Consider the following 57,671-nt stretch of genomic DNA (forward strand, 5'->3'; position numbering starts at 1 on the left):
GCCCTGTGGGGTCTCACCTGTCCAGCGTTTCCCGCAGGAGCGAAAGCTGTGAGGAGGCTCGCCTTCAGCCCGAGGAAAGCGAAGTCTTGCACGGAAATCGGCGGTGTAACGCGTGATCTTATTGTTCGTCTTTAGAGTGTATAAATTTAGTTATGTCCCAGCCTCTTTTCGAGATTATCATCCAATAATGACACGTTCCTTTGGATAATGGTATTTTGCCGTCTTTTCTTTTCCTCCTATCATAAAGAGGAAGGAGAGTATTCCTACACGTCCGATAAACATCAATGCGATGATGACACATTTTCCAATGGATGAGAGCTCAGAGGTAATTCCCATGGATAGTCCCGTAGTCCCGAACGCAGAAGCGACTTCAAAGACAATTTCCATGATTGAATGATCCTCTGTGAAGGTTAGGATGATGACAGAAAGGAAGCAGATAAAAATCGCCATCATCGTTACAACCAGTGATTTAATGACATCCTGCTGATGAATTTCCCTCTTAAATATCTTGATTGTTTGATTTCCCCTTGCAAAATGGAACAAAAATAAAAGGTTAAGGGCAAAAGTTGTGGTTCTGATTCCCCCACCAACAGAGCTGGGTGAAGCCCCGATGAACATAAGGGCACACATGACCAATAAGGTAGGGGTTGAAAACTCCGCTACATTCATTGTAGCCAGCCCGCCGTTCCGCGTCGTAGCAGATTGGAAGAACGCATAAAAGAAAGACTCATGCCATTCCATACCGTTGAAAAAGCGGTTATATTCAAAGATAAAAATGACTAAAGTGCCGAATGCCATCAATCCAAAGAATGTTACGGTTGTGATCTTTGAATATAAAGAAAAATGATGCCTGTTTCTTTTTTTGCTCATGAGATAATCCTTAGTTTCAATCAGGACCGGGAACCCGATCGCTCCAAGGGTCAGCAAAAGGATGGTGATGAACTGAACAAAATAGTCATTCGCAAACGGAATGAGGGACTGACCTGTAATATCAAACCCGGCATTCGTCGTTGCACTGACAGAAGCAAATAATCCTTGGAGAAAGGCCTCCTGCCACGTTGGGTAATAGCTTAAAAAATAGAGACCCAGAATGAAAGCCCCTACGATTTCAATAAAGATGATCAATAATAAAATTTGCTTTAACAGGCTGACCAGGCCAGCCAGGCTTGTCTGATTTTGATCCGTCATGATCAGTCGACGCTCTTTTAATCCTATTTTCTTTCCGACAATCAACCAGAAAAACGTCCCAAGCGTCATAATTCCTATACCGCCAAATTGAAGTACGAACATTAATATAAAGATTCCTGTTGTATTAAATGTGTCAACCGTGCTTACAACCGTCAGCCCTGTGACACTCACAGCACTGACCGCTGTGAAGATGGCATCCAAAAAACTCCACTCTGCTCCTTCTTTATGGGCGATGGGAAGACTGAGCAGGATAGTCGCGATCGTGACGGCAAGAAAATAATACGTGACGATGACTTGTGCGGGAGTTAATTTATTTAAATTCAATCTAAGCTTATACCACATATTTGTATTTCCCTTTCAACGTTATTTCCTTTTCTATCTTAAAGAATATAGCAGAAGAATGAAAGGAAAAACGGATAATTTCTTTAATGATTATTCTTCCTTTCATAAAAGCCTCTTAAACCAATAAGTGTCATCATTCGTTTCATCACTAAGCAAACAATACAATTTAGGCGAAATATTACCATTCATGTTCATGAGGATAATACAAATAATATAAGTACTGAAACATTCATTGTTTCAAGTATACTAGTAAGGAGGAAACCGACCATGGCTAGAAGTTCAAATAAATTGCTTGTTCCTGGTGTTGAACAATACCTTGACCAAGTGAAATATGAAATCGCTCAGGAATTCGGAGTGACGCTTGGATCAGATACAGTAGCTCGCTCTAATGGATCTGTTGGAGGAGAAATCACGAAGCGCCTTGTGAAACAAGCTCAGTCTCAACTAACTGGACAACAAACTAAATAATATGGCAATGGGTAGCTGCGATAACAGCTACCCTTTCTTTCACAATAAGAAAGACCCATTCGGTGAATGAGCCTCTGCCTATCTTTGTTAATCCTTTTTGTTCTCTTTTCTTTCCTCGTGAGTGTTTTTCTTTTCTTCATTTCTATTTTGATGATCATTATGTTTTTCGTTGTCCCTACTGTGATCCTGTTCAGTGTGAGAAGAATTGTTATGACCCTTATTGGTAATGTCATTACCTCTGTTTCCCTTGTTATTAAATGAAGAATTCCCATTTTGTGATTTTACAGGTTTTTCATTCTTTCCTTTGTTTCCTGGATGAGGATTTTGAGGGACAGGATGATTATTTTGGGAATCCTCACGCTTATCGCCATTTTGGTTATTGTCTTTCAATGGCTGTTCACCCTTTTGATTTCCCGTTTCTGACTTCTCTTCTTCTCTGTCCGTCTCTTCTTTTTCTTCTTTGATGACTGCCTTTTCACTTTCTTCAGGCTCGATTGCTTGATTGGTTTCCTTTTGTTCCGCTTCTCGCATGAGAGACCCTGCAGTCATCCCTTTATCTGATGCTTCTTCCCTAATCTCAGGGGAGATTTCTTTCACGATGATGTTCGTGGGATGTTCAGAACGATAATCATCAACAAATTCATGTAATTCATCCAGTAATTCGGTTTCCCTTTCACGATCGGAATCATTTATAAAGGAAGAAGTGATCCAGACATTTTGATTTTCCTTTAAGTACCCGAGTCTTTCACTTAACAGGAAGATTTTCTCTGTCACTTCACCCACATCTTTATCTTCCCAGTTACTTAGTTTCGTTAAAAGGAATTTGGCATCATCATTAAATGGCTTGATTTCCAACACCTGTTGTTTTTTATTCAGTGTCAGTTCCATACTGGGATTGATATCCACAGAAACATAGGCGTAAGCCCGATTGTTCTGGAGCACAGTACTTGAAAACAGGGCAATAAGAACAACAAGGACTGTTAACAAGGAAGTCGACACTTTCCAATTCCACTTATGTATTGGTTTGGATTTAGCGGATTCTGTGTGCAATGGAAAGAAAGGTATCTCTTCGCCTACAGCGTAGTGTTGATCGGGCTGCTTTCTTCCCGTAAGAAATTCCCCTTCTGGTGTCATCATAACCAGGATATCCCGTTTGATTTCCATAATGATCCCTTTTTTCATATCTCTAACCGCCCTTTTAAGTAATCCCGTAAATATACATAATCCCCTATAAGGATAAGGGAAATGGCTATAATATATTTTCTGTTTCTCTCAATTGTTTTTCTACTGACGTTTACCTGTTTCTCTAATTTTTTTATAGGTAATCGCTTTTTGTCCATCAAATAACCTAATATTTCCTTCGACTCCACTATCGTTTTGGCGATTTCAATGGCATTCAATCTGGCATCTTCATGCTTTGGCGATTGTTCTACTAGCTCCTGGAAAGATAACTTGAAGTGAGCGAGTTGTTCTTGGAAAGACAGGATTTCTTCCTGCCGCTTTTTCGCTTCCTCCTGTTTTCCATATTCCTCAACAGATACAATTTGATCGATAGTCAAATTTGAAGATTCATCTCCGTCATCACCCAGAGTCATTTCAATGCTTACATCCTGAAACTTCCCATTTTTTCTGATATAATCGATCACTTTCCGTTTGATGATGACTTCAGAAAAGCTGATGATAGAGGATCCCCGTTGATGATTATATTTTAAGATAGCGTCATGAAAAGCAATCAGACCGATGCTGAATTCATCATCAGTTTCATAAATGAACCGTTTGCAGACGGAAGATACCGTTTTTTTAATAAATGGCTTATAGTCTTCAAGGACTATGTTCAATAATTGCTCATCACCATTTTGTATTTGAATCGCCATCTCTTCAAGCGATTGCTTTTTCTTTTGTTTAGCGAGTAAAAATAGTAATACATTTAGCATCAGCCTCACCCCATCCTGCACACTATTATACTCATAAGATGTTGAATGTAAAAGGATATTAGGGAGAAAAGGGTTGATTTACAACCCTTTTCTGACTGATGAGTCGAACACCTTCAGCCTCTACCGTGAGATCATTGACTATTCTTTATGGTGACCCTTACCGTTTTCTTTGCCTTTTTCATTTTCACCGTGCTGACGATTTTCATTGGCAGGTGCTGAATGTTGTTTGTTGGTTTCTTTTTCTTCATGACGATCTTCTTTTGCTTCTTGTTTCTCTTGTTTGCGTTCTATTTTTGCATCTTGTTTTGATTCTTTGTGCTGTTGTTTCCATTCATTTTTAGCTTCTTTTCTCTCTGTATGTTGAGCAGCCTTTACTGGTACAGTCGTTTCTTCTTTTACTTCAGTTGTTTCTTCAACAGGTTGTTCAACCGGAGTTTCTTCAACAGCCTGCTCTTTTGATTCAACGTCAGTCGATTCCTGCTCTGTCATTTCAGAGTCCTTTGGTTCTTCCGAGTCTTTCTTTTGTTTTGCTTCAGCTTTTTTTGCTGCATTTTCTTCCAGTCTGGAAAGCTTTTCAGCTAATTTCAAGTAACTCTTCTCGATATTTTTTTGAAGGGCAGCTTTCGCCTTGGGATTTTGCACTTTTTCCAAATTTGCTTTAAGAGCTACAATATTTTGTGCCATCATTTCTTCCATTTCCTTCATATCACCGGATTTCTCTTCTGTCTCATCGGAATTTTCATCTTCTTTTACCGACTCTTCATCCGCGCCATCTTCAGAAGATGTCTCATCTGATTCATCTTCCACTTGAGAATCATCTTTCACATCAGTATCGGTCTCTAGCTCACTTTCAGCCGTTGAGTCCTTTTCACTTTCGTCCTGTGACCACTGATCTTCGGATTTTTGTATCATCTCAATGGCATGATTTAAGGCATCGATGGCTTCTTCTTGTTTCCCATCTTTAAAAAGGGCCTCCACTTCAGCCAATCGTTCTGCAGCATACTCCGCTAGTAATTTGGCCTCTTTCGCATCATCCATTGTAAATGCGAGCTGTATTTTTTCAATAGCCACCTTCGCAAAGTAGAAAAAGTCACCTGGTAATAGTGAAGGCGTTTCAGTCGACTCTTGTAGTTTTTCAATTTCATTTTTTGCTGAATCCAGCATTGCTTCGTCGTTAACTGTAACATTTGTAGTGGAAGCAGCAGTCCCTTGTTCCATGTTAATCGTATCAAAGTTTTCTTCGTTCGAATTTGCAAACGCGAGTGAACTCGGGAAACTGATGGAACTGGCTACAAGAACTGCTAATGATGATTTCATGATTTTTGAATGTTTATTCATATGTACACCTCGGAAGTCATTTAGTATTTGGCCGATCGATCGCCTTACTAAAGGAGTTACGTATAAGGGGGTTTTTTTGAGGGGGTGTATCAAATAAAAGTTGTGAAAGAATTCTCCGGAGAGTACTAGCTCAATTCCATGAACCCTTTGTTTGCTTGGTTGATGAGTTCTTTTGCGATTTAAAAAAAGCTGACGTTGAATGTCAACGTCAGCTTTTTTGAACACTATTCTGCTTTTGCTTTTGCTTCCACTTCTTCTGTCTGTTTTGCTTTTTTCCTCGATAATAAATAACCGCCAACAGACAATAGGATCAATACACTCCAGAATACAAGCTTCCATCCTTTTGATTCAGGGAAGTGATGATCGAGGATGGCAACATCGGGATGTGCGAGTGTGAACACCGCAAGCTTAACTCCGACCCAGCCAACAATTAAAAATGCGGCTGATTCCAAAGTAGGATATTTCTCCAGCAATTTCACAAACCATGTTGCTGCAAACCGCATGATCACCAACCCGATGATACCGCCGAGGAACATGACGATAAACTGACCTCCGTCGATTCCCCCCACATCGAACCATCCAGTAGGCTGCAGTGTGACGGCTAGTGCAACAGCCGCAAGCATCGAGTCTACCGCGAATGCGATGTCCGCAAGCTCCACTTTGAGTACCGTCGTCCAGAATCCGGAGCCTTTCGCAGGTTCTGCTTCTACAGCACCGGTGTCTTTCCTCTTCTTCACGAAATGGTGAATCGCTACATAAAATAAGTAGATGGCCCCAATGGCCTGGACCTGCCACACATTGACTAAGAACGAAATAAGAAATAATGCAGCAAACCTAAATACAAAAGCCCCTAACAGACCATAAAATAATGCCTTTTTCCTTTGTTCCACGGGCAAATGTTTGACCATTACGGCCATGACCACTGCATTATCAGCGGCTAAAATCCCTTCAAGACCTACCAATATCAGTAGGACCCAACCATATTCCAATAACATCGAAGCATCCATACCTTTAGTCCCTCCCTATTCACATAGTTAGTTTTCCAATAGGCAAGGAATTTTATAAAATAAAAAGACCCTTGCCTAAATAAGGCAAAGGTCTTGCTTAGCATACGAATATGCCAACAAAGCCGATGGAATACACCATGAATTGACGACTTTGTTTAGGTACGAAACCTATAGCTACTCCCCTTTGACAGGTAGAAAACGTTCATTTGTATACATATATGTTACCTTAAAAGAGGTATTTCGTAAAGAAAAAAGATTCAGTGTAATCGTAAAAGGGCAGATCGGATCAACAGACCAATCAATACTCCGGGAATGACAAACAGTATCGGTAAAAAAATAGGACCGATAAAATTCCCTAATAAATATACCTTAGGAGAATACATCAAACCCACCGTTACCGTATAGGCTGACAACACAAAGGGTAGAAAGCTGTATTTATCCTTCTTGTCATCAGCAAGCTTATACGCATCCCACATTGCGAACATGTATAAACACGGATAGAACATGAGCCATTGATAATCGATCACTTCCGCCGATTTATGTGTTTCCCCTAAAAAACTGTACATGATTCCCAGATTGAAGTTACTTTGAACATTAATGATGATCTCAAGAATCACAAACAGCGCTCCCTTAAACCACAGACCAACAAGCAATTGAGGAAAACCTGGCAGGGCGATACTCCAAAGAATTCCTTCCAATTTAGTGATGGATGATTTCATGTGGACCCCTTAAAAGGGGATAACTGATGACATAAGACAATATTAATGTGTTTATGGAAACGATTCTGTATGTATTGGTCAGGATATAGCTTCTGGGAAAATGACATCTTGAGATTCCTCCTATTGATGCTTCTCCCTTTATTTTTACCATATCTCTCCCAATTATTACGATGATTGCACGGCCGAATGTTTCCATTCGCATTTCTGATTAATCGATCTTCACATGTAATCGCTCATTCGATGAATTTTCAAGATAGAACTCCACCATTTTATCAATTTGGCTTGACAAGGACGGACAATGAATCGATGCCCCCTCTAAATCCCCCCGGGCCTGTTGACAATCGAATTTCCCTTGGAGTGTAAAATAGTCCAGCGCTTCCCGTTCAACTCTTAAATAACGTCGGACAAATCGAAAGCCAAGGGCCCAATTAGACAGGGATAACGGAATGCTCCCTTTTGGTTTCTTCCTTAACATCTGCCATAAAATCTTTCCATACACTTCCTTGACCGTCAGGGGTGCTGGATCGGTAAGGTGATACGTCTTACCATGCCCAACCTCATCATGACCCAGATAAATGGCTGCCCTTACGACATATTCAACAGGAACAATATTAATATAAGATGTCCCTTCACCCAGAAATGGGATCCATGGCAGAAAGGATAATCGCTTAAACATATTCATTAGAAAGTATGGTCCATCGAACTTAACCGTCTCACCAGTATCCGAGTTTCCTTTCACGATACCCGGGCGGATAATCGTAATCGGCAGTCTGTCCTTCAAGTCATCCACCAGGACCTCTGCATCAAACTTAGTCTCTTCATAGAAGTTGTGAAAGCGCTCTGGACGAATCAGTTCATCCTCCATCAGTTCACCTTCACGGGCGCCTGCTATGAAGGCGGTGGAAAAATAAACATATCTCTTGAGATGTCGGAGAGTTTGGCAAAAATCATTCACCTGACGTGTGCCTTCAACATTTACTCTCTGTGCAAGATCCCGGGGGACAGCAAGATCATATATGGCTGCCAAGTGCCAAACATAATCCACTTCCTCCTGTATCTCAATGATTTTTTCTTTCTCCATATCGAGACCAGGTCTGGTAATGTCTCCTTCGACAAGGATAAGTTCCCCTTCTGAGGCGGTTTTCAATTTCCGAACCCCTTCCTCCGCCTGTTTCTTCATCGAGCCCAGGTGAAGCAAATATACTTTCGATGCCTTATCCTGCTTAAGCAATTCCGCTACAATATTCAAACTTAAAAAACCTGGGAACCCCGTGATTAAATATACCCCTTTTTCCATTTCCTTCATCTCTCCCGGCAAGACATATTTTTGTTAAAAAAAGAGTTAACCTTCACGGCTTAGAGACCTCATCATATGAGAGGCGCTACTAAGCATTCCGGTTAACTCTGGTTGTATATGCTTTATTCTTTATATCTGTATGTTTCTCTTACCTTCTTCATTCTTCTCGTATCTTTATCAAAGAAGCTGTAGACGATGGGAATGACGTAAATGGTCAATAACGTCGAGCTGATCAGGCCACCTATGACGGCGATCCCCATCGGCTGATTGATTTCTGTACCCTCGCCCAAACCAAGAGCAAGGGGCAACAAGCCAAGAATCGTCGTTAAGGCCGTCATGAAGATCGGCCTTGCACGGTCCTGAACGGCCTCGACGATGCTGTCAAAGCTATTGGTGCCGGCCTCTTTACGTTGATTGATGTAATCAACAATGACAATGGCATTGTTGACAACGATCCCAGCGAGGACAATCACCCCAATGATAGCTGAAATGCTGATAGGAGTCTGGGTAATGGCCAGGGCGATTGCTACTCCTATCACCATTAGAGGGACCGTAAACATGATCACAAAAGGATATTTAAATGATTCGAATTGTGCAGCCATGACCATATACACAAGAACAATGGCAAGTCCGAGGGCAAGGGCCATGTCGTCGATGGAATCCTCCAGGAGCTCCCTGTCCCCACTGAATGAAACCAACGTCTCGTTTGGAAGATCCAGCGATTCGATCTTCTCATCAACTGCCTTTGAAATTGCACCAAGATTGGTTTCCGAAGAATACTTGAGTGTAAACTGAACGGCATGCTGCTGGTCGATCCTTTGAATGCTGACCGGGCCATCTTCTATTGAAAAGTCGACAACGGAGTTTAACTGAATATACTTTCCTTGTCCATTTGGAATGAGAAGCTTCTTCAAAGAATCAAGATTTTCAGTAATATTCCGGTCGTATTGAACAAGGACATTTATAACGTCAGAGGACTCAGTCACCATTTGGGTTGTCAGGACCCCCCGGGTTACATCTTGAACAAGAGTACCGATTTGAGCAGGTGCTAATCCTTGTTGAAGAGCTTTCTCCCGGTTCACCTTCATTTGGACCTCTTTTACCGTCTCCATCTGATCCGTCGAAACTTCATTGACATCCTTCATGTTTTTTAATGAGGCAAATAATGTATCCACCGATTCTTCCAATCGATTCTGATCGGTATCCCTCAAATTAAATGTAAGGGTTTGAGGGCTGGAACCTGATGTTGATTGTAAATTGAACGAAACCTCTGCTGATTCATTTATCTTTCGAGCAGCATTTTCGATTTCAGGTTTTACTTCATCAGCAAAGCTGAAAATCGACCTCTCACGCTTTTCCAGAGGCTTCATCTTCACATAAACCTCTGCAATATTCCCCTTTGTACTTCCCCTGAAGGATTCTTCCTGGGTCGTTCCTACAAGGCTTACAAATACATCGACATCTTTTTCCTGCTCCAACCTGTCTTCAATGGCTTTTACGACTTTATTGGTCTCCTCAACCGAAGCTCCATTTTCCAATTCGACCCTCATGTTGAAAAACCCTTCATCTGTAGGTGGTAAAAATTGCGTCCCTACCGTTGTAAGGCCCAGGCCACCTGCCACTAAAGTAATGAGAGTGATGAATAATACGATGAAACGGTGTTGAAGTGCCCATTTAACAGACCTGGCAAAGGTCTTTCTACTTTTAGAACGTCTCCGTTTCGCCTCTATATTCCCTTTAGGTTTTTTCAACAGTCTACTCGCTAACATGGGAATGACCGTCAAGGCCACAACGAGTGAAGCCAATAAACTAAATGAAATCGTCAAGGCGAACTCAGTAAATAATTCACCAAGTAAACCGGATATAAAGACCACCGGCAGGAATACCGCAACGGTAGTAAGGGTGGAAGCCGTAATGGCACCACCTACCTCTTTTGCGCCGATACTTGCTGCTTCCTTTGGGCTTTTCCCGAGGGATAAATGTCTGTATATGTTCTCAATCACCACAATGGCATTATCGACAAGCATCCCTATGCCGAGAGCCAGGGCTCCCAATGTCATGATATTCAATGCGAAATCCGCAAAAAACATGAGAACAAATGTAACAATGACAGAGTATGGAATCGCTACCCCGATGATTAGAGGACTCTTCACATTTTTCAAGAACAAGAAGAGAACCAGCATGGCGAATGCCCCGCCTATTAAGAGGGAATTGGCGATATTTCCTATGGCTTGAGTGATATAATCCCCTTGATCGAACAAGACATCCGCTTTGATTGATTGATATTGATCTTGCTCGAGGAGACGGTCCAGCTCTTTTTGGAACGCTTTTGAAACAGATGCGGTATTTGCATCCGATTGCTGCAAGACGCTGAACAAAATAGCAGGCTCTTGATTCGCCCGCGTGATGGTGTTCGTATCCTGCTGCCTCTTCTCAACAGTCGCCACGTCAGAAAGAGTGATCTTCTTTCCTGATTGCGGATTCACCTGAAGGACCAATTTTTTCAATTCATCCACGGACTCAAGCTTACTTAAGACTCTTGTAGTCAAGGTTTGTCCATTTGTATCTATCGTATCGCCCGGTGCCGTTATATTGTTAGCCCGGATCGTATTGATCACATCACTCTGGCTTAAACGATTATCCTTCAGCGATTGCTGATTTAATTCTATTATCACTTCATCCTTTAATGAACCTGAAACGTTCACATTTGCGACACCTTCAACTCTTGTGAGTTCCAGTTTCAGATTCTCGGATAGTGTCTTTAAATTTGCCTCCTCTCCTTCTTCCCGCAAAGAAAATTGAATGATAGGGAATTGGGCAGGGTCAAATTTGAGAAACCTCGGATTTTCTGCCCCGTCCGGTAGTGGGGTTTGATCCAATCGTTGCAGGACATCGTTTTCAATGTCATCGATAGAGGTGGACCATGAAAATTCCAGGAGAATAAAGTTCGAACCTTCATTCGAAGTCGATTGAAGGTTTTTCATCCCGGGCAGGGTGGACAAACTTTCTTCCAGTGGTTTCGTTACCTTTTCGACTACTTCCTGAGGACCGGCTCCAGGATAATTGGTTACCACGACCCCTACGGGCGGGTTCAGGTCCGGAATGAGTTTTAACGGTATCCTAAGGAGGGAAACTCCTCCCAAAATAAGGATAAGAAGCATGGTGACAATGGTGAACACAGGACGACGGATGGAAAAATCACTAATTTTCAATGGAGTGCTCCCCTTTCTTTATCTATATCGTTCATTATGGTTTGGAAGCAGTTACTGTTAACTATAGTCTCTTCAGGAAGATCCTTCAATATTAAAGCGTCTATAGATAATAAATAACGATAATTTTCGTTCAAATAAATAATTCGACTTTATCTGTGTACACTATTTTTATACTGTAACGTAAGGAGCATTAGAATGGCGAACTGGGTTCCCTTTGTATTCCTTAGTCTTTTCAGCATTTTTGTTTTATCCATTATAGTCGTTCATAATCGTCAAATTTCTGCTCGAATCATACTATTTTGGCTTTTTATTTCCGGGTTGGCCTATGTATTTGAATACGTGATCTTTGTGTTATTCAACAGCTATACGTATCATCCCCATATTTTATCGAATAATTACAATGACAGCGTCTTGGGCTCGATCAGCTCCCAGGCATTTTCAGTCCCGGTTGCCATTACCTACATTGTCCTGTACCGGTTATCCATAAGCAGGATCGCCATCATCATCGGTGTTTTTTTCCTTATCGAAACTTGGTTCATATACACGGATTTATACGAACATCATTGGTGGGAATCCTATTACACCACATTCTTCCTCATCATTTCTGTCATGCTGGCCAAGACGTGGTGGAAGCTTCTTGAGGACCGTTCCAATCATTATGTTCAATTCATCACTCTGTTCTTTGCGCTCTCCACCATCTCACTGTCTTTCGCCTGGATTCTTTCTTCCCTTCTGCACCTGTATCTCATCCCCCTGAATTTTTTTTCTAACCCTGTCAGGGATTTGATAGCAGGGAATGCCATGTATATCTGGTTCACCACTTACTTTTACAGTTTGGTGATATTCTTTAGAAATGGGGATTGGAAATATACGTTGTGGAGCATCCTTTTTCTTTTTTCCGTTGAGGCTTTCATGTTCCAGGAAGGTGTATTAGTAATTGACAGTCCCTTGATGCTGATGGTGCTCCCTCTTTTTCACTTAATCATGATTTCTGCAGGCAGCCTCTACTATGACCGTTATTTTAACACTTATTTAGAAATGCAAGAAAAAGGACTGTCCACCAGATGAATCATCCCTCCCTTAGAGAATGGATGACTCATGCGGACAGTCCTTTTATGATACTCTTTAATTCGTTACGGTGCGATCGGTCCCGGTTTGTTCTTTCTTAATGGTCCATCCTGTAAAACCATATAGGATGGTGATGACTGGAGAAATCAGACAGAAGATCGCGAATGGTAAGTACTCAAGGGTGGAAACACCCAAAACGTCTGTCAGGAATATACCACACACACTCCATGGGACCAGGGGGTTCACTACTGTACCTGCATCCTCTAGCGTACGGGATAAGGTCTTCGGATGCAGCCCCAATTTCTTGTATTGAGACTGAAAGGCTTCACCTGTCAATAAGATTGATAAATACTGCTCTCCCACAACAAGGTTGATGCCGATCGCGGAAAGGGCCGTTGTAAGTATCGTCCTTCTTCCCGATTGAATGATGGCAGAAACCTTATTCAGCAATGCCGGTATGATTCCAAGTTTAAATAATAGTCCACCAAGGCTCAGCGATAGGATGACAAGGGAAATGGTAAACATCATTCTGTTCACTCCCCCTCTCGTCAGGAGTGAATCAATGGATTCCACACCCGTCTCTGACGTAAACCCTGAGAAGAGTATCTGAAATAATTCATTTACATGTAACGATTCATGAAAGAAAGACAATGACACTGAGACAGCTATTGTAATGGCCAGTGTGAATAATGCAGGTGTTCTATAGACGATCAATACCACCAGCAATAGGACCGGCAGTATACTATACCAATGAACAAGACCCGTTTGCTTCAAACCTTCCTGCAGCTCATTTAGCTGAACCAAATTGATATCGCTGGTACCCGGTGACAAGAAAGCGAAGGCGATCAGCGTAATGATAAAGGCGGGCACCGTTGTCCATGCCATATTCCGAATATGAGTGAAGAGATCCACTTTGACGATTGACGAAGCAAGATTGGTCGTATCCGATAATGGGGACATTTTATCCCCGAAGAATGCTCCGGAAACGATGGCACCAGCCGTTATCGCCAAGGATAATCCCATTGCTTCACCAATTCCGATCAGCGCCACACCGATGGTTGCTGCCGTAGTCAGTGAGCTGCCGATCACCACTCCGCTCAAGGATGTAAGTAAAAAGGCTATGGCATAAAAATAATGGGGAGTGACAAATTCAAACCCATAAAACATTAGGGTAGGGATGGTTCCGCTGATCAACCAGCTGCTGACAAGAAGCCCTATAAAGAAAAATAGTAGAATGGCCCCTAATCCACCTTGAGCACCGGCAATCATTCCTTCCTCGATGTCTTTGAACTTCACTTTGCGAATCAGCCCATAAACCATCAAAAAGAAGAGGGAGAGAATGATCGAAATATGGGGGACCGATCCCACCCCTATAATACTTACACTGATGATTCCAAGGACAGCAAGTAATACAATGGATGCTTCCGGAACGGCAGGTTTATGAACGCTTTTAATGTTTAACATCTGAACACTTCCTTATCTCTGCTTGAATAGTATCGACTGGGATGGAAGCACAAAAAGAACCCTCCATCCCGGTATAGGGACGAAGAGTTCTCCGCGGTACCACCCTAATTGGAATAAACTCCTGTCATGAATCAAGATCACCCGATCATGACTTCACACAGTATATTCCCACTTCAAAAAGGTTGTCTCTTGATAAACCCTCTCATCACTTAGAGCGTTTATAAACAATGTAATTCAGAAATAAAGCGGACCTGGACTTCCACCTGACGTCCAGTCTCTGATTGCTGTCACACTTTTTCCTACTGCGTTGTTCAAGACAGTGAATATGTGATTGAACGTTAATAAGAGTTACATCGGCTCTTTCACTCTTAAACGCTTTTAAGCTTTTATGCACTAAAGTATTTTATACTAGTATAATATCATGTTATCTTGATTTGTCAAGGTTCTATGTAAAAAAGACCCCCACCGATTTCCGGTAGAGGCCAGGTCACTTTTTATACAAATTGACCCTCTGCAAATGGAGCCATCGCTTCTTCCCTTGGCTTACCTATGAAATAGCCCTGTGCATAATGGATCCCGATATCTTTGCAAAAGAGTAATTCTTCTTTTCTCTCAATTCCTTCTGCGAGTACCAGGATGTCTAATTCATTGGCAACCTTCATGACTTGTCTTAAAAACGTTTGATTTTCCATCACACTATCACAGTGATCGATGAAAGATCGATCAATCTTCACATAATCCGGTTGAAGAAGTGTTAACATTTCGACTGTTGCAAATCCGGAACCGACATCATCAAGAGCTACTTTCATTCCTTCCCTTTTATATACGTCCAGTACCGACCTCAAGTGATCAACATCCTCAATTTTCTCTGTTTCAACCACTTCAAATACAAGATCCTGAGGATTCACGCCAAATTCATTCACAATCTTGAAGGTATGGCGCAAACAAAATTCAGGATTGTAAATAGTAGAAGGAAGAAAATTGATGAAACTTTTCGTTCCAGGATTCACTTGCCCCTGTCTGCACTCGATTGCAGATTTTCTGGCTTTCTGATCCAACATGGAGTGAAAACCTGTGAGGGATGCCGCTTCAAATAGTTCGCCTGGATTGATACGCTTCCTGTCATCTCCTGCACGCAAGAGAGATTCATAACCATAGAGACTTAAGTCTGATAGATCAATGATGGGTTGAAGATGGCTCTTAAACTCTCCACGCTGAATCACCTTTACCATTTCCCTATGTTTAATCAAGTTCAGGAATCTCTCCCCAGGTATGAATGCTGCAGGGTGATCCGAACAATTCAAACTGCATGTCCACCCATCTTTTATCAGTGAATCTTCTATTACTGTCAGTCTTGTATACAGTTCATCAAGATCTTCATATTGAAAAATATATGTACCTTCTTCGGTTTTTCGGTGTTGTCCTGTAAGCGGGATGTCATGGGATTGTTCGTTATGTAAGAAAAAGAAACCTTCCTCATGATACTCCATCTGAACTCCACAGTTCGCACATGTGTACTCCATTGTTACCTCTCTTCCTTCCCTTGAAACAGAATTAAATACCCTTACCTATATACTAAGACTTTTCACCCGGTAAATGCCAGTGATATCCTTTTATTTTAGGAAAAAATCACTTGATAATTGTAAAAATTTACATTTACGCAAAAGATGCACCTTAGAGTCAAGTAAGGGAAAACGGATTTAAGCCATGGTATTCCGGAGTTGCTCTGTGGAATCAAAGACAAAAGCACCCCTCCAGCTCTGTGGAGGGGTGCTTTTGCATATGTGTTTACATTAAGCTGTATAATCGAATTTCCGGGTTTTTATCATTGAACCATCTCATGGCAAAATCGTTCTCGAACAGGAATACAAGATTCTCATGTCGATCCTTGACTAACATGCTTCTTGAGCTTGACATAGATTCTTTAACATCTTCTTCGTTCTCGATCCATCTTGCAATCTTGGACCCAATCGGCTCCATTTTAACATCAACGTTGTACTCATTTTTCATTCTATGCTCAAACACTTCAAACTGAAGCTGCCCGACTGCACCGAGAATGATATCTTCGGTCCGGGTCTTATAATATTGGATGGCCCCTTCCTGAACGAGTTGAAGAATCCCTTTTTGGAAGTGCTTCTGTTTCATGACGTTCTTCGCAGTGACACGCACAAACAGTTCAGGCGTGAACTGAGGAAGCTTTTCATACTTGAAGCCCCCCTTACCTTGGACGAGTGTATCACCGATTTGATACGTACCCGTGTCATAAACCCCTATGATATCCCCACTCACTGCTTCATTTACTGTGCTGCGGTCATCTGCAAGAAATTGAGTGGACTGCGCAAGTTTAATGGATTTACCTGTGCGGGAAAGGTTCACCGTCATGCCTCTTTCAAATTGACCTGAGCATATGCGGACAAATGCAATCCGGTCACGATGGGCAGGATTCATATTCGCTTGAATCTTAAACACAAAACCGGAGAATTCCTCTGCCGTCGGCTCAATTTCGCCTGCATCCGAATTCCTTGGCTGCGGGGAAGGTGCGAAGTGCAAATAGGTTTCAAGGAAAGTCTGAACACCGAAGTTCGTCAGAGCACTCCCGAAAAATACCGGAGAAAGCTCTCCGTTTGCTATTCTCTCACGTGAAAACTGGTTTCCTGCTTCATTCAGGAGCAATACATCTTCAAGTGTCTGATGATAGAGGTTGCTTTCCTTAAGTGGATGCTCGCCTTCAATTTCACCCTCATCGTTTAAAGGAATAAAGCGGTCTTCATCCTCTACACGGAATTGCTCGATCCGATTATGAAATCGATCATAGATCCCCAGGAACTCTTTCCCCATTCCGATCGGCCAGTTCATCGGGTAGGATTGAATTCCCAGCACCTCTTCAAGCTCTTCCAATAACTCCAATGGCTCACGTCCTTGGCGATCGAGCTTATTAATGAAGGTGAAGATCGGGATTCCTCTCATGCGGCAGACTTTGAAAAGCTTTAAAGTTTGCGCCTCGATCCCTTTGGCTGAATCAATGATCATAACCGCGCTGTCCACTGCCATCAACGTTCTATACGTATCTTCAGAAAAGTCCTGGTGACCTGGTGTATCAAGGATATTCACGCGATAATCATCATAATCGAATGCCATCACAGAAGAAGTGACCGAAATCCCTCTCTGTTTCTCGATTTCCATCCAGTCTGATGTTGCAAACTTCCCTGATTTCTTTCCTTTAACGGTTCCAGCTGCACGAATGGCTCCCCCAAAAAGAAGAAGCTGCTCGGTCAAGGTTGTTTTCCCGGCATCCGGGTGGGAAATAATAGCGAAAGTTCTTCTTGACTGAACTTCCTGTATAAAGTCTATTTTCATTCGTAAAATCCTTTCTCGTCATTCTCACTTTCTCATCATATTCGTTCTAAAGTAACAATGCAACAAAGAATCAGGACAGCTGTATGAGAATGCAGGGTTAATTCTTTTTTATAACGATGGTTGTGCGCACGATTGCAGTGCGATTTGCCGTTTAGTATAGTTCAAAGGCGTTCGCTACATCTCAGTTGTCCATTGGACGATCCGGGCACTTAAGGTTTCGGCTGTTTCTTGTGCATTCCTTTCCAATAGAGATTTCAATAATTTTGTATGGATATCCTCCTCTTCATATGTAAATGAATATGACCATTGGATATCCGGGACAGCGACGACAAAAGACTCTTCTTTCTTATTTTCATAAATATATACTTTTTGTTCCATGCCTTCCAAAAAATTTTTTCTGATCTTCATTATTGTATCCCCTTTCATGAAAACGCTGTATTTGCGCATACTATGGACGATGTTGTCCGTACAACTTTCGACAAATCTTGCAATTGTAGGTTGTCAGACGTCTGAAAGAATTGTAAAATAAAAAACCGAAAGCATCAAGTTCATAACATACTTATCGAAGAGGTGAAAGAAGTGCAATATTTATGGGGTATCATGGGTATTATCGTTGTTATGGGAATCGCATTTGCATTTTCCAAGAACAAGAAGCGGGTTAATGTCAGAACAGTCCTTGGTGGACTTGCCATACAGTTATTTTTCGCTTTTATCGTATTAAAGACGTCTTGGGGACAGGGAGCCCTTAAAGGGTTGACTGAAGTGGTGAATGCCATCATCAATTATTCCAACGAGGGGATCACGTTCCTTTTTGGAGGACTTTACACTGAGGAATCAAACATAGCGTTCATTTTTGCATTTAATGTACTTCCTGTCGTTATTTTCTTCTCAGCTTTAATTTCAGTTCTTTATTATCTTAAAATCATGCAATTTTTCATTAAGATTTTAGGCGGCGGTTTGTCGAAACTGTTGGGAACAAGGAAAGCGGAATCATTGTCTGCCGCAGCGAATATTTTTGTCGGACAAACAGAAGCACCATTAGTCGTAAGACCTTTCTTAGCGAAAATGACTGAATCTGAACTTTTCGCCGTCATGACGGGTGGATTGGCCTCCGTCGCAGGTTCTGTGCTTGTTGGATATTCTCTATTGGGCGTTCCATTGGAGTACTTGCTTGCCGCAAGCTTCATGGCTGCTCCTGCAGGTCTTGTAATGGCGAAGTTATTTGTGCCTGAAACAGATGATTCTCCTGAACCTGAAGCGTTTGAAATGGAAGCGGATTCGGAATCCGCCAATGTGATCGATGCTGCTGCTAACGGTGCAAGTGTCGGGCTGCAATTAGCTTTAAACATCGGTGCAATGCTTCTTGCATTCATTGCATTGGTTGCGTTGATTAATGGATTACTTGGATTGGTGGGTGGATGGTTTGGATTCGACAGCCTTTCACTTCAGCTTATTCTTGGTTACGTATTTGCACCGCTTGCCTTCGCAATCGGAGTACCATGGCATGAAGCGGTTACAGCAGGAAACTTCATTGGGCAAAAACTTGTCATTAATGAATTTGTAGCTTATTCAGCTTTCGCTCCGGAAATCGGGAACCTGTCCGATAAAACAGTTGCGATTATTTCCTTTGCATTGTGCGGATTCGCCAACCTTTCCTCACTTGGGATTTTACTTGGCGGACTAGGTAACCTTGCACCAAACCGCAGAGGAGATATTGCCCGCTTAGGATTAAGAGCAGTCGCTGCAGGTGCACTTGCTTCATTATTGAGTGCCGCCATTGCGGGTATGTTCGTATAGTACAAGTATAAAAAAGAAGCCATCCGTCTAGTCAGCGGATGGCTTCTTTTTCGTAATGGCTTTGGGCTGCCCCGGGTACGAACAACCTGTCATCTGCCAGACAAGTCCTTCTCTTGCCCGATTTTTTGGCCACATAAAGCCTTTGGTCTGCAAGGGCGATCAACTTCTCCGGTTCAATGGTTTCTCCGGAATGAGACTGCCCGAAGCTCATGGAAATGGACATAGGCTCCAATGTGTACAACTGATCGTATAATTCATGAAGGAACGCTTGGATGATGCGATCATCCATATGGGGCAATATAAAGACAAATTCCTCTCCGCCATACCTGAACGCCTGTCCATTGTATGCTTCTGCTTGGCAACGAAAGACTTCCCCTGTCTTCCGGATGACGTCATCCCCCGTCAAATGACCGTACACATCGTTCACTTTTTTAAAGTCATCTATATCCCCAAGAAGGAGTGTAAAGGATTCGTTTTCTTCCAATTTGCGTCTGAATCTTTCCTGGAAGGAACGATGATTAAATAAGCCTGATAAATAGTCTTTGTGGGCCAGATGGTGATAGGCTTCTTTTTGGACATAATGAGCACGCTCTCTCAGCATGATCAACGCCCCGAACAAACCAATGATCCATAAAAAGAACAGGTTGGATGTCAGAGTGAAATAATGGTGAAATGCAGTAAGATCGACTGTTACCAACCCCATCACAGCGTAGGTGACACTAAATACAGACAGGGAGATGAGGGCACCCTTCGTCCTCCAATAAATCGTAGCATGCATCACGAATAAAATGGATATCGGATAAAGGGGGCTGTGAATCCCTTCTGATAAGAACATCAGCCAGATCAGTGCCAGAAAATCAAAGACAATCCCCGCTTTCAGGATGAATTGGAGGCTTCGCTTGTCCTCCCTTGCCCTAATCAAGGCGATTTGGGTCACCAGCATATAAAGGATCCCGGATCCCAATAAATAAGGAAAGACCGTATTGTTGGTGGTGATATTTTCTGAAAAGGGAGGTATGTAAAATATGAGCGTGGCGATCAGGACAAACAGCCATCTCAAGGTGGAAAATAATTTTTCCGTTTCATAATCATTTAAATACAACGAAAACTTCATCAGCGTCATTCTCTCATCTTTAATATATAGTTTAAATTTACCAAAGATTGTGAATTCCGTCCATCTCAATATAAAAAAACAGGCCAATCTATTTCATATTGGCCTGTTCCTTTCCTCCGCAAGGGTCAATCGGTTATTCCGTATTTCAGTCTGCTTTCTTCCTCAGCAATTTGTTTATCGCTGTGAGGATATTTCGTATTTTCGATAATTTGGTAATCCTCATGCCCTTTCCCTGCGAAGATGATGATGTCTCCCGGTTCACTAACCTCGATGGCATGCTTAACGGCTTCCTCACGATCCCCGATCAGGGCATATTGTTGGTGCTGCATCCCTTTTTCAAGATCGTGCAGGATACTATCATATTCTTCATACCTTGGATCATCCGTAGTTAAGATGACGTAGTCTGCTAACGATGCTTTTTCAGCCATGGTCGGACGTTTTGTCTTATCACGGTTCCCACCCGTGCCGACGAGGAAGATAATTTTGTTCTCCTTGAACGGCAGGACGGATTGAATGGCATTCTCGATGGCATCAGGTGTGTGGGCGTAATCGATGTAAACGGAAAGTGGTGCCTTCATTTCAACTTTTTCCATTCGCCCATTCACTGGAGGGAGATCATGGACAATCTCCACCAGTTTGGATATTTCCATCCCTTTTGCGTACAGGCATGCCATGGCAGTCAGTACGTTATAGACGTTGAATTTCCCTAAGAGCTTCATCTCCACATCAAAGGTCCCTTCCGGAGAAATCAATGTGAATTTTGTTAAATCATTGAAATATTCTATATCCACAGCCTTGAAGTCGGCGTTTGCATCAAGTCCGAAACTGATGACTTCATGGGGAGTCATGTAGCTGTAACGGTCATACCATTCGTCATCTGCATTCAGGACGACATACTTCGGATTTTGAAGGTCTTGACCCAGTTGGGAGAATAAAAGACCTTTGGCATATCCGTAGTGTTCCATCGTTCCGTGGTAATCCAAATGGTCATGACTCAGGTTCGTAAAGGCCACCACATCGAAGTCGATCCCCCATAACCTTCCAAGCGCCAACCCGTGGGAAGATACTTCAAGGGTGAAGTTTTCAATATTACGATCCAATGCTTGTTGCATCATCTGTTGATTCGTTAAATTATCGCACGTCGTATTTTCACTTGGAAGCATCTCCCCATCCAGGTTAAAACCGATGGTACCGGATAAGGCAGAACTCTGATCGAAACGTTTAAGGATCGAATGGATCAGGTTACTGACCGTGGTCTTTCCGTTTGTACCAGTGACACCAAAAACGGTTAGCTTCTGTGAAGGATAGTCGTAATACTTATTCGATAATTGAGCCAACGCCTTGAACGTGTCTTTTACTACAACCAATGCCGCTTTGCTTAAATCAATATCCAGCTGTTTTTCCGCTACGATTAATGTAGCGCCTTTATCAACGGCCATGGCAGCAAAGTCATGCCCATCCACTGTATATCCTCTTGTGCACACAAACACGGTGCCTTCGGTGACTTTTCTTGAATCTACATGGATGTCGTTTATTTCAGAAGGCAGTTCACCGTAAATGGTTTTTAATTTAATGCATTCTAACAGGTTATATGTATTCATTCGTATACCTCATTTTAATTAATAATGTCTCTATTTTATCTTATCATCTTACGTTTGATAAGAGAAATACCTCCTAAACTTCAGAACAACTTTTCTCACATAAAGGTCACCATACCCGTACACACTATGATTGAAACAAAAAAAGCTTCCATCACCCGTAAAGGGATGATGGAAGGCTGCTGATCATTCAGTGACCATCTTTGATTGTACATAATGCCACAGCAATGTTTCTGTATGAAGAATCGAAGACTCATGTGTCCGCTCATATGCGTGAGAGGCATCGATCCCTGCGCCAATCAATCCATGGACAATATCAAACCCTGCCCGAATGGCCGCAGATGCATCCGAACCATAATAGGGATAAATATCGACCTTATAGTCTATGCCATTCTCTTCAGCCAATGAGACTAAATGTTTGCGCAGTCCGTAGTGATAAGGTCCGCTTGAGTCCTTCGCGCAAATGGATACGGTATACTCATCCGTTGATTGGCCGTCACCGATTGCCCCCATGTCCACCGCCAGGTATTCAATCGTTTCATCAGGGATATTCGAATTCCCCCCGTAACCGATTTCTTCATTATTCGAAATCAGGAAATGGGTTGTGTATGGAAGCGTTATTCCTTCAGAGTGTATATGGCGAATTAACTGAAGAAGCATTCCTACACTTGCTTTATCGTCCAGGTGACGGGATTTAATGAACCCGCTTTCTGTTATTTCAGCACGGGGATCGAACGATACGAAATCCCCCACCTCGATGCCGAGCTCCCTTACTTCCTTTGCGTTCCGTACTTTTTCATCAATTCGGACTTCAATATTCGTTTCATCCCGCTTCGCTTCACCTGCATTTTTGTATACATGAACAGATGTTTGATGCATGAGGATGGTTCCCTTATACGTTTTGCCCGAAGAGGTCTCAATCTGGCAATACTCCCCTTCTACGGCATTCCATCTGAAACCGCCGATCATGGATAAACGCAACCGGCCATCACTCTTGATTTCCTTGACCATGGCACCAAGTGCATCGACATGTGCCGTCAGCATGCGGTGTCTCCCTTTGTCTTCACCCGGCAGGCTGATAATGAGGGCACCCTTTCGATTCCTTCTCATCTCCACCCCTAAATCCGAGAGATATTCCTCTACAAACCGCATGATTGTATTCGTGTTTCCTGACGGGCTTGGGATTTCCACAAGCTCCTTTATCAATTGCATCGTCTTCTTCGTATCTGGATATGTATTCATCTGACTCCCTCCCTTCTCGTATTATACCTTCATTTGCGAGACGACTACAAATGCTATTCACCGAATATTCCATCGAATATCCCGGCGGCGCTTCGAAGATTCCCTTTCGAATTTCTTTCGTTTTCCTTTGTTGAAGGGGTGAAGGAAACCACATTCATCACAGCTGTACATGACCACATCACCACCCACTTTTCTTCCAGTCAGGTGCATCCACTTTGTTTCACCATATTCTTCCCTCATAAATAATTGATTTTCCGTTAACGATTCATGACCGCAATATAAACATCCTTTAAACAAATTCTCCACCGCCCCTTTTTGTACATGCCTATGAAAAGATCGGGAATACTATGAAAGGATTTGGAAAAAAGTTTACTGATCCCCTTTTCTGCTTTAGATCATTACAGCCCATTACATTAGTAGGAGTGATAGAGTGAACTCATCAACGCTAGACAGTTTACCTCAGGGCAAGAAACACCCTAAGGGTTTATACCTGTTATTCTTCACCGAGTTGTGGGAACGGTATAGCTACTATGGTATGAGGGCCTTACTCGTCCTTTATTTGACAACCGCTTTCGTGAGCGGAGGATTGGGAGTCGATCCCGCGAAGGCCTTATCCATTTATGGAATTTATACGGGAAGTGTCTACTTCACCCCTATTTTAGGGGGATGGCTGACGGATCGCTATATCGGTTTGAGGAAGGCGATCACCATCGGGGGAATCACCATGGCATGCGGGGACTTCACCATCTTCCTGACCCACTCCCAGATCGGCTTATATGCGGGACTCGCCCTGCTCGTCCTTGGGAATGGATTTTTCAAACCGAATATTTCCACACTCGTAGGAGAGCTCTACCCACGGAACGACAAGCGTAAAGATGCAGCCTTTACCATTTTCTATATGGGGATTAATCTTGGAGCATTATTCGCACCACTCATTGCAGGATTTCTTGCAGAAGACCTGTTTCTTACCACCATGTCGGATGGAACGATGCACTATGGCTTTAAATGGGCATTTCTTGCATCCTCTATTGGAATGATCACAGGACAGATCATCTTTAGTACATTGAATAATAAATATCTTGGGGACGTTGGGTTGAAGCCGAATAAGATTTTGGCAGAAGAAGCGAATGAAGACCGGAATGTTCCTTTGACGAAGAAGGAAAAGCAGCGTACCACGGCCATCCTTATCCTTGCTTGCTTTGTTGTATTTTTCTGGGCAGGGTTTGAACAGGCCGGAAGCTCATTCACTCTCTATACCAAGAACTTCATCGATCGTGAAGTGTTCGGCTATACGATTCCCGTTGCATGGTTTCAATCCGTCAACCCTTTATTCATCGTGATCCTGGCCCCGATCCTGTCAGGTGTCTGGTTACGGCTTTCACGCTCGAAAAGGGGTGACTTGAATATGACGACAAAGATGGGAATCGGGATGATCCTCCTGGGTCTCGGCTTCATGGTCCTCATTCCGGCTGTCATTCAAACGGGATCCGATGAACAAAATATCACAGTCAAAGCGAACCTTTTGTTTATCGTCTTTACGTATCTGCTTCATACACTCGGAGAACTATTCCTTTCACCTGTAGGCTTGTCTCTCGTCAGTAAAGTAGCTCCCGTAAAAATTGCTTCTCTCCTAATGGGCGTTTGGATGGCTGCCATTGGCGTGGCAAGCTTACTTGCAGGGCAATTGGCTTCCCTTACCGCCACACTGGGATATTTAGAAATTTTCGCCGTCATTGGCGCTGCAGCCATCATACTGGGGTTCATTCTTCTGACCATTTCAAAGAAGCTCGTGGTCATGATGAAAGAAGAGAACCGTGTATAACGTTCCCTTAATATCAAACAAAAATCGCTTGGCACAAAGCCAAGCGATTTCTATTTCAACGTTTTCTCCGCTACGCTTCCGTTCAACAATCCACCGATCAATAGGATCGTGGAGGATATATAAAACCAGACTACCAATGTAATGACACTTCCAAGCTGACCATAAAATTGGGAATAGTCGTTCAGTTTCACATATGTACCGTAAACCCAAGAGACCCCTTGCCATCCAAATGTAGCAATCAGTGCACCTGGAATGACATGAAGAAGCGATATGCGCTTACTTGGAACAACCATATAAAGGAAAACAAAAAGAATGAACATAAAGATGGAACTCAATCCCCACTTCCCGATCACCCAGATTTGACTCCACTCCCCGTTAATTTTCCCCTCGGTAAATCGCGCATGACGTATATACTCCTCAACGACAGGGACGATAAGGGAAAATGAAATAAGGACCATAAAGCCGACGGTCAGCAAGAGATCATACAGCAATGCGATTAAAAAGGGTTTCTTCCTTTCAATTTTATATGCAAGATTTAACGAACGCACCATTGATTGAACAGCCATTGATGAAAGCCATAAGGTAAAGAAAATAGAAATGGATAAGACATCTCCCCTTTGGTCATAAAGAATACGTTCTATATTACTTTGAATAATGGCGTAAGATTTATCAGGTGCAAAAGGTTTAATAAGAAGGAGTACGTTTGTTTCTGAGATGGGGAGATAACTGATCAGTGAGAATACAAATAGTAAAAATGGAAAAATCGATAATAACAGATAGTAGGCCAATTGTGCAGCATGATCAAAGAATCGCTCCTGAAAAAATCGAACCGTCACCATCTTTGAGTGATGTAAGATATTCATGGGTTTAGTCTCCTAATTAGGAAAAGATACTGTTATTTTCCCCTTTCAAGGACGATTCAATCCCTTTTCAACCGCTTTGTATCATTCGTTTTCAATCCGGGATTCTTCCTGCCGACAAAGAGCAAGTGTAATAAAGAGAATCGCTCCCCTTCCTCAACCCTGGTCAGCTATACCATCATGTCTATCCCCAACTTTCCACTCCCCTTCCAATATTCCATAAAGCAGTGAATCTCTCCATCCATCATTCAACTTCATATGATGACGTATCCTCCCCTCCAGAGTCATCCCGACCTTTACTAATACTCTTTCGGAAGGGATGTTTTGAGGATTACAGGTTGCTGAAATCTTATGAAGATTCAACTCAGAGAATCCCTTATCGATCAATGCCCCAGCTACAAGTGTCCCTAAGCCCTTCCCCCAATAGTCTGGATGGAGAATATAGCCGATCTCCCCTCTGCGATGAGCAAAGCTTTTGATGATGAGTTCTCCCGCACCAATCACTTTATTCACCCCCTCATCGACTAAAGCATGAACGTACCTCGTTTGAGGAATTACCTTTTCTTGGTTTAGGACATCCTCGACATAAGCGAGCGTGTCCCTTTCCGTATTCGGTCCCCAGGACTGATATCTGGAAACCACTTCTTGTGATGCATAATCATGAACAGACTTCCAATCCTCTTTCTTTAAACTCCGGAAATACAATTCGGAAGCAAGATACAACCTTTCCATATCATTCACCTCATCCGTTTTTTTAAATTGCACTAATATTAACATGATTTTCTAGATATCGAACGATTTTATTTAAAAAAATGTTCTTCCCCCTGCAAAAATTGGCAGACTGAAGATGGATGAAGGATTTCATCCCTTCTTTCAAGAAATACATATCGGGGACCATATTTTACAGCTCTGTATGTAGCAGACGAAAGAAAGGGAGAATTCTAATGGTAAACAAGAAAGATTCAATGGGTAATGAAGAGGTCTATACGGACTTTATTAACAGGATGACCTATGGTGAATACCTGGGGCTGGATATGTTACTTGACAGTCAGAAGCGGTTATCAGGTCACCACGATGAAATGCTGTTCATCATCATCCATCAAGTCAGTGAGCTTTGGATGAAATTGATCCTGCATGAAATCCGTGCAAGCATCTCTTCCATCCAAAAAGGGGAACTGTCACCTGCATTTAAAATGCTTGCCCGGGTCTCAAAGATTCAATCACAGATCATACATGCATGGGATGTATTATCAACACTCACTCCATCAGAATATGTTCAATTCAGGGACAGCCTGGGCCAAGCCTCAGGATTTCAATCGTACCAGTACAGGATGATTGAATTCGCCCTTGGGTATAAAACGAAGCATGTGCTTGAAATATATAAAAAAGATCCAGATTTATTAGTCCAGCTTAAAGAGGCCTATGAAGCCCCTTCCCTATATGATGTTTCCATCCTGGCTTTGGCGGATGCAGGGTTACCGATTCATGAAGACGTGAAGAAGCGTGATTATAAAAAGCCTTATAGTGAAGATCAGTCAGTACTCGAAGCCTGGACAACCGTCTACCAGAATCCTGATCAGTACTGGGACCTGTACGAATTGGCTGAGAAATTAATAGACCTTGAAGATTGGCTGCAGCAATGGAGATTCCGTCACATGAAAACCGTGGAGAGGATCATAGGTCATAAAATGGGTACAGGTGGCTCCAGTGGTGTCGGATATCTAAAAAAAGTCCTTGATCACCGCTTCTTCCCCGAGCTTTGGAATGTACGGACTAATCTTTAATCCAGCTGCCCCACCGTATTTTTTTTGAGCTGAAAGAATAGATGTAATATTCACGCATTCTATCAGCCCATATTTATTTCAGCCATTCGTCAGGGTTGCCTTTTGCACGTTTACCTGATATTATGTAAGAGAATTATTTTTGTTCGGAATGGAAGGATGGACAAAGTTTTTAAAGCTTTTCGCCTTGAAGTTACATGAGCAAGAATAGTAATACAATTGTGTGGAGAACACACGAGGAGGTAACATTATGTTAGAAGGTACAGTTAAATGGTTTAACGCAGAAAAAGGTTTCGGATTCATCGAGCGCGAAGGTGGAGACGACGTGTTCGTACACTTCTCAGCTATTCAAGGCGAAGGATTCAAAACTTTAGAAGAAGGTCAAAAAGTTTCTTTCGAAATCGTTCAAGGAAACCGTGGCGACCAAGCTGCTAACGTAACGAAAGCATAATTCATGCTGAACCGAAGACTCTACTCTGTAGAGTCTTTTTTCTTTGCCAATACATAAAAAAGTGTATACAATTAGCTTACCATGCTTACTAGGAGGCTTATGTGTATGGCTAGACACTCTTTTCATATATCGACTGATTGGCCGGGACTCAGGAATGATATCGGTACCTTGAGCTCAGAGAATTTTCATACAAAAATTTCAATCCCGTCTGAGATGGACGGACCCGGAATCGGGACAAATCCTGATGAAATGCTTCTCGGGGCTGCTGCTACCTGTTACATCATCACACTTGCGGCGATGCTTGAAAGAAGTCAAATAGAAAAAACGGACTTAACGATGACATCCGAAGGAATTGTGGAAGTGGATAAAGGAGTCATCACATATAGGGAAATCATCCACCGACCTATCCTGACACTGGGTCCATCCACCACTGAAAAAGACATCACACTCGCTAAGAAATTAATCTTAAAGGCCGAACAATCCTGTATGATCACCCGAGCCATCAAGGGCAATGTGACTGTTTCTGTAGACCCTGAAATACATATGTAACCTATGACAAAGGGCACCCGATCGGATGCCCCTTGTTTATGTCCCTATGTTACGATTCGGCGTGAACAAGCTTCACCAGCATATGGGAAAGCATATGCTGCTCTTCCTTGTTTCCCGCTTTCCATAATTCATATAAAAGCTTTTCTTCCCTGTTTTTCGGTTCCTCATGAGCCGCAAGATAGTCCCCTACCTTCTGGGCTGCCTTTGCCTGCTGTTCTTCATTCATCCCTAACTTGTCCGCCAAGGAAACCTTGTTACCTAAGTATTCTTTAAAATGGTCAAAGTTTGAAAGAATATCCTCTTTTTTATCCTGGGACATCCGATCCAGTGTATTGTCTACCTTTGACTCCATCTTTTCCTCTGTAGAATGATTCGCCATCTAAACAACCTCTCCTCTCATTCATCTACTATGTATATTCCCAGGGCAGGAATTACTAAACATCTTTTTCTTATATTTGGAAGTATCTCTACTATATAAAAGCTAGTATTGACCATTCATCCGGTTATACACCGAGGGTATTTCGTACATCTGAAACTCCCCAACTCTCTCTATATTGTTTAACTCTCCAATAAACCGTGTAAACAATAAGGAGGTAAATAAGCTAAAGGATTTTTTAAGGAGGAGAAAATGATTATGAGTTCAAAGAAAGTAGCGATTATTACTGGAGCAAGCAGTGGGATTGGTCAGGCAACGGCAAAGGAATTAGCATCGAAAGACATCACCGTGATGCTTGCCGCGAGACGGGAAGAACGATTAAAGGAATTAAAAGATGAAATAGAGCAGATGGGCGGCACGGCTTATTATCATGTAACAGACGTGACCAACGTCGAAGAAATGGAACAACTGGCGAAAAAAACGGTGGAAGAAGCCGGACAAATCGATGTATTGGTCAATAATGCCGGACTGATGCCCCTGTCACTTATCAATAAACGCAAAATCAAAGAATGGGACCAGATGGTTGATGTAAATATTAAAGGGGTACTCTATGGAATAGCTGCGGTTCTTCCTTATATGGAGGAGAAAAAATCAGGACACATCATTAATATTTCATCGGTTGCCGGTCATAAAGTGATGCCGGGCAGTTCTGTTTATAGCGGGACCAAATATGCCGTCCGTGCGATCACGGAAGGATTGAGGCAGGAAATGAACGCATCCCATAACATCCGGACAACGATCATCTGTCCTGGGGCTGTAGCGACTGAGCTGACTGAAACGATCACAGATGAAGATATCCTAGCCGGATTCAAGGATCGTGACATGAAGCCCCTCGACAGTGAGAATATTGCCAAAGCGATTTCTTATGCCGTCGAGCAGCCAAATCATGTAGACGTAAATGAGATCATTGTACGCCCAACCCAACAAGACATGTAAACAACAAGGAGGAGAATGTTCATGAATACTCAATTTGACAAGCTTTTCATCAATGGTGAATGGGTGGAAGGAAGCAGTGAAAATTCGATTCCCAATCTGAACCCCTTTGACCATACCGAAATAGGTTCCATCACAGCAGCCAGTAAGGAAGATCTCGATAAAGCCTACAAGTCCGCACAAGAAGCCCAGAAATCCTGGGCTCATGAACTTCCTCAAACAAAGAGGGAGATCATGGAAAAGGCCGTCTCCGTTGTGGAAGAAAACAAGGATCTAATTATTGAATGGCTGATCAAGGAGTCCGGCAGCACGTATATGAAAGCTGCTGGTGAAGTGACTGTTTCCATTAACAGCATGAAGGAAGCTGCTACGTATCCGTATAGAATGGAAGGAAAAATCCTGCCCTCCCAGGTTCCGGGGAAAGAAAACCGTGTATATAGAGAACCACTTGGAGTCGTAGGCGTCATCAGCCCATGGAACTTCCCATTCCATTTAGCCGTGCGGTCCATTGCGACTGCCCTGGCAACAGGAAACGGGGTCGTCGTTAAACCGGCCACACATACTCCCGTGACAGGCGGACTTTTATTTGCAAGTATTTTTGAAGAAGCGGGCCTTCCAAAAGGCTTACTGAATGTAGTCGTGGGTAAAGGTTCGGAAATTGGGGATGACATTGTGACTCATCCGATTCCCCGTTTAATATCCTTTACCGGTTCAACCGAAGTGGGGAGACATATCGGTGAGCTTGCAGGAAAGAATCTCAAGAAAACGGCTCTGGAATTAGGCGGGAATAACGTCTTCATCGTCCTTGATGATGCAGACCTCGATCAGGCTGTCGAATCCGCACTATTCGGTAAATTTTATCATCAAGGGCAAATTTGCATGAGCATCAACCGGATCATCGTTCAAAAAGGCTTATATGATAAGTTCGTGGATGCCTTTGTATCTCGTGTAAAACAGCTGAATGCAGGAGACCCTTCGGAAAAAACGACCCATATCGGGCCATTGATTGACCAGAACCAAGTAGACCGGATATTGAAAGATATTGAGAGCAGTAAGGAGCAGGGGGCAGAAGTCGTACTTGGAGGCAGCGCAGATAAGAACTTACTGCATCCTACCGTCATGACCCATGTTTCAAACTCAATGCCGATTGCGAAGAATGAAATCTTCGGACCGGTTGCAGCCATCATTCCGTTTGAAGAGGATGAAGAGGCTATACGTTTAGCGAATGAACACCCATACGGCTTAAGCGGTGCGGTCCACTCTTCTTCCATCGAGAGAGCGACGAACGTGGCGCATCAAGTAGAGACCGGGATGATCCATATCAATGATGAACCCGTGAATGACGAGCCCCATATGCCATTCGGTGGTGAGAAGGATTCAGGGCTCGGACGCTTTAACGGAGAATGGGCCCTCGAAGAATTCACGACGGTGAAATGGGTGGCCGTTCAACATAAAAGAAGGGATTATGGTCCTTTCATTGAAAAAAGATAACAAAAAGCGAGTCGTGCTGACTCGCTTTTTGTTATGGCCTATTTAAAGCTCATCAAATCCATTCGCATCCGATGTCTTCGTGTATTGTCTTGATTTTTGTTCAAAAAAGTCGGTCTTCCCTCTATCCACTTCCTGATAGGCTATGATCCATTTGAGTGGATTGGTCTTGTACCCCTCGAAAGGATCATCAAAACCCAATTGTTTCGCTCTCTTATTGGCCATGAATTTTATATAATCCTCCAGGTCGCTCATTAAGAGACCCTCCATATGGTCTCCGATGATTTCCCTTCCCCACTCTATTTCAAGGAGGGCTGCCTGTTTAAATGTTTCCTTCCCGAAGATATAGAGCTCCTCTGTGCGATAAGACGGATACTCGTTCAACACCTCTTTAAATATCTTTTCAAATAACCCCACATGGATCTGTTCATCCCGATTGATATAATTGATCATCGTACTTGTTGCAACCATTTTCTGGTTCCTCGCCAGATTGTAGAAAAAGGCAAAACCAGAATAGAAGAACAACCCTTCCAGAATGACATCAAAAATAATCGATTTCAATAAATGTTCAACCGTCGGCGCTTCCACAAACCCCTTATATCCATTTGTAATGAATTCATTTCTCTTTATCAGAATGGGATCGTTCTTCCAGTAGTCAAATACTTCATCCTGCTTACTTTTCGAAACAATGCTGGACAAGACATAACTGTAGGAATGATTATGCACAACCTCTTGCTGAGCCAATATGATCATCAGGGCATTCAAACTGGAATCGGTCAGATAATCTGCCACTTTCCCTGCATAATCGGTCTGAACGCTATCAAGAAGGGCTAGCAGCCCAATGATTTTCAAAAAGGAGTTCTGCTCTCTTTCTGATAAAGTAGGGAATTGCTTTATATCCTTGGCCATATTGATTTCAAAAGGGGTCCAGAAATTCCCCAGCATTCTCTTATATTTGGGATAAGCCCAAGAAAATCGCACGTCATCCCAGTTTAATATATTGGAGCTTTCCCCATTTATAATTCCCGTTGATTTATTCGGTGCCTGTGAATCGATCAGGACCCGCTGTTTCAATCCATTCATCTTTCATCCATCCTCCCTGCTAGCTATGACAACTTTCACATTCTTCAAAATTGGACACGGACGTTGACCTGACATAATAAGTGGTTTTCAAGCCGGACTTCCATGCATCGAGATGAAGATCCAATAATTGTTTGGCCTTAATATCATTTCGCACATACAAATTGAACGAAATCCCCTGATCAATATGCCTCTGTCTCTTCTCGTTCTGTTCCACACTCCAATGTTGGTCTATCGTATAGGCCGTCTTGTAATACCAGGTGGTTTTCGGGGATAAATCAGGAGCGGTAACTGGAATCTTGTAATCTTTCTTTTCTTCGGAATACTGGAGCCTGAATATCGGATCGATGCTCGCAGATGATCCAGCGATGATGGAAGTGGAAGAATTGGGTGCAACGGCCATTAGGTATCCGTTACGCATCCCTTTGTCAGAAACCTCATCCCTTAATTCAATCCATCTCTCACTGGAATATCCACGCTTTGTAAAATACTCTCCCGTGGACCAGTCCGATCCTTCGAAATAAGGATATGCCCCCTTCTCTATTGCCAGTTCGTGACTTGCTTTTATCGTGTAGTAAGCAATCTCTTCATAAAGGAAATCACAATAGTCCACTGCCTCCTTGCTTTCCCATTTTAATCCTTTTAACGCAAGAAGGTGATGCCATCCGAAGGTGCCTAACCCGATTCCCCTATACCGTTGATTGGTTATTTGAGCCTGAAGCACTGGAAGGTCATTCAAATCGATCACATTATCCAGAAGCCTTACCCCTATGGATACGACTCTTTTCAACTCATCTTCCATAATGGCCTTGGCTAAGGAGATGGAGGCGAGATTGCAGACGACGTAGTCTCCCGGTGACTTGTAGGTCACAATCTTCCCGTCTTGTATCACTTCTTCTTCTACGACCGTGGCACTCATATTCTGAGCGATTTCCGTACATAAATTACTGCAATAGATCATCCCTTTATGGTGATTGGCATTTAAACGGTTGACTGTGTCCCGGTAAAACATATAGGGGGTCCCCGTTTCGAGCTGGGATATCATGATCCGCTTAAAAATGTCAATTGCCGGCACCACTTCCCTCGAAAGGGATGGGTGGGCCACACATTCCCGGTATTTCTCCCGAAAAGAACCACCGCCTTCTTTTTCGTCATAGAAATCTTCCAGGGAAAACCCCATGACCACTTTCACTTCATGAGGGTCAAATAGATACCAGTCTCCTCTACTCTCCACTTGTTCCATAAATAAATCCGGTATAGAGACACCTGTGAAAAGGTCGTGGGTCCTTTGCCTTTCGTCCCCATTGTTCAGGCGGGTATCAAGAAAGGGAAAGATGTCTTTATGCCAGGCATCTAAATAGACGGCAATCGCCCCTTGACGCTGACCTAATTGATCGACGGAAACCGCCGTATTATTCAGCTGCTTCATCCAGGGGATGACTCCTGAACTCACCCCTTTAAAGCCTTTAATATCACTGCCCCTGCTTCTTACCTTCCCCAAATAAATACCAAGTCCTCCGCCATTTTTGCTCAGGGTGGAAACGTCTGTATTGCTGTCATAAATGCTTCTTAAGTCATCCTCCACAGTATCTATGAAACAGCTGGATAACTGGCCATGGCTTTTTCCTGCATTCGCAAACGTAGGCGTTGCCACCGTCATATACAAATTGGAGAGGGCCCAATAAGCTTCTTTAATCAATGACATTCTCTTTCCTTTCGCTTCGTTCCTGAACAGCGTCATGCTAATGATCATAAAGCGCTCCTGAGGCAACTCCAGAATTCTTCCTTCATGGGACTTTGTTAAATACCTTTCGGCCAATGTAACGATTCCTATGTAAGTAAAAAGATCGTCACGGCTTGAGTCCAACATCGACCCCAGATGTTCCATTTCCTCCCTATTATATGAATCCAGCAGTGCCGGGGAGTATAACCCTGCTGCGGTTAAGTCTTTGATTCGTTCATAGAAGGATCCGTAAAGATCGGCTTCTGGTATCCCCCTTGCCCGGGAGACTTTATGATATAGATCCTTTATATATATCGATTGGGCCACATAGGTCCATCCCGGTTCTTGTGAGGTGATCCGTTCAACGGCTGCCAGGATCATGAAATGATAGAGCTTTTCTTTGGTCAGATCGGTCTGTTGATTTGCATATAACAAAATCTTCTCATTGTATTCTTCGAAATAAAGATCCGAAAACCGATTGTGCAGAGTATCAAGAATTCCTTCCACTTCTTTTTGCTGTTCATTTACTGTAATTGACATAACTATTCCTCCCATTTTACACAGTGGGGAGGGAGTACAAAGAAAGCCCATCCTTCTAATAGGATGGGCTTTATAAATACGGAGATAGTAATAGACTTCCGGCTATTTCAATCCTCGCTTTATCCTCCCAATTCCCGAAGAAGATAACACGTGATAAATAAGGCAGGTCTCCTGACTCGCGCTTCATTCTACTTTAAGGCCTTCCCATCGATACGACAGTGGCAGTTCCTTATTTCGTCAGCACTTACAGTTGCGGGGACAGCTCCGGATTCTCACCGGATTCCCTTTTAAGTCTCATCAGACACCTTATTCACAGGTTATAATCAATATGTAGTTATATATATAGTCATAAACACAAAATATTGTGTTCTCTATTATCTTATATGATTTAAAGCGTATTTTCAAGTGAATCCATAAACTTTTAAAAGTATCGCTTTTTACATTCTCCCCTCTTAAATATGCTTATAATTATTGTTTTTCATGAAAAGGGCTGAAGAAGATGGAATAGCGCATGGAAATGGACAGAGGTCAGCCCTCATCTCCCCATATGTTGGTTGAGCCGACTCCCCTTGAGTCTCTATAATTCAAATAGAAGGTTGTTTGACAGTATTCTTTGGTCCCCAATATTTTTTAAGGTTGTTTAAATGGAGAATGCCTCGATTTAAGCAGCCTCTTTTTTTAGCTTTGCATGTAATAATTCTCTTCTTTTTTACATCTTCTTTTTGGGTGGTTACTCCTTTGTAATCGCATGCATAATGGTATTGAAAAGGATAGTTGGGTATCCCTCTGTGTTTCATCCTTATTACAATCAATACTTTTTGGCCTAAATACTTTCTTTTTACGGGTTTTTCATTTAAAATGCGCATTAAGTGATTTTTTTGGAAATCACACCTTAGTTCTGAAAGGAGTCTATTATGAAGAAACTATTAACGACTTTACTAGTAGCATTATTATCAATTGGACTAGCCGCTTGCGGTTCGGATGAGGAGAGCCAAAAAGCTGACGATAAACCGAAAACAGAAGCCTCTGACAAAAAGGCACAAGAAGAGCAAGCGAAGAAAATGGAAGAAATGCAAAAGAAAATGGATGAACAAAAGGTGGAAAAAGACAAGGTCGTTGCCATTGTCAATGACGAAAAAATCAAAGGTGAAGATTTTAACAATGTCTTGACTCAATCACAGATGCAGTATCAACAAATGGGACAGGACCCGACAAGTAAAGATGCGGCAAAGAAAATCAAAGATCAAACCATCGACAGTCTGGTTGGGCAAACCCTTCTTATGCAGCAGGCTGATGAAAAAGGCTATAAAGCAACAGATGATGAAATCAACAAACAGCTCGAAGAAGTGAAAAAGCAATACAAAGATGACAAGCAATTCAAAGAAGCCATGAAAAAAGCCGGATTTACAATGGACGAGCTGAAAACTCAAATTGCTGAGAACATCAAATACACAAATTACGTTGAAAAAGAAATCAAGGTCGACGAAGTGACTGAAGATGAAATGAAGAAGTTTTATGATCAGTATGCCAGCCAACAAGGTCAGGATCAATCAAAGGATGCACCAAAGTTTGAAGATGTAAAACCACAGATCAAAACTCAGCTGGAACAACAGAAGAAACAGGAAAAACTTGTTCAGCATGTGGAAGACCTAAAGAAAAATGCTAAAATCGATGTAAAAATCTAACCCGTATGTCAGAAAGCCGCCTTCATCAGGCGGCTTTCTTTTTTTCAATATCCTTTGGGAGGTTTTCCACCCTGCCACACGGGTATGGTATAGGAAGCAATCATTTTAAGGAGGACAAACCATCATGACGAAGAGAACAAATGATAACCCTGAGAATGCCGAACAGTCCCAAGAAAGTATTCTTGATCAGCATGAAACTGAGCAGAATGTAGACCCTGTCCCTATCGACGAATTAAAAAAAGATCAGCGTGACGAAAAGAACAAACACGATACAAAAGATGATTAATGACTTATAATGAGCATGAAAGAAGCCCTGTGGGATATCCACAGGGCTTCTTCTTTTATTTAGATAACCAATCTGTATGGAATGTACCTTCTTTGTCAATGCGCTGATACGTATGAGCACCGAAATAATCCCTTTGGGCCTGAAGCAGGTTGGCCGGCAGTGACTCAGAACGGTAGCTGTCATAATAGGCTAATGCACTGGCAAGACCAGGAACAGGAATACCTAATGTAATGGCTGTTGCCACTACTTCCCTTGCTTCATCCTGATAATTTTCCACAATTTCCTTGAAGTATGGATCCAATAATAAATTCGTTAATCCCGGGTCACGATCATAGGCATTCTTGATTTCTTCGAGGAAACCTGCACGTATGATGCATCCACCTCTGAAGATCATGGAAATCTCACCCGGTTTCAGATTCCAATCGTACTCATCCGAAGCCGATTGAAGCTGCGCGAATCCCTGTGCATAAGAACAAATCTTGCTCAAGTACAAGGCCTTCCGAATACTTTCGATGAACTCCTGTTTGTCTCCAGTGAACTCTTTGTTCTTCGGCCCTCTCAAGATCTTGCTTGCCTTCACACGCTCTTCCTTCATGGCTGAAATGAAGCGGGCAAATACGGATTCAGTGATGATCGATAGTGGGACCCCTAGTTCAAGGGAGCTTATGCTCGTCCATTTACCGGTACCTTTTTGTCCTGCCGTATCCAAGATGACATCCACAAGGGGCTTTCCTGTTTCCTCATCCACCTTTGTGAAGATATCCGCAGTGATTTCAATCAGATAGCTGTCCAGTTCCCCCTCATTCCATTCTTTGAAGATTTCATGCAGTTCTGTTGCACTTAATCCCAGCACATTCTTCATCAGGTAATACGCTTCGCAAATAAGCTGCATATCACTGTATTCTATTCCGTTATGGACCATCTTCACGTAATGGCCGGATCCGTCTGGACCGATATATGTACTGCATGCATCCCCTTTTACCTTCGCGGCAATGGCTGTCAGGAAAGGTTCGACTAAGTCGTAAGCCTCTTTTTGTCCGCTTGGCATGATTGCCGGGCCGTATAATGCACCCTCTTCCCCACCGGAAACCCCTGCTCCAATGAAGTTGATCCCCTTTTCATCCAAGGCCTTGTTGCGGCGAATCGTATCTTCAAAGTATGTGTTCCCACCGTCGATGAGAATATCACCTTTATCAAGGTGAGGAAGCAATGAATCAATGGCTTTATCTGTAATCGTACCGGCAGGCACCATGATCAAGATTTTACGCGGGACTTCCAACGATTGAACAAATTGTCCCACATCATGTGTACCGGCCAATTGTTTCCCTTGATGCTCTTCAAGGACTTCTTTTACCTTTTCATCTGATACATCATATATAGAAACTGAATAGCCTCTGCTCTCAAAGTTCAAGGCGAGGCTCTTCCCCATCACTCCGACGCCGACGACTCCTATTTGTTGTTTTGTCACTACGATCATTCCTTTCAAATACGAATAAATAGATCTCTTCACTGTTATTATAATACGAAATAAATTTCCGTGGTGGATTTTTCGTGAAATAATATTTTTTCATCCGGTAAAATAGATTGAAATTATTTTCATACCTGTCATATTTTCAAGGAAAACTCAATTATGGATGAAAGACACCACTCTGTTTACCACGAATCCCTTCTCCTTACTCATCATTGTAGAGAAAAAGAAAAGAGGATGGCTGATTTTATTATTGCTAATCCTGAAAAAATTATCCATTCATTTAGAGGGACGGACCTTGGTCAAGGTCCGTCCCTCTTGTTTACTTATGCATCCAATCTTTCGATGATGGTGGCATTGGCCATACCATGTCCTTCACACATGGTTTGCAGGCCGTATCTGCCGCCGGTACGTTCAAGCTCATGCATCATACTGACCATGATTCTCGCTCCACTGGCCCCCAATGGATGCCCGAGTGCGATTGCCCCTCCATTCGGATTCAACCTGGCAGGATCTGCTTCCATTTCCTTCAACCATGCCAGGGCCACGGGAGCAAACGCTTCATTGACTTCAAAAACGTCAATATCCTGGGCAGACAGCCCGGCTTTTTGAAGGGCTTTCCTGGTTGCAGGGATCGGTCCCGTTAACATGAGGGTTGGATCAGACCCAACCACCACACGGGTATGAACCTTAAAGCGGGCTTTTAACCCTAATTCCTCTGCTTTTTCTTTCGACATAAGAAGGAGAGCTGCTGCCCCATCACTGATTTGACTGGCATTCCCAGCATGAATGATCCCATCTTCCTTAAAGGCGGGTTTTAATTTCCCCAGCACCTCGAGTGACGTTTCTTTTCTTGGTCCTTCATCTTTGGTGAAGAGAAACGGGTTTCCGTCATCCCCTTTGACTGTCACGCCATAAATTTCACGATCAAAATGTCCGTCTTCTTGTGCCTTTAAGGCTTTTTGATGACTATTATAAGAAAAGCGGTCCAATTCTTCACGGGTAAACCCATACTTTTCAGCAATCCGTTCGGCCGATAACCCCTGATGAATGATTTCGTGCTTTTCCCTTAACTTTTCACTAAAGCCCACTCCCTGATAATTAGAGCCGATAGGAGTCCTTGTCATGTTCTCCACCCCACCTGCAATGACGACCTCCATGTCCCCTGAAAGAATGGCTTGTGAAGCAAAATGAACGGCCTGCTGACTGGAACCGCATTGACGGTCAATCGTTGTGCCGGGAACTTCAATCGGGAACCCGGCGATTAACGCAGCCACCCTGGCAATATCCCCTGCCTGCTCACCCGACTGCGTCACACATCCTAAAATGACATCATCAATCATTCCCGGATCCACCCCGGCCCTTCCTGTCAGTCCTTTTAATATTTCACCTGCCAAATCGTCCGCTCTCATCATTCCCAGGGCCCCTTTTCTCCTTCCGACAGCAGACCGTATCCCTTCTATAATAACGACCTCTCTCATCCCACTCTCCCTTTCTATAATCCCAGATTCTTCGCTATGATTACTTTCATGATTTCATTGGTACCGGCATAGATGCTTGCGACTGGTATATCCCGATATCTCCTTGCGATCTGATACTCTTCCATATAGCCATACCCGCCATGGAGCTGCATGCATTGCGTAGCGATATTCCGTGCCATTTCCGTCAGCTTGTATTTTGCCATGGAAACCTTCGTGACAACATCCAGCCCGTCCATATGCTCTCTGATCAACCCATCCAGAAACGCTTTTCCCATTTCGATATCAGTGGCCATTTCCGCCATTTTGAATCGGGTATTTTGAAATTGACTGACAGGCTTACCAAAGGCTTCTCGGCTCTTCACATATTCCATCGTAAGGGAGAACATTTCTTCAGAAGCCGTCTGGGCCGCTATCGCGACGACCAGCCGTTCCTGCTGCAGCTTGTTCATGAGATAAAGAAATCCCCTGCCTTCCTCTCCGATCAGGTTCTCTTTCGGTACTTTACAATCTTCAAAGATGAGTTCAGCCGTATCCTGACAGTGCAACCCGATCTTATCCAGCTTGCGACCACGTGAAAAGCCTGCCGCATCCCTTTCAATCGCCAATAAACTGACACCTTTGTGGGGAGGATCACTCTTTGGATCGGTTTTGACGGCGACAATCACTAAATCAGCATGGATACCATTTGTAATAAAGGTCTTTTGGCCATTCACAATATAATGGTCGCCTTCAAGGACTGCCGTTGTTTTGATGCCGGCTAAATCAGAACCCGCCCCTGGTTCTGTCATGGCTATGGCTGTAATCATTTCTCCACTTGCGCATAGGGGCAGCCATCTCTTTTTCTGTTCAACAGTCCCATATCCGGATATATAGGGGACGACAATATCATTGTGGAGCCCTATTCCAATCAAGCCTGATCCAACCCGTTCCAATTCTTCATTGATAATGACCGAGAAGCCCCAATCGACACCGCTTCCCCCATACTTTTCATCGAGATCGGGACAGAGAAATCCCTGTTCCCCCATCTTCGTCCAGAATGATCGGGGAACCAGCCGGTTTTTCTCCCACTCTTCATAAAATGGATACGCCTCTTTTTTTAAAAATTTCCGGAGTGCCTGTTGAAACATGCGGTGATCTTCCGTTAAGTAAGGATGATTCATTTCTGTATCCCTCATTTCTGATGTGTGGTCAAGAATAAAGCGTTTTTATTTTTAAATGAATGAACCTGCATTCACTTCGACCTCACACATTATTTAGGCTGCATCCTGATTGCGCCGTCGAGCCGAATGGTCTCCCCGTTCAGCATCGGATTTTCGAGTATACTTTTCACTAAATAAGCATATTCAGATGGATAACCGAGTCTTTTTGGAAAAGGAACCGTACTCCCCAGGGACTGCCTTGCCTCTTCTGGAAGCGTGTCAAACATGGGGGTGTGAAATAAGCCCGGAGCAATCGTCATGACCCTGATTCCATCCCGTGCAAGCTCTCTGGCAATCGGCAGTGTCATGCCTACAACCCCGCCCTTTGAAGCACTGTAGGCAGCCTGGCCGATTTGGCCGTCAAAGGCCGCAACAGACGCTGTATTCACAATCACACCTTTTTCTCCGTGCACATTCGGTATATTCCCAATCATTTTCTCTGCAGCCAGACGGATGACATTGAAGGTACCGATCAAATTGATCTCAATCACTTTGGAAAATTGCTGTAGTGAGTGGATTCCTTTCCTTCCCAATACTTTTCCAGGCGGTGCGATACCTGCACAATTCACAACCGTATTAATCCCGCCAAAAGCTTCTACCGCTCTATCAAGGGCATCTTTGACGTTCTCTTCCTTTGTTACATCCGTTTCATAAAAATCCATGGAGTCCCCATATTCTTTCTTTAAAGTGGAGCTTCCCTCACCATCGAGGTCCAGAATATATACCTTCCCCCCTTCTTCCATGATTTTTCTTGCTGTCGCTTCACCCAGTCCGGAAGCGCCGCCAGTAATGACGGCAACTGAATCTTTTATTTCCATCCCATGACCCCTCCACTCTAAATGCTTATACTTACATTTTAGCTCCCCATTCAGAAAAAAGATATAATGTTTTAAATATTCCGTCTATTATAGCCATTACCCTTACTTACCAGGAATACAGGCATACATAGAGTAAAAACTAATGTTGTATCACCAATTCACATCCAGGAGGAACCATGATGACCAATAAAAATGATAACAGAGAACGGAAAAATAAATATCCAAACAACAAAAAAAGCGATACTGAATTCTCAAAGGATGTCAGTATCCGCAGTGAAATGACGAAAAGAGATTTAGGTAAGAAATAGTGGTGTAAAGATGAGCCTATTGGAAATGACGTGCATCGTTTCAATAGGCTTGTTTTATGGTAGGAGGAGGAGTCATGATCTTAAAAATCCCCATAAAAAAAAACAGACTCACGAATGAGTCTGTTTTTGAAGTTGTAAAGTTAGATTATGCTTTACGTACGTTAGCTGCTTGTGGTCCACGAGCACCTTGTTCAACGTCGAAAGATACTTCTTGACCTTCGTCAAGAGATTTGAAACCTTCACCTTGAATCGCTGAGAAGTGTACGAATACGTCGTCTCCACCTTCTACTTCGATGAATCCGAAACCTTTTTCTGCGTTAAACCATTTTACTTTACCATTTTCCATGTTTGTTGCCTCCTAAAGTGCATGACGCACAATGTATTACTATTCTTGCGATATCAGGTGAAAACCAAATCTTGTTCTTCCCTCGTATACCGGACAAAAATAATTCTTCTATAGAATAACAGTAATGAATCAAATAAGCAAGTTCTTGAAGACGAACTTTTGAAAGTCAGACCTCTTACCTGATTTTACTACATTCATCTTTTCCTTTGATTTCACTAATCTACAGAAAAAAATCCATGACCATTTACGACCATGTGCTCCATACGACGAATTGTAATCGCTTTATATTGATAATCACTCATGGGAGTCTAAATTAGAGGGAAAACTGTGGTATAATGATTAAATATGAAAGGGAGTGCCCAATGAAATCCACAAAAAATCGCTTCAGTAATGGTTCTATGGTGACGATCAAGGAAACGGGAGAAACAGTGACAATTTTAAAATGGCAATACGTTAAAAACATGAAGAGATATTCTTATATCGTAAAAGAACATCCAGGCACATTTTATTTTGAAGAAGAACTGGAAGTAAACTAAAAAAGCCATCATTCTTTTAAATATGATTTTGACAAGGACTCTTACCCGCATTCAGCAGAGTCCTTTTTCATTTTCATTCAATCAAAAAAGCTGAGGGTGTTCATACACGATAAAAGAAGCCTGCATCATTTAAGATGCAGGCTTCTTTCTATGTATGACCTGTGAGGGATTCGAACCCACGACCCCTTCCCTGTCAAGGAAGTGCTCTCCCACTGAGCTAACAAGTCGTGATGAGGAGTATATATTCTATTATATTCATGATTAAAATATTGTCAATGGTTTTCTACTAAATAATTCTCCCCTTTTTGATTGCTGTCATGTATAAAGGAACATTCGTTCGTATATACTGTCAGTACATTCACGTTAGGGGGCCACGAAATGATGAGGTTATTAAAGCGTTCACTGATGGATCGATGTCCCATCGAAATCATCTATATGACTTCTGATCTCCAATGTACGAAAAGAAGGATATTGGTGAAAAAAGTTGAAAAGAACTATATCACGGCCTACTGCTTTTTCAGAAAAGATATCCGCAGGTTCAGGATCCACGATATATTAGCTGCTTCTCCTCTCCTTCCTCATTCTAATCGAACGATTTGCTTTTACAAATAAGAGGCTGAACCCCTGAATGGATTCAGCCTCTCTTTCTTACGCCGTTACTCTTGTTGGTGTTTTGTCTTCTCTTTTAATAAAGAATTGCAGAGCCAGCATGACTCCAAATAATACCAGGCCAAGGATATCTGACATCCCTTCCGGATAGATCAGTAATAACCCGGCTGCTACACAAAGGAAACGTTCGATGACGAATACTCTTCTGTACCAATAACCAATCATACCGGCACCGATCGCCATCATCCCTGTAATGGCCGTAAAGACGACCCAAAGTAATCTTGGAATCGTTGTATCGATCATTAACAGTTCAGGCGAGAGTACGAACATATAAGGTATGATGAAGGCGGCAATGGCCAGTTTAGCGGAATTGACCCCTGTCCGTATCGGCTCTCCTCCCGACACCCCGGCAGCGGCAAATGCAGCCAGTGCCACAGGAGGCGTGATATCGGCAATGATCCCGAAGTAAAACACGAATAAGTGAGCCGCTAACTCAGGTGCCCCTAATAATATGATCGCTGGAGCAGCGATCGTCGATGTAATGACATAGTTCGCCGTTGTCGGAGAACCCATGCCGAGTACAATCGACGCAATCATCGTGAACACCAATGTAAGGATCAGCTTGCCTTCTGACGAATTGGTCAGATCAGCTGCTAAGTCTACCAGTCCATTTGCAAGGGTCAGTCCCAACCCCGTTTTCGTCACAACGCCGACGATCATACCGGCTGCCGCTGTCGCCACAGCTACAGACAAGGCAGTTCTGGCACCATCAACAAGGGCATCTACAGCATCCTTGAAACCGATTCTTGTATCTTTTCTGATCGCACTGACTGCAATTGTAATGACAATCGACCAAAGGGCAGCACGCATAACACTCATTCCGCTAACCAACAAAATGATGACGGCAAGGATCGGAAGCAGAAGGTAAATCTTTTTGAATACTTCTTTACGGTTTGGCATTTCCTCATCCGATAACCCGCGGAGCCCTATTCGCTTCGCCTCAAAGTGAGTCATGATCCAAATCCCGGTAAAATAAAGAACGGCAGGAATCGAGGCAGCTTTCGCGATATCCCAATAGGAAATTCCTCCAATGAACTCGACCATCAGGAAAGCGGCAGCTCCCATGATCGGCGGCATCAGCTGGCCACCTGTCGATGCAGCCGCCTCTACCCCTCCTGCAAACTCTTTACGGTACCCAAGCTTCTTCATCATAGGGATGGTGAAGGAACCCGATGTTACGACGTTCGCAACCGAGCTGCCACTGATCGTTCCTTGCAGGGCACTGGAGAAGATCGCAACCTTCGCGGGTCCACCGACACGCTTTCCGGCTATCGATACAGCCAAATCATTAAAATATTGTCCGACTCCGGTTTTCACCAGAAATGCCCCGAACAACAGGAACAGGAAGATGAAGGTGGCTGATACGTATAGCGGAGTACCAAGGATCCCTTCACTAGTAAAGAACATCGTTTTCACGATATCGTCCCAGTCATATCCTCTATGTGCAAGGAATCCAGGCATCAGCCTGCCGTAATACATATACAGGATGAAAGCAGAAGCAATGATCGTGATCGGTAACCCGACCGCACGACGGGTAGCTTCCAATACAAGGATCATAGCAGCGAAACCGACATAAAAGTCCAGCTGTGTCATCAATCCGACCCTGCTGACGATATCATCCTGCATGATCGGCCAATAAGCACCTATCCCTACAGAAATGGCTGAAAGAACAATATCATACCAGGCAATCTTGTCTTTCTTCAGATACTTCTTTCGGGCAGGAAATAAAAGAAACACTAATGAAAGGGCGAACCCTAAGTGAATAGACAAAAGCAATTGCCTTGGGATGAATTGAAAAATGGATGCTACTAATTGAAATAATGAAAATGCCAATAACCCGAAGAATATAATCCATTTGAACGTTCCATGGTGGAATTTCCTCGTGGAAGATTCCGGATCGTATTTTTCAAGTAACTCCTGTTGTTGCTCTGCAGTCAAAGACTCAAACTCTTTATCTTTTTCCAACTACAGTCACTCCTTTCCACTGATCGTAAAGTGATTGTTTCTTCAATTGAACCCGAACGACAGACCCTTTGACGAAATAGTCGGCTAAAGGGTACTCTTTCCCCTCAAGCACGAGACGGTGATTCGCGACGACTTGGCCAATTCTGATATCAATGTAAGGAAACACTTTTTCCATATTCGAAATTAAATATTTGCCGTCCTTCGTCACTTCAAAGATTTCATTTCCTTCTGCATTGGCCGGCATTCCAATGGCAGTATCTTCATAAAGCAATTTGGTTTGATGAATTTGATTTGATAATGTCGACTCATAAAACTCTTCTACTTCCGATAGATGGATAGAGTGAGTATATCGAACCGAAAACGAATGATTGTCGGGGAGGCTGAAAAGGACAGAGTCCCCTGTTGTACTTCTCGGTTCTATGACCAAAAAGGTTTGTAAGGGTATTAAAAGGATGAATCCGATACATAGAATCAGGAGAATCGCTCCCAGAGATGTGTATTTCCTCATAAAGAATTCCCCACCATTCCATTGTTAGGCTTTTAGCTGAATCAAAACAAAAGAATAGACCGTAAGCGGCCTATCCCTTCGTTCATCACCTGGTGTGAACCTATTCCATTGAAATTCCTTTTTCATCGAAGTATTTCTTTGCACCAGGATGTAATTCGATTCCCATGCCTTTAAGGCCGTCTTCAGCTTTGATCAGCTTGCCTTTTGCGTGGGTGATTTTATCCGTGTTTTCAAAAATGGCTTTTGTTACATCATAGATGACATCTTCAGAAATGTCAGCGTTCGTCACCAGCATGGCACGAACGGCAACCGTTGATACTGCATCATCCACCTTACTGTATGTCCCTGCAGGAATCTCATCCTCTGAGTAGTATGGATACTTCTCGATCAATTCGCTGACTTTATCTGACTCTACAGGCACGATTGCGATATCTTCTGTCGCAGCCAGACCTTCGACCGCTCCAGTTGGAGTACCCGATGTGATGAATGCCGCATCGATTGTACCATCCTGGATCCCTGTCGTTGAATCATCGAATGATAGATTACGAGCTTCTAAATCTTCCAGCTTAATACCATGAACCTCAAGGATCTGAGTGGCATTCAGCAATGTACCGGAACCAGCTTCACCTACAGAAACGACTTTTCCTTTAAGATCTTCCACTGATTTGATACCTGAATCCTTCGTTGTTACAATCTGGATTGTTTCTGGATAAAGAGTCGCAATACCTCTTGCGTTCTCTACTTTGTTATCTTTGAACATTTCTGTACCTTCAGACGCATAAGATGCAATGTCCGTTTGCGTAAAAGCGATTTCAGTTTTGCCGTCTTTCACAGCGGCCATATTCTCTGCAGATGCACCTGAAGTGGATGCAGAAGACTTGATTCCGGTTTCATCCTCGATGATCTTAGCGAATGTTCCGCCTAACGGGTAATATGTACCCCCTGTTCCACCTGTAGCAATTCCAATGAAGTCAACCTCTTTGTTACCTTCACCATCAGATGATGAACCTCCACCTGATCCGCCGCCGCATGCAGCAAGAATGACAGATAGAACTAGAAGTAGTGCAGTGCTTAGAAATAAACTGCGTTTTTTCATATTCTAATTCCCCCTATTAAATTTTATACGTTAACGAAATAATTGTAACACAGCCTGTAACAATCTTGTCAAATCAAATACATAAACTTTTAACATTTTTCATAAAAAACCTCTTTATATTGTATCCTTACGAAAAAACTCCACTATTAAGCCATCCTTTTGTCTATACAGACCGTACGAATGAATAGGAAATGTATAAAGCGTTTACAACGAATATAGTTTTATTTCATCTGCTACGCATATCTGTCCACATAACAAAGACTGAAGATGAATATACATTCTTCAGTCCCTCTGTTATATAGCAGGTTCCATTTAGCCGATTAATTCCTCATCCTCGAACTTCAACTTATCTTCTTCTGAAATATTCTCTTCACGGTCTCTCAAACTATGGGCAATCCTTGAAGAAGCATTGGCAGCTATGCTTGCAACGATATCATCCAGAAAAGTATGGACACCCTTTCCGTTTTTTGTATCCAATTCACGGATGATCCCGATCTTATTTTTGTCAAGATGACCAAAGGTGGTCACGGCAATACTTCCATATCCAAGAGCAGCCCCAAGTGCGATGGTCTCATCGACTCCAAACAGACCTTCATCTGTTTCCACGATTGATTGAAGTGGTTCTGACAGCTTCTTCTGTTCAGCAAGCTGATCCAATTCGACTCCGACCAGAATCGCATGCTGAATCTCCCTTTTTAAAAGAACTTTCTTCACGCTATCGATACAATCTTCCATATGCAGCTCATGATTATATGGGTATTGCATTTCATAAACGATTTCGGCTATATCCTCTATGGATACCCCACGATCTTTAAGCCTCTGTAAAGCAGCCTTTGTGACATCTTTTGAGTGAACAGGTTTATTCATACTCATTCCCCTTTCTCTTGCATTCCGTTCTCTATTAAAAATTATATCACTCTTTTGAATTTTCGTATTGCAATCCGTTTTTGGGAATTATGAATGAGATTATGATACAATCTTTCTGTAAACGTTAACACTGATTACAGGAGGCTATCGTCATGACAACTGCAAGAGGAACCGTAACCGAATTAAACCTCTTTAGTAACGAGCTGAATGAAGAGATGAAGATGCTCGTTTATTTACCGGCAACCTATTCTCCACTTTATAAATATTCCCTGCTCATCGCACAAGATGGGAAAGATTACTTCCAGCTCGGAAGGATCCCGCGGCTCGCGGATGAATTGCTTTCCAACAGGGAAATTGAGAATATGATCATTGTAGGGGTCCCATACAAGGACGTGGATGATCGAAGAAGGAAGTATCACCCCCATGGTGAGGAAAATGATGCATACATCCGCTTTTTGGCACATGAATTGGTCCCATATTTAGATGAGCATTACCCGACTTATCATATGGGGATGGGACGAGCCCTTGTTGGGGATTCACTAGGTGCAACGGTATCTTTGATGACCGCATTGAAATACCCGAACACATTTGGCAAGGTTCTCCTTCAATCTCCTTTCGTCAATGAGAAAGTGTTGGATGCAGTGGATGACTTCACACAACCTCACCTGTTGAGCATTTACCATATTATTGGCCAGCAGGAAACCGAAGTGAAAACGACAGACGGAAAAGTAAAGGACTTCTTACAACCAAACCGACAGCTCCACGAAACATTCGATCAAAAAGGATTTTCTTCCTTCTACGATGAATTTGAAGGGGACCACACATGGAAACATTGGCAGCCTGATTTAAAGCGCGCATTAAAAATGATGTTCAGCTGAATTTAAGCGACAAGGGCCCTCCTTGTCGCTTAAGTCAATATATGTATGAGAGCTCCAGGAACACCCCATTCCTCTTTCGTTCGCCCTATATTAAATTTTTGAAAAATTTGCTATACTATACATATTACAAAGATAGTTAAATAGAGGAGGATTGAAGAAAATGAATTATGGTATAGTCATTTTCCCATCGAAAAAGCTTCAAGATATCGCGAACTCTTATAGGAAACGCTATGATCCTCATTATGCATTGGTCCCGCCACATTTGACTCTAAAAAACGTCTTTAGTGCAGATGATGATCAAATTAAAGATATCGCGGGAAAACTTTCTGCCATTTCAAAAAAATACGATCCATTCAATTTAAAAGTGTACAAAGTAAGTTCCTTTCAACCAGTAAACAATGTGATTTATTTCAAGGTCGAGTCTAAGCCTGAACTGCAGGGACTGCACGATGACATGCATAACCAAAACTTCATGGGTGACGAACCGGAATTCGCTTTCGTTCCTCACATCACGATCGCCCAGAAGCTATCGAATGATGAACATTCGGATATTTTCGGATCACTGAGCATGCTCGGTATCGATCATGAGGAAACAATCGACCGTTTCCACTTGCTGTATCAGTTAGAGAATGGTTCCTGGACCGTTTACGAAACATTCCGATTAGGAAAGGAAGAATAAACGTTGAAAGTCATCATTGCTAAGACGGAAGATCAGCTCCAGGAAGTATTCAACATCCGGAAGACGGTTTTTGTAGAAGAACAAAAGGTCCCACTTGAAGAAGAAATCGATGAACATGAAAACGACTCCACCCATTTTGTGCTATACGACCAAAATGATGCGGTCGGAGCCGGGCGTTTTCGCATTCTCGATGGAGCAGGGAAAGTGGAAAGGATCTGCGTCCTTAAATCCATCAGGGGAAAAGGGGCTGGACGTGAACTGATGCTCGCCATTGAAGAATACGCGAAGCAGCAGCCCTTATCACAATTGAAGTTAAATGCTCAAACATATGCCATCCCTTTTTATGAAGGGTTAGGGTATGAGGTTACATCCGATGAATTCCTGGATGCCGGCATCCCTCATAAAACAATGAAAAAGACTATCTAAAAAAGAACAGGCTATCTAGTTTCAGGACTAGATTACCTGTTCTTTTTTGTTTCATCCATTCGTATATTCAGATCTCAACTCGTCGATAATGGTGAAGTGTATGGAAAGGGGGAACACCATGGAAATCAAGTCCATTGCCATCGAGTTGATCGTTGGATATTTCGCTTTGCTCATCCTGACTAAAATCCTTGGAAAAACACAAATCACCCAAATTTCAGCCTTTGATTTCATATCTGCTTTAATTCTCGGTGAGCTTGTGGGTAACTCCCTATATGACGGAAAAACAACCGTGCTTCAAATTCTCTCTGCCATTTCAATTTGGGGAAGTTTGATCTTCATCACTGAATTCTTCACTCAAAAATCAAGGCGGTTTCGCCATATGCTCGAGGGAACTCCATCGTTAATCATTAATAAAGGGCAGATAAATTTTAGCGAACTAAGAAAGAATCATCTGGATTTGAATCAACTACAGCATTTACTTCGGGCAAAAGATGTTTTTTCCGTAAGAGAATGTGAATATGCCCTTTTGGAATCAGACGGCACGTTGAGCGTCATTCGCAAGCCCCTTTATGATATGGTACAGCGGCAGGATCTTCAATTACCAATCAAGGCCGCCACCCTCCCTCTTTCATTGATCGTCGATGGCGAAATCGTCCATGATAATTTAATCCTTGCCGGACAGGAAGACACTTGGTTGCTGAATGAAATAAAAAAACAAGGCTTCCACTCCGCACGGGACGTCCTATACGCCGAATGGGAAGATGGGAAAACCTTGTTGGTTCAAGGATATTAATGGGGCTTTATGATGAGTTCATTATCCTGAATCAAAAACGACAGGAGTTTCTTCCGTTCGAGACTGGTAAGGTATGCTGTAACCGACGCCCTGAACAGCAGCCACTGCCCCACATTCAATACGGTGATGGTATGTAGATCCAAATATTTTTTCATGATGAGATCAAGTGTCTGTCCATTGGGGCATTCATTGACCACCGCTAACAGGGAGTCCATTCTTCCTTCGTGAAGTTCAATGTTTTCCTTCACCGTTGGTGTGATGTCTTCTTCGAAACTACCATGCCCCGGGATTGCTCCTTTACATGGAATGTGAAGGAGTTTTTCTAATGATTCCAGGGTTTGATCTGCATCTATGATAAAGGGGATCACATGCTTCTTCAACGTCTCACGACCAAAATAACTGTCTGCAGCATAAAGAATGTCTTCAATCAGGAGACCCACCTGACCATGGGAATGACCAGGTAAATCAATTGCGTCAAAGATGAATGGACCTATGCTGTTTTCTCCTGTAGAAAGCTCGCCATCCACCTCCACTGCCGGTCCTTCAAGGAATTTATTTCGTAATTCCTTTATAGGAACTGCCCCATTGAACAAATAAATGGGTTCCAAAATGGAATTCTCAATGATTGCTTTTTCCAATTTAGGGGCGAATAATGAAATATCGTACTTTTTTTTAAGATAGTGGGCACCGCCAAAATGATCGGCGTGTGCATGGGTGATTACGCAATAATCAAGGGGTAGTCCTTCCCCCTCCAACATCCTGACTACCTTCTTCACAGCCGAATCGTCCAATCCGCTATCGATCAAAAGTCCTTTGCCTTCTTTCACACAATAACCAATCGTCACGGCACCGGTAAATGCAAAGCAATGTTCTGTAAATTTCTGAAATTTCAAGTCAATACCTCCAATGAATATATTCACTAAACATATTCGTTGAAGTGTTTTCCTTTTCCTGTTAGCTGTGCTAATAATGTGGATGGGATGGATGGTTTGCCAGTTGTTTTATATGAAGTTGTCCTTTGTTTGAAATGATGAGATCCATCTGTTGATTCTGTTTCTTCGGGATGGGTTTTTGCTTTATTTTTCAGTGGTTTAATGGGTTGGATGGGAAAAAAGCTGAAAGGGTGTTTATCAACCTTTAATTCTCTTTCCTGATATTGTTTATATTGATAGTGAGGAATTGGCGCAATATATCCCATTTTTATTACCTCCTTGGTATTATTTACCCCAGATTGGATTTTGAAAAACGTTTGGATGCTTATCTTCCTGACACTCTCCAGTTTCCTTCAAAAAGAAAGAAGAATTAACATAAAATACGTGTCTCCACGCTTCTTTATGTCCATTCTCCTTAATTTTGTAAAATTCTTTTATTTCTTTCCCTTGTTTAACATATTGGAAATTGTACTGAAGTCCAATTGCTTTCCGTCGTTCACGATCGATTGGACAATTTTGTCTTCCATTTCCTTGTTTACAGGTTTTTTGGCAATTTTAGATACACGTTTGATGACGCTCCTGACCGTTGCTTCATCTTTAAAGTTCGCATTTTGTAAGGAGTTTGCAAGCTCCAACACTTCGTTCATGTTAACGCCTGTCTTCTTCTCTAAATTCTTAAAAAAGTTATTATTCATGTTCATCACGCCTCCTTTTAACTATAAGCATCTTATGTAAAAAACCCGGGAGCGTGAATTGAATATGAAATTTATTTATGCCCTCATTTCCGTACAAAACAAAAAGACAAAATCCCTCCAATATAGGATTCTGCCTTTTGTACCCCTTTCTAACAGAAGCTTGCTCCAACGATAATCAAGAGAATGAAAAGCACAACGATCAATACGAAAGTTGAGCCGTAACCGCCTCCGTATCCATAACCACATCCACCGTAACCATATCCATAAGGCATTTTAGTATCACCTCTCTTTTACCTCTAGTCTCTTATAACATATGTAGAAAGAGAGGAGAATGTATGGGCTTTTGGATAATTTATTGTGTGTTTGTCCAATCATACAGGTCGAAGGTCAAGTTTCCTTCAGAATCTAATTGAGCAAGAAAAATGGAATCCACCTTCAGTTTCCTTTTCGACAGTTCTTTAACTAACCACGGGAGGGGAAAACCTACTTCCGACAGGGCTTTTTGATCAACTTTCCCATCTGTTATGACGGCCTGTGGAGGGGAAGACTTTTGTAATAGATCAAATACATCTTCCCGAACAAGCGGTTGTTTTTCTTTTTTCAGCATGACACTAAGGTCCCCATTGGTGTCCAGTGATGCGAATTCTACATCGGCTGCACGGAACACATCCTTTTTACGCAATTGTTCCAACAGTTCATCAACGGAATATTTTTCTTTTTTCAATGCTTTTTCATCAATATCTCCATTCTTGATGAAGACCGTCGGCTTTCCTTCTGCAAATCTTCTAAAGCGTATACTCTTCAGTGATAAGAATGAAAACAACAGGGGAAACGCAAACCATAATAAAATACTCATCAGCCCTTCACTTAGGGGTAAGTTCAAGTCCATTGATAGAGTTCCCGCAATGCTTCCCACCGTGATTCCGGTGATATATTCGAAAAAAGATAATTTCGACAGCTGTTTCTTCCCTAATAATTTGGTGATGGCAAACAGGGAAAGCAGGATAAATATACTTCTGAGTGCCACCTGTAAGTATTCAGGCATCTATTTTCACCTCTATCATCCCTTTGGTTTAAAGAGCAGCGCTCCAATAAAGCCGAATATGATAGCAGAAGAGATTCCGGAGCTTGTCACTTCGAACATACCCGTCAGCACCCCGACCAATCCATGTTCGCCCGCTTCCTGCATGGCTCCGTTTACTAGTGCGTTCCCAAAGCTTGTAATGGGTATGGTCGCTCCGGCACCCGCAAAGTCGATGAGAGGCTCGTATAAGCCGAACCCGGAAAGGACGGCGCCTGAAACAACCAGCAGGCTTAAGGTGTGGGCCGGTGTTAATTTCGCCACATCAAACAGTAATTGTCCGATTACACAGATGATACCGCCTATCGTAAAGGCCCAAAAAAACATCGCTAACACTCAATTTCCTCCTTTCATCCCTACATATATTCAATCGACACCGCATGAGCAATACAAGGAATTGATTCACCTTGTTGAAATGTCAGGGGTGATAACAGCGCTCCTGTCGCTATGACTAAGATGCGTTTATAGGTTCCTTTTTTCATTTCATTCAATAGATGCCCATATAATACGGTCGCTGAACACCCAGGTCCACTTGCCCCTGATTGCACCGGCTGATTTTCACCGTAAATCAGCATCCCGCAGTCTTTAAATTGCTGATCATTGAGTGTATATCCTTTTTGCTTCAGCATTTCAACTGCCGTCTGTCTTCCGATCCTTGCGAGGTCTCCAGTAATAATGAGATCGTAGTACGAAGGATCCCTATCCAGATCCTGAAAATGACCAGTGATGGTATCAACGGCCGCCGGGGCCATGGCACCACCCATATTAAATGGGTCCTTCAATCCCATATCCATCACCTTCCCGATCGTTGCAGACGTCACTCTCGGAGTCGGCATTGTGACTGATGCCCCCTCCCCAATTACAGCGTAACCTGCCCCAGTTACCGTCCATTGAGCGGTTGGAGGTTTCTGGCCGCCATATTCAGTAGGATAGCGGAACTGTTTCTCGGTTGCGGAGTTATGACTGGAGGCCCCCGTAACGACATGATGAGCGCCATGGTAGTTGACTAAAAATGCTGAAAGAGCGAGGCCTTCCATTGATGTCGAACAGGCTCCGAATAATCCGAAGTATGGAATTCCATTGGTTCTTGCAGCGAAGCTTGAAGGGGTAATTTGGTTGATCAGGTCCCCTGTTAAGAAAAATTGAATATCACTTTTTTGAAGTGATTGTTTTTCCAATGCAATCTGAACGGCATCCTCAATGAGGGTGCGATTGGCTTTTTCATACGTATCCTGCCCCATCCATACATCATCGTAAAACTGATCGAAGTCAGAGGTGAGGTTTCCTTTTTTTTCAAAAGGTCCACCCACCACACCGGTTGAAAGAATGGCCGGGTTGGTAGGAAACACCCATGATCGTTTGCCCTGGAGCATTAGATCACCCCCAATTGGATTAAAATGGTCTTGATTAGGGCAACGACAAAAGCGGAAAAGACCCCGAAGACGATGACAGAGCCCGCGAGTTTGAAAATATTCCCGCCAACACCAAGGACGAGACCTTCTGTTCTATGCTCAATGGCCGCAGAAATCACGGCGTTCCCAAAGCCGGTGACAGGGACGGCACTTCCCGCCCCGCCAAATTGGCCGATGCGGTCATACACCCCGAAGCCCGTCAGCAGCATAGCCAGAAAGACCATCGTGGCGACCGTCGGATTCCCTGCCGTCTGCTCCGTGAAGTTGAAATAATAAATATACATGTACGTGACCGCCTGTCCGACTAAACAGATGAAGCCTCCGACGAAGAACGCCTTGATGACATTTTTAAGTAAGGGACGCTTTGTTTCATATTGTTTTTCTAACTGCTCATACTTTTTCTGTTCGGGTGTTTTTGGTGTTTTCCCCACGAAACATTCCTCCTACGTTTTTTCCTTTTGAAGCCTCACGATATCCTTGAACCTTGTTTCAGCATCTTTCTTGGATATCGACCCATTTTTCAGTTTTTCTTTTAAGCGGATGGTTTCGAGAAAGATTTTATAATCACTGGATAATATAAAATCTTCTTTAGGATATTTATCTTCCAAGTAACGGTCCATTTTTTTTTCAATGCTTTTCATTTTGAATCGGTGCAGATGTTTCACTTTGTACACAACGAGCGTTTCTTTTTTCCCTTGGATGACAGCTACATCGTAGAGCTCGTTCATTTTGGAGATTTCCCTTTTGATGGCATGCCCATAGCTGTCCGTCTCAGGGTTGTCGACTAATTCAATTGGGGGCGGATTGGTTTTCTTCATAAGTGCAATCTTGCTGTCGCTTCCATCTTCCTTATTTGCGCATCCGACCAACACAAATAAAGCAAGCGGAATGATGATTCGGTTTTTGATCATGCTATATCCCTCTTTTACTTGTACTCACCCTTTATTTTTTTCATAAAGTCATTTTTTATGAAAAAAAGACTGCCCAATTTGAGCAGTCTTAGCTTTTTTTCACTTTCGATCCACAACCGCATCCCTTTTTCTTGGTGGATGAGTTTCCTTGTTTCTTTGTATTTGTAGAGGTTTTCTTCACTATTTATTTCCTCCTTTTTCCTTATTCCCTTTTTAGTATATGTGAAGAAATCCAAGCTTGTTTCCACTAATTACCTAAGTATCAGTCAGTTTTCAAACTTTGGACTACAGCTTCCAAGATAGCGGCAATTCCTGCGACAGCCAAAAGAGTGATGAAAGGAATGAAATAAAGCGGGAAAAAGAAGTATCCTCCATACAGGAAGATCGATACCCATATACCCGTACACCAATAACAGGACAACAACTCACCGATAAACCCCGTCAGCCCACCCTTTTTAGGAGTGATATAGACCGCTTCCTCGCCATTCTCTTCCACCTCTATCGATTCATCAAAAAATGGGGCTCTTAAAAATTCAGTGATCTTGTCAAAGACAATGAGATGGGTTAATCGAAATATGGCTAACCCAAGGGCGAGCAGTTCAACGAAAGTTAGCTGCAATGGAAAGACTCCCTTCATTTCGCAAATTATACAAGCCCAAATTTCCAAAAGAGGGCAGATGTCCGTTACCTAAATACCCACTAGACAATATGTTAGTAATGTAAATGAAATTCATTTTAAGGAGGAACTTCTATATGGGTTGCGGAAGAGATAAAGACAATAGTTCAAAAAATCGTGGTTGCGTATGTCAAGCCGTCCGTGCTATTAAAGATATCCAAGACGAAGCAAACCAAGAGTGTAACGATTGTAGACACGATTGTTTCCTAGAGCCACTGGGTGCAATGGTGAGTCCTGCTGACCGTTTAAACACTCGTATCTTCAAGTTATATCTAAAAAACGGTGATACATTCAAAGCACACATCAAAGGATGCCCTTGGAAATCACCATTTTTCCGGGTAAAAGAAGTGTTCGATAACTGCTGTGCGACTCTTCAAGTATTAAAGCCTGACTATGCTGATAGTACCGGTTCTGGTTCACGATCAGGATCCGGGTCTGAAATGGAGACTATGGGCAATAACACTGAATGGGTTTTAACTGGAGAATGTATCACGGTCGACCTGGATTGCTTCTGTGCGATTCAATGTATCAAAGACGTATTCGTCGAATTAGAATGTGAATAATCCGTTATTCAGCTGAAAGAAGCCAGCCGGGAATCCCGCCTGGCTCTTTTTTTATTGCAGGCCGATCATCTTGATGGATGTCAATTCGTTCTTCCTCATTTTCACTTCTTCCCCTTGAAAGCTTTTAACGGTGATTTCATCACCATCATCTTCCAGAATGATACCTTTCACTGACAATATACCATTTGAAAACTCACACGGAAAAGGTACTTTGCCGTAAATACTCGCTGAGATATAGTCTAGTTTCTCGTCTATTGTCAGGTCCCGGAATGGCTTTAATTTTCTGAAGGCAGAAGTGGCCGCTTTCCGTTCAGCAGGCTCAGGACTTGGTTGTGCCGGAGTATCCTTCACAGGATTTTCCTGAAGCATGGAATACTCCTCTTCATAATATTTATCTTCCTGTTTCTCTTTTTTAGATGATTCCGGGGCGGATATAGGATGATTGTCTTTCATTCCTGGTTGGGGCTGCGGCTTCTTGGTTGAGCGGTAGGTCACTTGCATATTCCCTTTGACCTCTTCTAATCTTGGCTGGTTTATATATAGCAAAGGTTTCTTCCCCGCTTTTGGCTCTTTTCTCACTGTGAC

60 protein-coding genes, 1 tRNA gene and 2 riboswitches are annotated in these 57,671 nt (G+C 42.7%); of the genes, 19 read left to right on the forward strand and 42 right to left on the reverse strand.

Features of this window, described 5'->3' with window-relative positions; all coding sequences use genetic code 11:
* Nucleotides 1–177 precede the first annotated feature (177 nt).
* Complete coding sequence (locus tag CN378_RS13575; protein ID WP_098352752.1) at nucleotides 178–1,530, reverse strand: TrkH family potassium uptake protein; 1,353 nt, start codon at nucleotides 1,528–1,530, stop codon at nucleotides 178–180.
* A 267-nt stretch (nucleotides 1,531–1,797) separates the two neighbouring features.
* Here CN378_RS13575 and CN378_RS13580 point away from each other — a divergent pair, with 267 nt between their 5' ends.
* Nucleotides 1,798–1,998: an alpha/beta-type small acid-soluble spore protein gene (locus CN378_RS13580; protein ID WP_034763616.1), complete on the forward strand. Its 201-nt coding sequence runs from the start codon at nucleotides 1,798–1,800 to the stop codon at nucleotides 1,996–1,998.
* 87 nt (nucleotides 1,999–2,085) lie between these two features.
* On the opposite strand, the gene CN378_RS13585 is transcribed toward CN378_RS13580, so the two are convergent.
* From CN378_RS13585 to CN378_RS13615, 7 genes are all read right to left on the reverse strand, one after another.
* Nucleotides 2,086–3,180 (reverse strand): anti-sigma factor domain-containing protein, encoded by a 1,095-nt coding sequence (locus CN378_RS13585; RefSeq protein WP_098352753.1) that lies wholly within the window; start codon nucleotides 3,178–3,180, stop codon nucleotides 2,086–2,088.
* Nucleotides 3,177–3,932: an RNA polymerase sigma factor SigI gene (gene sigI / locus CN378_RS13590; RefSeq protein WP_098352755.1), complete on the reverse strand. Its 756-nt coding sequence runs from the start codon at nucleotides 3,930–3,932 to the stop codon at nucleotides 3,177–3,179. The genes CN378_RS13585 and sigI overlap by 4 nt, the downstream gene beginning before the upstream one ends.
* A 138-nt stretch (nucleotides 3,933–4,070) precedes the next feature.
* Nucleotides 4,071–5,495, reverse strand: a complete 1,425-nt coding sequence (locus CN378_RS13595; protein WP_142323607.1) for a DUF5667 domain-containing protein — start codon at nucleotides 5,493–5,495, stop codon at nucleotides 4,071–4,073.
* Complete coding sequence (locus CN378_RS13600; RefSeq protein WP_098352759.1) at nucleotides 5,495–6,277, reverse strand: TerC family protein; 783 nt, start codon at nucleotides 6,275–6,277, stop codon at nucleotides 5,495–5,497. Before CN378_RS13600 ends, CN378_RS13595 begins: the two co-directional genes overlap by 1 nt.
* A 99-nt stretch (nucleotides 6,278–6,376) precedes the next feature.
* A riboswitch (yybP-ykoY riboswitch) is annotated at nucleotides 6,377–6,472 on the reverse strand.
* A gap of 62 nt (nucleotides 6,473–6,534) precedes the next feature.
* A complete protein-coding gene (locus tag CN378_RS13605; protein ID WP_098352761.1) occupies nucleotides 6,535–6,996 on the reverse strand; it encodes a hypothetical protein in 462 nt (153 codons plus the stop codon).
* Nucleotides 6,997–7,204: 208 nt separating this feature from the next.
* Nucleotides 7,205–8,293, reverse strand: a complete 1,089-nt coding sequence (locus tag CN378_RS13610) for an SDR family oxidoreductase (protein WP_098352763.1) — start codon at nucleotides 8,291–8,293, stop codon at nucleotides 7,205–7,207.
* A gap of 122 nt (nucleotides 8,294–8,415) precedes the next feature.
* Nucleotides 8,416–11,505, reverse strand: a complete 3,090-nt coding sequence (locus CN378_RS13615) for an efflux RND transporter permease subunit (RefSeq protein WP_098352765.1) — start codon at nucleotides 11,503–11,505, stop codon at nucleotides 8,416–8,418.
* Nucleotides 11,506–11,700: 195 nt separating this feature from the next.
* On the opposite strand from CN378_RS13615, the gene CN378_RS13620 reads away from it, so the two are divergent.
* Nucleotides 11,701–12,573 carry a hypothetical protein gene (locus tag CN378_RS13620; RefSeq protein ID WP_098352767.1) on the forward strand — a complete coding sequence of 291 codons (873 nt, stop codon included), beginning with the start codon at nucleotides 11,701–11,703 and terminating at the stop codon, nucleotides 12,571–12,573.
* Between the two features lie 57 nt (nucleotides 12,574–12,630).
* Here the strand turns inward: CN378_RS13620 and nhaC are convergent, their stop codons facing one another.
* The 4 genes from nhaC to CN378_RS13640 all read right to left on the reverse strand — a co-directional run bounded on the left by nhaC (nucleotide 12,631) and on the right by CN378_RS13640 (nucleotide 17,802).
* Nucleotides 12,631–14,037 (reverse strand): Na+/H+ antiporter NhaC, encoded by a 1,407-nt coding sequence (gene nhaC, locus CN378_RS13625; RefSeq protein WP_098352769.1) that lies wholly within the window; start codon nucleotides 14,035–14,037, stop codon nucleotides 12,631–12,633.
* Nucleotides 14,038–14,531: 494 nt separating this feature from the next.
* A complete protein-coding gene (locus CN378_RS13630; RefSeq protein WP_098352771.1) occupies nucleotides 14,532–15,560 on the reverse strand; it encodes an EAL domain-containing protein in 1,029 nt (342 codons plus the stop codon).
* Between the two features lie 265 nt (nucleotides 15,561–15,825).
* Nucleotides 15,826–17,394: a peptide chain release factor 3 gene (locus CN378_RS13635; RefSeq protein ID WP_098352772.1), complete on the reverse strand. Its 1,569-nt coding sequence runs from the start codon at nucleotides 17,392–17,394 to the stop codon at nucleotides 15,826–15,828.
* 174 nt (nucleotides 17,395–17,568) lie between these two features.
* Nucleotides 17,569–17,802: a YueH family protein gene (locus tag CN378_RS13640; RefSeq protein WP_098352774.1), complete on the reverse strand. Its 234-nt coding sequence runs from the start codon at nucleotides 17,800–17,802 to the stop codon at nucleotides 17,569–17,571.
* 171 nt (nucleotides 17,803–17,973) lie between these two features.
* Between CN378_RS13640 and CN378_RS13645 the strand changes: the two genes are divergently transcribed.
* On the forward strand, nucleotides 17,974–19,191 hold the full coding sequence (locus tag CN378_RS13645; protein ID WP_098352776.1) for a NupC/NupG family nucleoside CNT transporter: 1,218 nt from the start codon (nucleotides 17,974–17,976) through the stop codon (nucleotides 19,189–19,191).
* A gap of 31 nt (nucleotides 19,192–19,222) precedes the next feature.
* On the opposite strand, the gene CN378_RS13650 is transcribed toward CN378_RS13645, so the two are convergent.
* The 4 genes from CN378_RS13650 to CN378_RS13665 all read right to left on the reverse strand — a co-directional run bounded on the left by CN378_RS13650 (nucleotide 19,223) and on the right by CN378_RS13665 (nucleotide 23,442).
* Nucleotides 19,223–20,305: a GGDEF domain-containing protein gene (locus CN378_RS13650; RefSeq protein WP_179884921.1), complete on the reverse strand. Its 1,083-nt coding sequence runs from the start codon at nucleotides 20,303–20,305 to the stop codon at nucleotides 19,223–19,225.
* A gap of 125 nt (nucleotides 20,306–20,430) precedes the next feature.
* Complete coding sequence (locus tag CN378_RS13655) at nucleotides 20,431–21,906, reverse strand: UDP-N-acetylmuramoyl-L-alanyl-D-glutamate--2,6-diaminopimelate ligase (RefSeq protein WP_098352779.1); 1,476 nt, start codon at nucleotides 21,904–21,906, stop codon at nucleotides 20,431–20,433.
* Nucleotides 21,907–22,089: 183 nt separating this feature from the next.
* A complete protein-coding gene (locus tag CN378_RS13660) occupies nucleotides 22,090–23,145 on the reverse strand; it encodes a M42 family metallopeptidase (protein WP_098352781.1) in 1,056 nt (351 codons plus the stop codon).
* 57 nt (nucleotides 23,146–23,202) lie between these two features.
* Nucleotides 23,203–23,442 carry a hypothetical protein gene (locus tag CN378_RS13665; protein WP_098352782.1) on the reverse strand — a complete coding sequence of 80 codons (240 nt, stop codon included), beginning with the start codon at nucleotides 23,440–23,442 and terminating at the stop codon, nucleotides 23,203–23,205.
* Nucleotides 23,443–23,575: 133 nt separating this feature from the next.
* On the opposite strand from CN378_RS13665, the gene CN378_RS13670 reads away from it, so the two are divergent.
* Entirely contained in the window at nucleotides 23,576–24,967 is a 1,392-nt protein-coding gene (locus tag CN378_RS13670) for a peptide MFS transporter (RefSeq protein WP_098352783.1), read from the forward strand.
* Between the two features lie 50 nt (nucleotides 24,968–25,017).
* On the opposite strand, the gene CN378_RS13675 is transcribed toward CN378_RS13670, so the two are convergent.
* Both CN378_RS13675 and CN378_RS13680 read right to left on the reverse strand, forming a co-directional pair.
* A complete protein-coding gene (locus CN378_RS13675; RefSeq protein ID WP_257141143.1) occupies nucleotides 25,018–25,830 on the reverse strand; it encodes a YihY/virulence factor BrkB family protein in 813 nt (270 codons plus the stop codon).
* Between the two features lie 153 nt (nucleotides 25,831–25,983).
* Nucleotides 25,984–26,559, reverse strand: coding sequence for a GNAT family N-acetyltransferase (locus CN378_RS13680; RefSeq protein WP_179884922.1), 576 nt, complete (start codon nucleotides 26,557–26,559; stop codon nucleotides 25,984–25,986).
* Nucleotides 26,560–26,771: 212 nt separating this feature from the next.
* Here CN378_RS13680 and kynA point away from each other — a divergent pair, with 212 nt between their 5' ends.
* From kynA to CN378_RS13695, 3 genes are all read left to right on the forward strand, one after another.
* The gene (gene kynA, locus CN378_RS13685; protein ID WP_098352785.1) at nucleotides 26,772–27,611 is read left to right on the forward strand and encodes a tryptophan 2,3-dioxygenase; all 840 of its coding nucleotides are present in this window, start codon (nucleotides 26,772–26,774) and stop codon (nucleotides 27,609–27,611) included.
* Between the two features lie 247 nt (nucleotides 27,612–27,858).
* Nucleotides 27,859–28,059 (forward strand): cold-shock protein, encoded by a 201-nt coding sequence (locus CN378_RS13690; protein ID WP_034763568.1) that lies wholly within the window; start codon nucleotides 27,859–27,861, stop codon nucleotides 28,057–28,059.
* Between the two features lie 105 nt (nucleotides 28,060–28,164).
* On the forward strand, nucleotides 28,165–28,608 hold the full coding sequence (locus CN378_RS13695; protein ID WP_098352787.1) for an SACOL1771 family peroxiredoxin: 444 nt from the start codon (nucleotides 28,165–28,167) through the stop codon (nucleotides 28,606–28,608).
* Between the two features lie 49 nt (nucleotides 28,609–28,657).
* On the opposite strand, the gene CN378_RS13700 is transcribed toward CN378_RS13695, so the two are convergent.
* Nucleotides 28,658–28,987 (reverse strand): DUF3243 domain-containing protein, encoded by a 330-nt coding sequence (locus tag CN378_RS13700; protein WP_098352789.1) that lies wholly within the window; start codon nucleotides 28,985–28,987, stop codon nucleotides 28,658–28,660.
* Nucleotides 28,988–29,242: 255 nt separating this feature from the next.
* Here CN378_RS13700 and CN378_RS13705 point away from each other — a divergent pair, with 255 nt between their 5' ends.
* Both CN378_RS13705 and CN378_RS13710 read left to right on the forward strand, forming a co-directional pair.
* Nucleotides 29,243–29,980, forward strand: a complete 738-nt coding sequence (locus CN378_RS13705) for an SDR family oxidoreductase (protein ID WP_098353043.1) — start codon at nucleotides 29,243–29,245, stop codon at nucleotides 29,978–29,980.
* Nucleotides 29,981–30,001: 21 nt separating this feature from the next.
* Entirely contained in the window at nucleotides 30,002–31,468 is a 1,467-nt protein-coding gene (locus CN378_RS13710) for an aldehyde dehydrogenase family protein (RefSeq protein ID WP_098352791.1), read from the forward strand.
* 42 nt (nucleotides 31,469–31,510) lie between these two features.
* On the opposite strand, the gene CN378_RS13715 is transcribed toward CN378_RS13710, so the two are convergent.
* Together CN378_RS13715 and CN378_RS13720 are read right to left on the reverse strand one after the other, a co-directional pair.
* Entirely contained in the window at nucleotides 31,511–32,548 is a 1,038-nt protein-coding gene (locus tag CN378_RS13715) for a ribonucleotide-diphosphate reductase subunit beta (protein ID WP_098352792.1), read from the reverse strand.
* 19 nt (nucleotides 32,549–32,567) lie between these two features.
* The gene (locus CN378_RS13720) at nucleotides 32,568–34,808 is read right to left on the reverse strand and encodes a ribonucleoside-diphosphate reductase subunit alpha (protein ID WP_098352794.1); all 2,241 of its coding nucleotides are present in this window, start codon (nucleotides 34,806–34,808) and stop codon (nucleotides 32,568–32,570) included.
* 144 nt (nucleotides 34,809–34,952) lie between these two features.
* A riboswitch (cobalamin riboswitch) is annotated at nucleotides 34,953–35,132 on the reverse strand.
* 590 nt (nucleotides 35,133–35,722) lie between these two features.
* Between CN378_RS13720 and CN378_RS13730 the strand changes: the two genes are divergently transcribed.
* Nucleotides 35,723–36,493 carry a SurA N-terminal domain-containing protein gene (locus tag CN378_RS13730; protein ID WP_098352798.1) on the forward strand — a complete coding sequence of 257 codons (771 nt, stop codon included), beginning with the start codon at nucleotides 35,723–35,725 and terminating at the stop codon, nucleotides 36,491–36,493.
* Nucleotides 36,494–36,617: 124 nt separating this feature from the next.
* Nucleotides 36,618–36,779 (forward strand): hypothetical protein, encoded by a 162-nt coding sequence (locus tag CN378_RS22665; RefSeq protein WP_179884924.1) that lies wholly within the window; start codon nucleotides 36,618–36,620, stop codon nucleotides 36,777–36,779.
* A 55-nt stretch (nucleotides 36,780–36,834) separates the two neighbouring features.
* On the opposite strand, the gene gndA is transcribed toward CN378_RS22665, so the two are convergent.
* From gndA to CN378_RS13750, 4 genes are all read right to left on the reverse strand, one after another.
* A complete protein-coding gene (gene gndA / locus CN378_RS13735; protein ID WP_098353045.1) occupies nucleotides 36,835–38,247 on the reverse strand; it encodes an NADP-dependent phosphogluconate dehydrogenase in 1,413 nt (470 codons plus the stop codon).
* A 326-nt stretch (nucleotides 38,248–38,573) separates the two neighbouring features.
* The gene (locus tag CN378_RS13740; RefSeq protein WP_098352800.1) at nucleotides 38,574–39,728 is read right to left on the reverse strand and encodes a thiolase family protein; all 1,155 of its coding nucleotides are present in this window, start codon (nucleotides 39,726–39,728) and stop codon (nucleotides 38,574–38,576) included.
* A gap of 14 nt (nucleotides 39,729–39,742) precedes the next feature.
* A complete protein-coding gene (locus tag CN378_RS13745; protein ID WP_098352802.1) occupies nucleotides 39,743–40,888 on the reverse strand; it encodes an acyl-CoA dehydrogenase family protein in 1,146 nt (381 codons plus the stop codon).
* An 89-nt stretch (nucleotides 40,889–40,977) separates the two neighbouring features.
* Nucleotides 40,978–41,745, reverse strand: coding sequence for a 3-hydroxyacyl-CoA dehydrogenase (locus tag CN378_RS13750; protein ID WP_098352803.1), 768 nt, complete (start codon nucleotides 41,743–41,745; stop codon nucleotides 40,978–40,980).
* A 179-nt stretch (nucleotides 41,746–41,924) separates the two neighbouring features.
* On the opposite strand from CN378_RS13750, the gene CN378_RS22975 reads away from it, so the two are divergent.
* A complete protein-coding gene (locus CN378_RS22975; RefSeq protein ID WP_257141145.1) occupies nucleotides 41,925–42,053 on the forward strand; it encodes a hypothetical protein in 129 nt (42 codons plus the stop codon).
* 145 nt (nucleotides 42,054–42,198) lie between these two features.
* Here CN378_RS22975 and CN378_RS13755 read toward each other — a convergent pair whose 3' ends face one another.
* Nucleotides 42,199–42,399: a cold-shock protein gene (locus tag CN378_RS13755; protein ID WP_034763533.1), complete on the reverse strand. Its 201-nt coding sequence runs from the start codon at nucleotides 42,397–42,399 to the stop codon at nucleotides 42,199–42,201.
* A gap of 362 nt (nucleotides 42,400–42,761) precedes the next feature.
* On the opposite strand from CN378_RS13755, the gene CN378_RS22670 reads away from it, so the two are divergent.
* The gene (locus CN378_RS22670) at nucleotides 42,762–42,935 is read left to right on the forward strand and encodes a hypothetical protein (RefSeq protein WP_167562135.1); all 174 of its coding nucleotides are present in this window, start codon (nucleotides 42,762–42,764) and stop codon (nucleotides 42,933–42,935) included.
* Between the two features lie 155 nt (nucleotides 42,936–43,090).
* On the opposite strand, the gene CN378_RS13760 is transcribed toward CN378_RS22670, so the two are convergent.
* A tRNA-Val gene (locus CN378_RS13760) sits at nucleotides 43,091–43,162 on the reverse strand.
* A 151-nt stretch (nucleotides 43,163–43,313) separates the two neighbouring features.
* Here CN378_RS13760 and CN378_RS13765 point away from each other — a divergent pair.
* The gene (locus CN378_RS13765) at nucleotides 43,314–43,547 is read left to right on the forward strand and encodes a WYL domain-containing protein (RefSeq protein WP_098352805.1); all 234 of its coding nucleotides are present in this window, start codon (nucleotides 43,314–43,316) and stop codon (nucleotides 43,545–43,547) included.
* 36 nt (nucleotides 43,548–43,583) lie between these two features.
* Here CN378_RS13765 and CN378_RS13770 read toward each other — a convergent pair whose 3' ends face one another.
* The 4 genes from CN378_RS13770 to CN378_RS13785 form a co-directional block, all read right to left on the reverse strand.
* A complete protein-coding gene (locus CN378_RS13770) occupies nucleotides 43,584–45,569 on the reverse strand; it encodes a TRAP transporter permease (RefSeq protein ID WP_098352807.1) in 1,986 nt (661 codons plus the stop codon).
* A complete protein-coding gene (locus tag CN378_RS13775) occupies nucleotides 45,556–46,077 on the reverse strand; it encodes a DUF1850 domain-containing protein (protein WP_098352809.1) in 522 nt (173 codons plus the stop codon). Before CN378_RS13775 ends, CN378_RS13770 begins: the two co-directional genes overlap by 14 nt.
* Before the next feature lie 100 nt (nucleotides 46,078–46,177).
* Nucleotides 46,178–47,173, reverse strand: coding sequence for a TAXI family TRAP transporter solute-binding subunit (locus CN378_RS13780; RefSeq protein ID WP_098352810.1), 996 nt, complete (start codon nucleotides 47,171–47,173; stop codon nucleotides 46,178–46,180).
* Between the two features lie 312 nt (nucleotides 47,174–47,485).
* Nucleotides 47,486–48,040: a phosphatidylglycerophosphatase A family protein gene (locus CN378_RS13785; RefSeq protein ID WP_098352812.1), complete on the reverse strand. Its 555-nt coding sequence runs from the start codon at nucleotides 48,038–48,040 to the stop codon at nucleotides 47,486–47,488.
* A 152-nt stretch (nucleotides 48,041–48,192) separates the two neighbouring features.
* Here CN378_RS13785 and CN378_RS13790 point away from each other — a divergent pair, with 152 nt between their 5' ends.
* The 4 genes from CN378_RS13790 (at nucleotide 48,193) to CN378_RS13805 (ending at nucleotide 50,816) form a co-directional block, all read left to right on the forward strand.
* Nucleotides 48,193–48,918 carry an alpha/beta hydrolase gene (locus tag CN378_RS13790; protein ID WP_098352813.1) on the forward strand — a complete coding sequence of 242 codons (726 nt, stop codon included), beginning with the start codon at nucleotides 48,193–48,195 and terminating at the stop codon, nucleotides 48,916–48,918.
* Nucleotides 48,919–49,078: 160 nt separating this feature from the next.
* On the forward strand, nucleotides 49,079–49,597 hold the full coding sequence (locus tag CN378_RS13795) for a YjcG family protein (protein WP_098352815.1): 519 nt from the start codon (nucleotides 49,079–49,081) through the stop codon (nucleotides 49,595–49,597).
* A gap of 3 nt (nucleotides 49,598–49,600) precedes the next feature.
* A complete protein-coding gene (locus CN378_RS13800) occupies nucleotides 49,601–50,023 on the forward strand; it encodes a GNAT family N-acetyltransferase (RefSeq protein WP_098352817.1) in 423 nt (140 codons plus the stop codon).
* A 118-nt stretch (nucleotides 50,024–50,141) separates the two neighbouring features.
* The gene (locus CN378_RS13805) at nucleotides 50,142–50,816 is read left to right on the forward strand and encodes a DUF421 domain-containing protein (RefSeq protein ID WP_098352819.1); all 675 of its coding nucleotides are present in this window, start codon (nucleotides 50,142–50,144) and stop codon (nucleotides 50,814–50,816) included.
* Here CN378_RS13805 and CN378_RS13810 read toward each other — a convergent pair.
* The 10 genes from CN378_RS13810 to CN378_RS13860 form a co-directional block, all read right to left on the reverse strand.
* Nucleotides 50,813–51,709 carry an MBL fold metallo-hydrolase gene (locus CN378_RS13810; protein ID WP_098352821.1) on the reverse strand — a complete coding sequence of 299 codons (897 nt, stop codon included), beginning with the start codon at nucleotides 51,707–51,709 and terminating at the stop codon, nucleotides 50,813–50,815. The genes CN378_RS13805 and CN378_RS13810 overlap by 4 nt on opposite strands.
* A gap of 26 nt (nucleotides 51,710–51,735) precedes the next feature.
* Nucleotides 51,736–52,014 carry a hypothetical protein gene (locus tag CN378_RS13815; protein WP_098352824.1) on the reverse strand — a complete coding sequence of 93 codons (279 nt, stop codon included), beginning with the start codon at nucleotides 52,012–52,014 and terminating at the stop codon, nucleotides 51,736–51,738.
* A 168-nt stretch (nucleotides 52,015–52,182) separates the two neighbouring features.
* Nucleotides 52,183–52,443, reverse strand: coding sequence for a sporulation-specific transcription regulator SpoVIF (gene spoVIF / locus CN378_RS13820; protein WP_098352826.1), 261 nt, complete (start codon nucleotides 52,441–52,443; stop codon nucleotides 52,183–52,185).
* Between the two features lie 149 nt (nucleotides 52,444–52,592).
* Nucleotides 52,593–52,715, reverse strand: coding sequence for a YjcZ family sporulation protein (locus CN378_RS13825; protein WP_098352828.1), 123 nt, complete (start codon nucleotides 52,713–52,715; stop codon nucleotides 52,593–52,595).
* Nucleotides 52,716–52,795: 80 nt separating this feature from the next.
* On the reverse strand, nucleotides 52,796–53,488 hold the full coding sequence (locus tag CN378_RS13830) for a DUF421 domain-containing protein (RefSeq protein ID WP_098352830.1): 693 nt from the start codon (nucleotides 53,486–53,488) through the stop codon (nucleotides 52,796–52,798).
* 15 nt (nucleotides 53,489–53,503) lie between these two features.
* Complete coding sequence (spoVAE, locus tag CN378_RS13835) at nucleotides 53,504–53,860, reverse strand: stage V sporulation protein AE (RefSeq protein ID WP_098352832.1); 357 nt, start codon at nucleotides 53,858–53,860, stop codon at nucleotides 53,504–53,506.
* 20 nt (nucleotides 53,861–53,880) lie between these two features.
* Complete coding sequence (spoVAD, locus tag CN378_RS13840; RefSeq protein WP_098352833.1) at nucleotides 53,881–54,897, reverse strand: stage V sporulation protein AD; 1,017 nt, start codon at nucleotides 54,895–54,897, stop codon at nucleotides 53,881–53,883.
* On the reverse strand, nucleotides 54,897–55,367 hold the full coding sequence (spoVAC, locus tag CN378_RS13845) for a stage V sporulation protein AC (protein WP_098352835.1): 471 nt from the start codon (nucleotides 55,365–55,367) through the stop codon (nucleotides 54,897–54,899). The genes spoVAD and spoVAC overlap by 1 nt, the downstream gene beginning before the upstream one ends.
* 12 nt (nucleotides 55,368–55,379) lie before the next feature.
* Nucleotides 55,380–55,847 carry a sporulation protein gene (locus CN378_RS13850; protein WP_098352837.1) on the reverse strand — a complete coding sequence of 156 codons (468 nt, stop codon included), beginning with the start codon at nucleotides 55,845–55,847 and terminating at the stop codon, nucleotides 55,380–55,382.
* 262 nt (nucleotides 55,848–56,109) lie between these two features.
* Complete coding sequence (locus CN378_RS13860; protein ID WP_098352841.1) at nucleotides 56,110–56,466, reverse strand: DUF1360 domain-containing protein; 357 nt, start codon at nucleotides 56,464–56,466, stop codon at nucleotides 56,110–56,112.
* A 134-nt stretch (nucleotides 56,467–56,600) separates the two neighbouring features.
* Here CN378_RS13860 and CN378_RS13865 point away from each other — a divergent pair, with 134 nt between their 5' ends.
* A complete protein-coding gene (locus CN378_RS13865; protein WP_098352843.1) occupies nucleotides 56,601–57,086 on the forward strand; it encodes a CotY/CotZ family spore coat protein in 486 nt (161 codons plus the stop codon).
* 51 nt (nucleotides 57,087–57,137) lie between these two features.
* On the opposite strand, the gene CN378_RS13870 is transcribed toward CN378_RS13865, so the two are convergent.
* Entirely contained in the window at nucleotides 57,138–57,665 is a 528-nt protein-coding gene (locus CN378_RS13870; RefSeq protein ID WP_179884925.1) for a CotO family spore coat protein, read from the reverse strand.
* Nucleotides 57,666–57,671 lie beyond the last annotated feature (6 nt).

The organism is Bacillus sp. AFS015802 (assembly GCF_002561455.1).
Lineage (GTDB): Bacteria > Bacillota > Bacilli > Bacillales > Bacillaceae_B > Rossellomorea.

Coding starts and splice junctions, on each gene's coding strand:
- CN378_RS13575 (WP_098352752.1), bottom strand. CDS start 1,530: ATGTGGTATAAGCTTAGATTGAATTTAAATAAATTAACTCCCGCACAA.
- CN378_RS13690 (WP_034763568.1), top strand. CDS start 27,859: ATGTTAGAAGGTACAGTTAAATGGTTTAACGCAGAAAAAGGTTTCGGA.
- nhaC (WP_098352769.1), bottom strand. CDS start 14,037: ATGTTAAACATTAAAAGCGTTCATAAACCTGCCGTTCCGGAAGCATCC.
- kynA (WP_098352785.1), top strand. CDS start 26,772: ATGGTAAACAAGAAAGATTCAATGGGTAATGAAGAGGTCTATACGGAC.
- CN378_RS13865 (WP_098352843.1), top strand. CDS start 56,601: ATGGGTTGCGGAAGAGATAAAGACAATAGTTCAAAAAATCGTGGTTGC.
- CN378_RS13850 (WP_098352837.1), bottom strand. CDS start 55,847: ATGATCAAAAACCGAATCATCATTCCGCTTGCTTTATTTGTGTTGGTC.
- CN378_RS13680 (WP_179884922.1), bottom strand. CDS start 26,559: ATGGAAAGGTTGTATCTTGCTTCCGAATTGTATTTCCGGAGTTTAAAG.
- CN378_RS13715 (WP_098352792.1), bottom strand. CDS start 32,548: ATGAATGGATTGAAACAGCGGGTCCTGATCGATTCACAGGCACCGAAT.
- CN378_RS22665 (WP_179884924.1), top strand. CDS start 36,618: ATGACGAAGAGAACAAATGATAACCCTGAGAATGCCGAACAGTCCCAA.
- CN378_RS13775 (WP_098352809.1), bottom strand. CDS start 46,077: ATGAGGAAATACACATCTCTGGGAGCGATTCTCCTGATTCTATGTATC.
- spoVIF (WP_098352826.1), bottom strand. CDS start 52,443: ATGAATAATAACTTTTTTAAGAATTTAGAGAAGAAGACAGGCGTTAAC.
- CN378_RS13790 (WP_098352813.1), top strand. CDS start 48,193: ATGACAACTGCAAGAGGAACCGTAACCGAATTAAACCTCTTTAGTAAC.
- CN378_RS13700 (WP_098352789.1), bottom strand. CDS start 28,987: ATGGCGAATCATTCTACAGAGGAAAAGATGGAGTCAAAGGTAGACAAT.
- CN378_RS13740 (WP_098352800.1), bottom strand. CDS start 39,728: ATGAGAGAGGTCGTTATTATAGAAGGGATACGGTCTGCTGTCGGAAGG.
- CN378_RS13605 (WP_098352761.1), bottom strand. CDS start 6,996: ATGAAATCATCCATCACTAAATTGGAAGGAATTCTTTGGAGTATCGCC.
- CN378_RS22975 (WP_257141145.1), top strand. CDS start 41,925: ATGACCAATAAAAATGATAACAGAGAACGGAAAAATAAATATCCAAAC.
- CN378_RS13745 (WP_098352802.1), bottom strand. CDS start 40,888: ATGAATCATCCTTACTTAACGGAAGATCACCGCATGTTTCAACAGGCA.
- sigI (WP_098352755.1), bottom strand. CDS start 3,932: ATGCTAAATGTATTACTATTTTTACTCGCTAAACAAAAGAAAAAGCAA.
- CN378_RS13755 (WP_034763533.1), bottom strand. CDS start 42,399: ATGGAAAATGGTAAAGTAAAATGGTTTAACGCAGAAAAAGGTTTCGGA.
- spoVAD (WP_098352833.1), bottom strand. CDS start 54,897: ATGCTCCAGGGCAAACGATCATGGGTGTTTCCTACCAACCCGGCCATT.
- CN378_RS13675 (WP_257141143.1), bottom strand. CDS start 25,830: ATGAATATCTTACATCACTCAAAGATGGTGACGGTTCGATTTTTTCAG.
- CN378_RS13720 (WP_098352794.1), bottom strand. CDS start 34,808: ATGTCAATTACAGTAAATGAACAGCAAAAAGAAGTGGAAGGAATTCTT.
- CN378_RS13730 (WP_098352798.1), top strand. CDS start 35,723: ATGAAGAAACTATTAACGACTTTACTAGTAGCATTATTATCAATTGGA.
- CN378_RS22670 (WP_167562135.1), top strand. CDS start 42,762: ATGAAATCCACAAAAAATCGCTTCAGTAATGGTTCTATGGTGACGATC.
- CN378_RS13785 (WP_098352812.1), bottom strand. CDS start 48,040: ATGAATAAACCTGTTCACTCAAAAGATGTCACAAAGGCTGCTTTACAG.
- CN378_RS13585 (WP_098352753.1), bottom strand. CDS start 3,180: ATGAAAAAAGGGATCATTATGGAAATCAAACGGGATATCCTGGTTATG.
- CN378_RS13780 (WP_098352810.1), bottom strand. CDS start 47,173: ATGAAAAAACGCAGTTTATTTCTAAGCACTGCACTACTTCTAGTTCTA.
- CN378_RS13795 (WP_098352815.1), top strand. CDS start 49,079: ATGAATTATGGTATAGTCATTTTCCCATCGAAAAAGCTTCAAGATATC.
- CN378_RS13620 (WP_098352767.1), top strand. CDS start 11,701: ATGGCGAACTGGGTTCCCTTTGTATTCCTTAGTCTTTTCAGCATTTTT.
- CN378_RS13630 (WP_098352771.1), bottom strand. CDS start 15,560: ATGGAGTACACATGTGCGAACTGTGGAGTTCAGATGGAGTATCATGAG.
- CN378_RS13765 (WP_098352805.1), top strand. CDS start 43,314: ATGATGAGGTTATTAAAGCGTTCACTGATGGATCGATGTCCCATCGAA.
- CN378_RS13640 (WP_098352774.1), bottom strand. CDS start 17,802: ATGAAGATCAGAAAAAATTTTTTGGAAGGCATGGAACAAAAAGTATAT.
- CN378_RS13650 (WP_179884921.1), bottom strand. CDS start 20,305: ATGAAGTTTTCGTTGTATTTAAATGATTATGAAACGGAAAAATTATTT.
- CN378_RS13600 (WP_098352759.1), bottom strand. CDS start 6,277: ATGGATGCTTCGATGTTATTGGAATATGGTTGGGTCCTACTGATATTG.
- CN378_RS13710 (WP_098352791.1), top strand. CDS start 30,002: ATGAATACTCAATTTGACAAGCTTTTCATCAATGGTGAATGGGTGGAA.
- CN378_RS13830 (WP_098352830.1), bottom strand. CDS start 53,488: ATGCCTGAATACTTACAGGTGGCACTCAGAAGTATATTTATCCTGCTT.
- CN378_RS13635 (WP_098352772.1), bottom strand. CDS start 17,394: ATGAAAATAGACTTTATACAGGAAGTTCAGTCAAGAAGAACTTTCGCT.
- CN378_RS13750 (WP_098352803.1), bottom strand. CDS start 41,745: ATGGAAATAAAAGATTCAGTTGCCGTCATTACTGGCGGCGCTTCCGGA.
- CN378_RS13705 (WP_098353043.1), top strand. CDS start 29,243: ATGAGTTCAAAGAAAGTAGCGATTATTACTGGAGCAAGCAGTGGGATT.
- CN378_RS13805 (WP_098352819.1), top strand. CDS start 50,142: ATGGAAATCAAGTCCATTGCCATCGAGTTGATCGTTGGATATTTCGCT.
- CN378_RS13610 (WP_098352763.1), bottom strand. CDS start 8,293: ATGGAAAAAGGGGTATATTTAATCACGGGGTTCCCAGGTTTTTTAAGT.
- CN378_RS13825 (WP_098352828.1), bottom strand. CDS start 52,715: ATGCCTTATGGATATGGTTACGGTGGATGTGGTTATGGATACGGAGGC.
- CN378_RS13655 (WP_098352779.1), bottom strand. CDS start 21,906: ATGAATACATATAACCTGTTAGAATGCATTAAATTAAAAACCATTTAC.
- CN378_RS13580 (WP_034763616.1), top strand. CDS start 1,798: ATGGCTAGAAGTTCAAATAAATTGCTTGTTCCTGGTGTTGAACAATAC.
- CN378_RS13695 (WP_098352787.1), top strand. CDS start 28,165: ATGGCTAGACACTCTTTTCATATATCGACTGATTGGCCGGGACTCAGG.
- CN378_RS13815 (WP_098352824.1), bottom strand. CDS start 52,014: ATGGGATATATTGCGCCAATTCCTCACTATCAATATAAACAATATCAG.
- CN378_RS13660 (WP_098352781.1), bottom strand. CDS start 23,145: ATGAATACATATCCAGATACGAAGAAGACGATGCAATTGATAAAGGAG.